56 protein-coding genes, 1 tRNA gene and 1 pseudogene (1 of these 58 only partly in view) are annotated in these 56,778 nt (G+C 66.5%); 24 read left to right on the forward strand and 34 right to left on the reverse strand.

Translation table 11 applies throughout. The annotated features are described in order from the left end of the window. The 4 genes from EJK91_RS11365 to eccB form a co-directional block, all read right to left on the reverse strand. A partial coding sequence (locus tag EJK91_RS11365; RefSeq protein WP_164517939.1) for a WXG100 family type VII secretion target occupies positions 1-260 on the reverse strand: 260 nt, incomplete at its 3' end. A 152-nt stretch (positions 261-412) separates the two neighbouring features. Continuing rightward, positions 413-712, reverse strand: coding sequence for a PE family protein (locus tag EJK91_RS11370; protein WP_024442076.1), 300 nt, complete (start codon positions 710-712; stop codon positions 413-415). 360 nt (positions 713-1,072) lie between these two features. Further along, positions 1,073-5,287, reverse strand: a complete 4,215-nt coding sequence (locus tag EJK91_RS11375) for a type VII secretion protein EccC (RefSeq protein ID WP_024442075.1) — start codon at positions 5,285-5,287, stop codon at positions 1,073-1,075. After that, positions 5,284-6,795 (reverse strand): type VII secretion protein EccB, encoded by a 1,512-nt coding sequence (gene eccB / locus EJK91_RS11380; RefSeq protein ID WP_024442074.1) that lies wholly within the window; start codon positions 6,793-6,795, stop codon positions 5,284-5,286. The genes EJK91_RS11375 and eccB overlap by 4 nt, the downstream gene beginning before the upstream one ends. 591 nt (positions 6,796-7,386) lie before the next feature. Here eccB and EJK91_RS11385 point away from each other — a divergent pair. Together EJK91_RS11385 and EJK91_RS11390 are read left to right on the forward strand one after the other, a co-directional pair. Continuing rightward, positions 7,387-9,153: a molybdopterin-dependent oxidoreductase gene (locus tag EJK91_RS11385; protein WP_036457671.1), complete on the forward strand. Its 1,767-nt coding sequence runs from the start codon at positions 7,387-7,389 to the stop codon at positions 9,151-9,153. A 177-nt stretch (positions 9,154-9,330) separates the two neighbouring features. Beyond that, a complete protein-coding gene (locus EJK91_RS11390; protein WP_125078980.1) occupies positions 9,331-9,726 on the forward strand; it encodes a hypothetical protein in 396 nt (131 codons plus the stop codon). Positions 9,727-9,745: 19 nt separating this feature from the next. Here the strand turns inward: EJK91_RS11390 and EJK91_RS11395 are convergent, their stop codons facing one another. The 5 genes from EJK91_RS11395 to fabG are packed head-to-tail and all read right to left on the reverse strand — an operon-like array spanning position 9,746 to position 14,193. Further along, positions 9,746-10,309: a hypothetical protein gene (locus EJK91_RS11395; RefSeq protein WP_024442071.1), complete on the reverse strand. Its 564-nt coding sequence runs from the start codon at positions 10,307-10,309 to the stop codon at positions 9,746-9,748. Positions 10,310-10,323: 14 nt separating this feature from the next. Then, entirely contained in the window at positions 10,324-11,043 is a 720-nt protein-coding gene (locus tag EJK91_RS11400) for a GntR family transcriptional regulator (protein ID WP_024442070.1), read from the reverse strand. Positions 11,044-11,047: 4 nt separating this feature from the next. Further along, on the reverse strand, positions 11,048-12,241 hold the full coding sequence (locus tag EJK91_RS11405) for an acyl-CoA dehydrogenase family protein (RefSeq protein WP_024442069.1): 1,194 nt from the start codon (positions 12,239-12,241) through the stop codon (positions 11,048-11,050). Next, positions 12,242-13,459, reverse strand: coding sequence for an acetyl-CoA C-acetyltransferase (locus EJK91_RS11410; RefSeq protein ID WP_125078981.1), 1,218 nt, complete (start codon positions 13,457-13,459; stop codon positions 12,242-12,244). Then, a complete protein-coding gene (gene fabG, locus EJK91_RS11415) occupies positions 13,456-14,193 on the reverse strand; it encodes a 3-oxoacyl-ACP reductase FabG (protein ID WP_024442067.1) in 738 nt (245 codons plus the stop codon). The genes EJK91_RS11410 and fabG overlap by 4 nt, the downstream gene beginning before the upstream one ends. 94 nt (positions 14,194-14,287) lie before the next feature. Between fabG and EJK91_RS11420 the strand changes: the two genes are divergently transcribed. After that, positions 14,288-15,463, forward strand: coding sequence for an acyl-CoA dehydrogenase family protein (locus tag EJK91_RS11420; protein WP_024442066.1), 1,176 nt, complete (start codon positions 14,288-14,290; stop codon positions 15,461-15,463). A gap of 327 nt (positions 15,464-15,790) precedes the next feature. Next, positions 15,791-16,438, forward strand: a complete 648-nt coding sequence (locus EJK91_RS22385; protein WP_125078982.1) for a peptidoglycan endopeptidase — start codon at positions 15,791-15,793, stop codon at positions 16,436-16,438. Here EJK91_RS22385 and EJK91_RS11430 read toward each other — a convergent pair. Beyond that, positions 16,435-17,016 carry a class I SAM-dependent methyltransferase gene (locus tag EJK91_RS11430; protein WP_125078983.1) on the reverse strand — a complete coding sequence of 194 codons (582 nt, stop codon included), beginning with the start codon at positions 17,014-17,016 and terminating at the stop codon, positions 16,435-16,437. The two genes, EJK91_RS22385 and EJK91_RS11430, sit on opposite strands and share 4 nt — an antisense overlap. A gap of 21 nt (positions 17,017-17,037) precedes the next feature. On the opposite strand from EJK91_RS11430, the gene EJK91_RS11435 reads away from it, so the two are divergent. Both EJK91_RS11435 and EJK91_RS11440 read left to right on the forward strand, forming a co-directional pair. Beyond that, entirely contained in the window at positions 17,038-17,616 is a 579-nt protein-coding gene (locus EJK91_RS11435) for a diacylglycerol-binding protein (RefSeq protein ID WP_239651212.1), read from the forward strand. A gap of 20 nt (positions 17,617-17,636) precedes the next feature. After that, positions 17,637-19,292 carry a ribonuclease H-like domain-containing protein gene (locus tag EJK91_RS11440; RefSeq protein ID WP_125078984.1) on the forward strand — a complete coding sequence of 552 codons (1,656 nt, stop codon included), beginning with the start codon at positions 17,637-17,639 and terminating at the stop codon, positions 19,290-19,292. Between the two features lie 7 nt (positions 19,293-19,299). Here the strand turns inward: EJK91_RS11440 and EJK91_RS11445 are convergent, their stop codons facing one another. After that, complete coding sequence (locus EJK91_RS11445; protein WP_125078985.1) at positions 19,300-19,695, reverse strand: hypothetical protein; 396 nt, start codon at positions 19,693-19,695, stop codon at positions 19,300-19,302. A gap of 122 nt (positions 19,696-19,817) precedes the next feature. Between EJK91_RS11445 and EJK91_RS11450 the strand changes: the two genes are divergently transcribed. The 4 genes from EJK91_RS11450 to EJK91_RS11465 all read left to right on the forward strand — a co-directional run bounded on the left by EJK91_RS11450 (position 19,818) and on the right by EJK91_RS11465 (position 22,504). Next, complete coding sequence (locus EJK91_RS11450) at positions 19,818-20,129, forward strand: DUF732 domain-containing protein (protein WP_125078986.1); 312 nt, start codon at positions 19,818-19,820, stop codon at positions 20,127-20,129. A gap of 50 nt (positions 20,130-20,179) precedes the next feature. After that, the gene (locus EJK91_RS11455) at positions 20,180-21,199 is read left to right on the forward strand and encodes a DNA topoisomerase IB (RefSeq protein ID WP_125078987.1); all 1,020 of its coding nucleotides are present in this window, start codon (positions 20,180-20,182) and stop codon (positions 21,197-21,199) included. 92 nt (positions 21,200-21,291) lie between these two features. After that, on the forward strand, positions 21,292-21,981 hold the full coding sequence (locus tag EJK91_RS11460) for a glycoside hydrolase (protein ID WP_231384136.1): 690 nt from the start codon (positions 21,292-21,294) through the stop codon (positions 21,979-21,981). Between the two features lie 97 nt (positions 21,982-22,078). Continuing rightward, entirely contained in the window at positions 22,079-22,504 is a 426-nt protein-coding gene (locus tag EJK91_RS11465; protein WP_241178680.1) for a DUF6319 family protein, read from the forward strand. 9 nt (positions 22,505-22,513) lie between these two features. On the opposite strand, the gene EJK91_RS11470 is transcribed toward EJK91_RS11465, so the two are convergent. Continuing rightward, complete coding sequence (locus tag EJK91_RS11470) at positions 22,514-24,880, reverse strand: AAA family ATPase (protein ID WP_125078988.1); 2,367 nt, start codon at positions 24,878-24,880, stop codon at positions 22,514-22,516. A 50-nt stretch (positions 24,881-24,930) separates the two neighbouring features. On the opposite strand from EJK91_RS11470, the gene EJK91_RS11475 reads away from it, so the two are divergent. Beyond that, positions 24,931-25,422 (forward strand): TspO/MBR family protein, encoded by a 492-nt coding sequence (locus EJK91_RS11475; protein WP_369797594.1) that lies wholly within the window; start codon positions 24,931-24,933, stop codon positions 25,420-25,422. 24 nt (positions 25,423-25,446) lie between these two features. Here EJK91_RS11475 and EJK91_RS11480 read toward each other — a convergent pair whose 3' ends face one another. Then, a complete protein-coding gene (locus EJK91_RS11480; protein WP_125079012.1) occupies positions 25,447-26,442 on the reverse strand; it encodes an oxygenase MpaB family protein in 996 nt (331 codons plus the stop codon). Between the two features lie 280 nt (positions 26,443-26,722). Between EJK91_RS11480 and EJK91_RS11485 the strand changes: the two genes are divergently transcribed. Then, positions 26,723-28,909: a molybdopterin-dependent oxidoreductase gene (locus tag EJK91_RS11485; protein WP_125078989.1), complete on the forward strand. Its 2,187-nt coding sequence runs from the start codon at positions 26,723-26,725 to the stop codon at positions 28,907-28,909. Between the two features lie 51 nt (positions 28,910-28,960). Further along, complete coding sequence (locus EJK91_RS11490) at positions 28,961-29,398, forward strand: hypothetical protein (RefSeq protein WP_125078990.1); 438 nt, start codon at positions 28,961-28,963, stop codon at positions 29,396-29,398. 16 nt (positions 29,399-29,414) lie between these two features. On the opposite strand, the gene EJK91_RS11495 is transcribed toward EJK91_RS11490, so the two are convergent. After that, a complete protein-coding gene (locus EJK91_RS11495) occupies positions 29,415-30,080 on the reverse strand; it encodes a hypothetical protein (RefSeq protein ID WP_024442051.1) in 666 nt (221 codons plus the stop codon). 50 nt (positions 30,081-30,130) lie between these two features. Next, positions 30,131-30,697 (reverse strand): DUF2511 domain-containing protein, encoded by a 567-nt coding sequence (locus EJK91_RS22940; RefSeq protein WP_125078991.1) that lies wholly within the window; start codon positions 30,695-30,697, stop codon positions 30,131-30,133. A 93-nt stretch (positions 30,698-30,790) separates the two neighbouring features. Here EJK91_RS22940 and EJK91_RS11505 point away from each other — a divergent pair, with 93 nt between their 5' ends. After that, positions 30,791-31,072, forward strand: a complete 282-nt coding sequence (locus EJK91_RS11505) for a hypothetical protein (protein ID WP_125078992.1) — start codon at positions 30,791-30,793, stop codon at positions 31,070-31,072. Positions 31,073-31,087: 15 nt separating this feature from the next. Here the strand turns inward: EJK91_RS11505 and EJK91_RS11510 are convergent, their stop codons facing one another. Further along, complete coding sequence (locus EJK91_RS11510) at positions 31,088-31,345, reverse strand: DUF3297 family protein (protein ID WP_024442050.1); 258 nt, start codon at positions 31,343-31,345, stop codon at positions 31,088-31,090. Between the two features lie 55 nt (positions 31,346-31,400). After that, positions 31,401-31,865, reverse strand: a complete 465-nt coding sequence (locus tag EJK91_RS11515) for a hypothetical protein (protein ID WP_125078993.1) — start codon at positions 31,863-31,865, stop codon at positions 31,401-31,403. 286 nt (positions 31,866-32,151) lie between these two features. Here EJK91_RS11515 and EJK91_RS11520 point away from each other — a divergent pair, with 286 nt between their 5' ends. Together EJK91_RS11520 and EJK91_RS11525 are read left to right on the forward strand one after the other, a co-directional pair. Further along, the gene (locus EJK91_RS11520; RefSeq protein ID WP_125078994.1) at positions 32,152-33,447 is read left to right on the forward strand and encodes a hypothetical protein; all 1,296 of its coding nucleotides are present in this window, start codon (positions 32,152-32,154) and stop codon (positions 33,445-33,447) included. Next, positions 33,444-34,166, forward strand: a complete 723-nt coding sequence (locus EJK91_RS11525) for a hypothetical protein (RefSeq protein ID WP_125078995.1) — start codon at positions 33,444-33,446, stop codon at positions 34,164-34,166. The genes EJK91_RS11520 and EJK91_RS11525 overlap by 4 nt, the downstream gene beginning before the upstream one ends. 688 nt (positions 34,167-34,854) lie before the next feature. On the opposite strand, the gene EJK91_RS11530 is transcribed toward EJK91_RS11525, so the two are convergent. Beyond that, the gene (locus EJK91_RS11530) at positions 34,855-36,153 is read right to left on the reverse strand and encodes an NAD(P)/FAD-dependent oxidoreductase (protein ID WP_125078996.1); all 1,299 of its coding nucleotides are present in this window, start codon (positions 36,151-36,153) and stop codon (positions 34,855-34,857) included. 498 nt (positions 36,154-36,651) lie between these two features. Between EJK91_RS11530 and EJK91_RS11535 the strand changes: the two genes are divergently transcribed. Both EJK91_RS11535 and EJK91_RS11540 read left to right on the forward strand, forming a co-directional pair. Next, on the forward strand, positions 36,652-36,978 hold the full coding sequence (locus EJK91_RS11535) for a hypothetical protein (RefSeq protein WP_125078997.1): 327 nt from the start codon (positions 36,652-36,654) through the stop codon (positions 36,976-36,978). A 77-nt stretch (positions 36,979-37,055) separates the two neighbouring features. Further along, positions 37,056-37,649: a hypothetical protein gene (locus tag EJK91_RS11540; RefSeq protein WP_125078998.1), complete on the forward strand. Its 594-nt coding sequence runs from the start codon at positions 37,056-37,058 to the stop codon at positions 37,647-37,649. Here the strand turns inward: EJK91_RS11540 and EJK91_RS11545 are convergent. From EJK91_RS11545 to EJK91_RS11560, 4 genes and pseudogenes are all read right to left on the reverse strand, one after another. Continuing rightward, positions 37,646-37,975, reverse strand: a complete 330-nt coding sequence (locus EJK91_RS11545; RefSeq protein ID WP_125078999.1) for a hypothetical protein — start codon at positions 37,973-37,975, stop codon at positions 37,646-37,648. The genes EJK91_RS11540 and EJK91_RS11545 overlap by 4 nt on opposite strands. Positions 37,976-38,310: 335 nt before the next feature. Next, positions 38,311-39,063, reverse strand: coding sequence for an abortive infection family protein (locus EJK91_RS11550; protein ID WP_125079000.1), 753 nt, complete (start codon positions 39,061-39,063; stop codon positions 38,311-38,313). After that, on the reverse strand, positions 39,060-40,055 hold the full coding sequence (locus tag EJK91_RS11555) for a hypothetical protein (protein ID WP_125079001.1): 996 nt from the start codon (positions 40,053-40,055) through the stop codon (positions 39,060-39,062). The genes EJK91_RS11550 and EJK91_RS11555 overlap by 4 nt, the downstream gene beginning before the upstream one ends. A 64-nt stretch (positions 40,056-40,119) precedes the next feature. Then, positions 40,120-40,753 (reverse strand): annotated as a pseudogene (locus EJK91_RS11560) (uracil-DNA glycosylase). Positions 40,754-40,853: 100 nt separating this feature from the next. Here EJK91_RS11560 and EJK91_RS11565 point away from each other — a divergent pair. Further along, positions 40,854-41,312: a hypothetical protein gene (locus EJK91_RS11565; RefSeq protein WP_125079002.1), complete on the forward strand. Its 459-nt coding sequence runs from the start codon at positions 40,854-40,856 to the stop codon at positions 41,310-41,312. A 557-nt stretch (positions 41,313-41,869) separates the two neighbouring features. On the opposite strand, the gene EJK91_RS22945 is transcribed toward EJK91_RS11565, so the two are convergent. Then, on the reverse strand, positions 41,870-43,330 hold the full coding sequence (locus EJK91_RS22945) for a hypothetical protein (protein ID WP_164517941.1): 1,461 nt from the start codon (positions 43,328-43,330) through the stop codon (positions 41,870-41,872). Between the two features lie 217 nt (positions 43,331-43,547). On the opposite strand from EJK91_RS22945, the gene EJK91_RS11575 reads away from it, so the two are divergent. Beyond that, a complete protein-coding gene (locus EJK91_RS11575; RefSeq protein ID WP_125079003.1) occupies positions 43,548-44,171 on the forward strand; it encodes a DUF7255 family protein in 624 nt (207 codons plus the stop codon). Positions 44,172-44,292: 121 nt separating this feature from the next. Here the strand turns inward: EJK91_RS11575 and EJK91_RS11580 are convergent, their stop codons facing one another. Continuing rightward, complete coding sequence (locus tag EJK91_RS11580) at positions 44,293-44,889, reverse strand: heme peroxidase (RefSeq protein WP_241178681.1); 597 nt, start codon at positions 44,887-44,889, stop codon at positions 44,293-44,295. Between the two features lie 508 nt (positions 44,890-45,397). On the opposite strand from EJK91_RS11580, the gene EJK91_RS11585 reads away from it, so the two are divergent. Then, positions 45,398-46,498 carry a DNA-binding protein gene (locus EJK91_RS11585; protein WP_241178682.1) on the forward strand — a complete coding sequence of 367 codons (1,101 nt, stop codon included), beginning with the start codon at positions 45,398-45,400 and terminating at the stop codon, positions 46,496-46,498. Between the two features lie 99 nt (positions 46,499-46,597). On the opposite strand, the gene EJK91_RS21785 is transcribed toward EJK91_RS11585, so the two are convergent. The 3 genes from EJK91_RS21785 to EJK91_RS11595 all read right to left on the reverse strand — a co-directional run bounded on the left by EJK91_RS21785 (position 46,598) and on the right by EJK91_RS11595 (position 47,617). After that, positions 46,598-46,765 (reverse strand): hypothetical protein, encoded by a 168-nt coding sequence (locus EJK91_RS21785; protein WP_164517942.1) that lies wholly within the window; start codon positions 46,763-46,765, stop codon positions 46,598-46,600. 145 nt (positions 46,766-46,910) lie between these two features. Further along, positions 46,911-47,411: a hypothetical protein gene (locus EJK91_RS11590; protein WP_125079005.1), complete on the reverse strand. Its 501-nt coding sequence runs from the start codon at positions 47,409-47,411 to the stop codon at positions 46,911-46,913. A 132-nt stretch (positions 47,412-47,543) separates the two neighbouring features. Then, a tRNA-Pro gene (locus tag EJK91_RS11595) sits at positions 47,544-47,617 on the reverse strand. A 183-nt stretch (positions 47,618-47,800) separates the two neighbouring features. On the opposite strand from EJK91_RS11595, the gene EJK91_RS11600 reads away from it, so the two are divergent. Then, positions 47,801-49,456 carry a patatin-like phospholipase family protein gene (locus tag EJK91_RS11600; protein ID WP_241178684.1) on the forward strand — a complete coding sequence of 552 codons (1,656 nt, stop codon included), beginning with the start codon at positions 47,801-47,803 and terminating at the stop codon, positions 49,454-49,456. Positions 49,457-49,461: 5 nt separating this feature from the next. Here EJK91_RS11600 and EJK91_RS11605 read toward each other — a convergent pair whose 3' ends face one another. Beyond that, on the reverse strand, positions 49,462-50,244 hold the full coding sequence (locus EJK91_RS11605; RefSeq protein WP_046302187.1) for a sulfite exporter TauE/SafE family protein: 783 nt from the start codon (positions 50,242-50,244) through the stop codon (positions 49,462-49,464). Between the two features lie 60 nt (positions 50,245-50,304). Between EJK91_RS11605 and EJK91_RS11610 the strand changes: the two genes are divergently transcribed. After that, positions 50,305-50,739, forward strand: a complete 435-nt coding sequence (locus EJK91_RS11610; RefSeq protein ID WP_125079007.1) for a hypothetical protein — start codon at positions 50,305-50,307, stop codon at positions 50,737-50,739. Between the two features lie 10 nt (positions 50,740-50,749). Here EJK91_RS11610 and der read toward each other — a convergent pair whose 3' ends face one another. The 6 genes from der to EJK91_RS11640 form a co-directional block, all read right to left on the reverse strand. Further along, complete coding sequence (gene der / locus EJK91_RS11615; RefSeq protein ID WP_036457664.1) at positions 50,750-52,156, reverse strand: ribosome biogenesis GTPase Der; 1,407 nt, start codon at positions 52,154-52,156, stop codon at positions 50,750-50,752. After that, a complete protein-coding gene (gene cmk / locus EJK91_RS11620; RefSeq protein WP_046302188.1) occupies positions 52,153-52,845 on the reverse strand; it encodes a (d)CMP kinase in 693 nt (230 codons plus the stop codon). Before cmk ends, der begins: the two co-directional genes overlap by 4 nt. Next, the gene (locus EJK91_RS11625) at positions 52,842-53,600 is read right to left on the reverse strand and encodes a pseudouridine synthase (protein WP_192831007.1); all 759 of its coding nucleotides are present in this window, start codon (positions 53,598-53,600) and stop codon (positions 52,842-52,844) included. The genes cmk and EJK91_RS11625 overlap by 4 nt, the downstream gene beginning before the upstream one ends. Beyond that, entirely contained in the window at positions 53,597-54,379 is a 783-nt protein-coding gene (scpB, locus tag EJK91_RS11630; protein ID WP_081654526.1) for an SMC-Scp complex subunit ScpB, read from the reverse strand. Before scpB ends, EJK91_RS11625 begins: the two co-directional genes overlap by 4 nt. Positions 54,380-54,393: 14 nt before the next feature. Next, positions 54,394-55,158: a segregation/condensation protein A gene (locus EJK91_RS11635; RefSeq protein ID WP_036457661.1), complete on the reverse strand. Its 765-nt coding sequence runs from the start codon at positions 55,156-55,158 to the stop codon at positions 54,394-54,396. A gap of 113 nt (positions 55,159-55,271) precedes the next feature. Further along, positions 55,272-56,129, reverse strand: a complete 858-nt coding sequence (locus EJK91_RS11640) for a ParA family protein (protein WP_024442037.1) — start codon at positions 56,127-56,129, stop codon at positions 55,272-55,274. Between the two features lie 112 nt (positions 56,130-56,241). Here EJK91_RS11640 and EJK91_RS11645 point away from each other — a divergent pair, with 112 nt between their 5' ends. Next, positions 56,242-56,778 carry the 5' portion of an O-methyltransferase gene (locus tag EJK91_RS11645; protein ID WP_125079008.1) on the forward strand. The gene runs 219 nt beyond the window's last position, so 537 of the gene's 756 nt are visible here — the first part of the coding sequence; its start codon is at positions 56,242-56,244; the stop codon falls past the right edge of the window.

Raw genomic sequence — 56,778 nt, forward strand, 5'->3', positions numbered from 1 at the left:
TAGCGTCGCGAATTAGCGTCGCGAATCAACCCATCCCGCACCCCGTGCAGCATGTTCACGATGTTGCGAAACGCGGTCTGCATCTGACCCATGGTGTCCATCGAGGTCCGCTCCGCCAGACCACCCCAGCCCGCACCGGAGATGTTGGTCGACGACGCCCACATCCGGCGCGCCTCGTCCTCCACCGTCTGCGCGTGCACATCAAAACGGCCCGCCATCGAACGCATCGCGTCCGGATCAGTCATAAAACGTGTTGCCACTGTTGTCTCCTTTTCTGAAGTTCGTTGTTTCTTATTGATTCTCGTAGTTGACGGTTATTGCCACCGGTTACGTCGGTAACCGACGACCGGCTTTGAACGAATGATTGGTTCCCCTCCCATCAGCCCGTAGCCGGTATGCGGTTGGCTCCTGATTAGCCCGCCGCAGCAGCGTTGGCCGCCTCGGTGGCGGCGTAGGAGGTCGCACTTTGGTTGAGCGTTGCGACAAACATCTCGTGGATCGCGGCGGCCTGCGCGCTGACCTGTTGGTACATCGTCGCGTGCGCGGCGAACTGCGCCGCGGTCAGTGCCGAGACCTCGTCGGCGGCTGCCGGGACCACGCCGGTGGTCGGGGCGGCGGCGGCGGCGTTCTGCGCGTTCAACGCCGAACCGATACCGCTCAAGTTCGCAGCGGCAGCGGACAGCGCTTCCGGCTGCGCGTTCACAAACGACATTCGAGTCCTCCTCCGGGATCGCGGTCAGCAATCTCTCTGCTGACGATCGTAAAGGCTCAAAGTGCCCGGGAGTAGCCACATCGCCGAGTGTTCACCTGCCGATAACAAGTGTTCATCTGGGGTAACAAGCCGGTGGCCGCGAGCCGGCTGTTCGGCCGCCGAAAAGGCTTCAAACTGGAAAAACACAGGGCTGCCATTTCCGGTGCGACCGGCAGCCGCCCTACCCTCCGAAACCAGCGGGCAACACGCCCGGGTTTAAATCCCGGCGCACTTAATTCACCGCCCGCGTCGGGGCCGTGAAAGCGCCAGCAACCACTGTGTCGCTGTTGCTCGCGTCACAGTGGTTGCTGGTCGGGCCGGTCAGCCGGCCGGGGTGGCCGCGCGCTCCTGCGCCGGCGCCCGCCGCAGCTCGGTGGCGGCGACCTGAACGAACACCCCGGTGTCCTCCGCCATCAGCAGGCCACGGCCGCGAGGCAGCGGGCCGCCCTTCATCTTGCCGCGGATGAAGCCTTCGTCCGGGTCGGCGTCCATCACCAACAGTGGTGCGTTGGCCTGGTGCAGAGCCCGCAGCAGCGGGTCGGCACCAGCGGACGACCAACCACCGAACGTGCGGGTGGCGATCACGTGCAGGCCGACGTCGGCCGAGCGGGTGACCCAGGGCGCAGCCTTCTGGAACGGCGAGTCGAAGCCGGGCGGGAACTGCTGGATGTCGTCGATGATCAAGAAGATCTCCGGCCCGCTCCACCAGGTCCGCGACAGCAGCTCCTCGGCCGACAGCCCCGGCGGAGGCTCCCGGTTGGCCAGCGTGGCGGCCAACTCGTTGACCAGCGCAACGGCGCCGTCCAGGTTGTAGGCGAACTTCTCCACGTAGTCCGACCCCAACGTGGTCAGCAACTGCCGGCGCGGGTCGATCAGCCACACCTGGGCCGACGGCCGACCGTCCGGGCTGGGCGCCGGCGCACTGCTGGAACCCGGCGCATAGAGCCGTTCGATCTCGCTCATGATGGTGGCCAGCGTGGTGGTGCGGCCGCATTCGCGACGGCCGGTCACCATCAGGTGGCCGTTCTCGGCGAAGTTCAGGTAGACCGGCTGCAGGTCGAGTTCGGAGATCGCCCAGGCGATACCGCCCGCTCCCACTCCTTCGCGACGGTCGTTGGCCGCGACCGCGCGCACCTCTTCCAGGCCGAACCGCGCCGGCAGACGCCGCACCGGGCGCACCCGGCCGACCGCCACCTGGCTGACCGCGGCCGCCACGCTGTCGGACTCGAACACCTTGTCGCCGGTGTCCTCCATCGCGGGCCGGGCGATCAGGGTGTGCAGACCGGACTGGGGGTCGCTGTCGAGGCGCACGTAGTTGACCGCGACCATGCCGCGTCCGGGCTTCACCGGAACATCCTTGGCGAACCGGGAACGCACCAGCTTGGCATCCTCGACCGCGGCCAGCCGCAGCTCGACCCGGGATCCGAAACCGCTTCGCACCGGCGGGCGCAGCTCCGATTCGCGGTCGGCGGTCACGATCACGTGCACACCGAACGACGGCCCCTGGTTGATGATCTGGTTGACCTGCTCGACGAGCACCTCGTTGTCCTCCGAGAGTGCCCGGTAGTTGTCGACCACCAGATAGACATCGCCGAAACCGTCGTTGGGCACCGCCCCCGGAGCACCTTCGAACTTCCGCCGGCGAAAGACGTCCATCGACGCGACATCGTTCTCCAGGAAGCTGCGCTTGCGGGTCCGCACCAACGCCAGCAGTTCGGCCACCGTGCGGCGCACCCCGTCGGGATCAGTCGGACCACAGACACTGCCCACGTGCGGCAGGCCGGCGACCGTGGTCAGCGAGGTCCCGCTGTAGGCCAGGCAGTAGAACTGAACCTGTTCGGGGGTGTGCGTCAACGCGGCCGCGCAGATCAAGGTCTGCAATGCGGTCGTCTTGCCCGACCCACCGGCGCCCAGGATCAGCACGTTGGCGCCGGGGCCGGAGGTGTCCACCGTCCACGGCGGCTGGTCGTGCTTGAAGGGCCGGTCGATGACACCGATCGGGAACACCAGGTCGCGCCGGGTGCCGTAGTCCTGCTGCCACGGGTGACCCAAGTAGCGGTTCACCAGGCTCTCGACCGTCACCGGCACATCCAGCGGCGGCTGCCACAACCGGTACGGCTCGAAGTCGATCTGACGCAGTTGGTCGATGATGACCGTGCCGACCTTGGGAGTCCGGATGAAGTCCTCTTCCTCGGCCGGCTCGCCGGGCGCGGCTGCCGGCTTGGTGTCGAGCGCTGCCATCTCCTCGGCCGCCTCGATCTCGGGCGTGCTGACGCTGACCTCGAGCGGAGTGAACTCGGTGGTGAACAGTTGCGGCCGGATGTAGTCGACGGCGTGCGTCAACGGCATCTGCTCGTCGTCGAGGATTCCGCCCCGGTGGTAGTCGCGCCACAGGAACTCGGCCTGGAACCGGATGACCTCTTCGCCGCTCTTGCGGAAGTAGCCCAGACCCGCCTTACCCGGCAGGTTCACCGCGTTGGGGACACCGGCCGCCTGCGCGGCTCCGGCGGTCTGCGCCTTGAGCACCAGCCGATAGCCCATGTTCTCCATGAGCTTCTCGGCGCGGCTCTCGATGGTCTGCGAGGCCATCATCAGGTGCACCCAGTAGGCGCGGCCCTGGCGGCCGATCGAGTCCAGCACCTCAACGGCGGTCGGCATGATGCGAAACCACTCGTAGAACTCATCGATCACCACGACCAGCATCGGCAGCGGCGGCAGGCTGTCGTCGCCGCGCGCCCGCATCCGGGACCGGATTTCGTTGTACTCCTTGGCGCCGTCGACACCGGCGTTGTCGCACATGGTCTTTCGTCGGGCGATCTCACCCCACATGGCCTCCAGGAAGCGCTCCATGAGGGCCTGGTCGTCTTCCAGGTCGGTGATGATCCGCGACACGTGCGGCACGCCGGCGAACGGCTTGACCGCCGATCCGCCCTTGAGGTCGGCCAGCACGAACTGCAGCTCGTCCGGCGGGTGAGCCAGCAGCAGCGACTCGATCACCGTGCGCACCAGGGTCGACTTACCGGAACCGGTGGTGCCGGACATGACGCCGTGCGGCCCGTCACCGCCCTCGTCGAGGGATTTCATGTCCAAGAACAGCAGTTCGCCGTTGTCGGAACGGTTTCCGAACGGAATCCGCAGGCGGCCCCGGCTGCCACCGTCACGCCGGCTTGCCCACAGCTCCTCGAAGTTGATCCGCCCGGCGTCCTCGATGCCGTAGTAGGCCATGATGTCGCGCGCACCGATGTGGTGCGTCACCTTCTGACCGATCTCCTCGTAGGCCGCCGCCAGCCGCCAGTGCGCCAACCGCTGCGCGAACTGTTCGGCGTCGGTGGGGCTGACCTGGTCGGCGAGCGCGAAGAACCACTCGTTGTCGTCGATCACCATCCAGGTGTCGCGGTCACGTGGCAGGGCGTTGATGATGCCCTTGTCGTCGAGACGCAGCACCCGCTGTGAGACGACACGCCACTCCGGAGCGCCGGTCAGGTCGAAGAACGTCACCCCGTCGATGCCCTCGGTGGTGTTGACGTACTCCCACTGCGGGTCCAGGCCATCGACGATGATCAGGTGGTGCGGGGTCGGGGTCTCCGCCGACGAGCTCGCGTGGCGCGGCATGAACGATCCACGCCCGGAGAACAGTTCGGCATGTTCGGTGGCGAAGTCCTGCACCGAGCCGTACACCATGCGGGCGTTGCCGGCGGCGTCCTGACGGCGCGGGTCGCCGAAGTGCGGCATCCACTTCACCCAGTCCCACTGCGCCACATCCGACGTCACCACGACCATGCGCAGATGGTCGGGCCCGTGTGAGAAGGCCAGCTGGCAGATGATCGCGCGCATCAACCCGAGCACCTGCTCGCGGTCGCCGACCAGCGAGTACCACGGCTCGACCAGCAGGGAGATCATCTTGGGCAGGTTGTAGACCACGCTCTGGTAGCGACCGAACTCCTGCAGCGCCTTACCGGTCACCGGTTCCAGCTCGATGTCGGTCGGCATGTTCTGCGGCTCGCCCCAGGTGACCTCGGGGCGCGTCATCCCCACCCCGACGCGGGCCAGCCCGAAGTTGAGGTCCTTGCCGTTGGGCTGGCGCTCCCACATCCGTGACGACCCCACCGCGGCGGCCAGGGTGGACGGCGCCGGGTGGTACCACCGGTAGTTGGCGTCCATGCTGTCCGCGGACTCGGCCGCCGACTCACGCAGCCGGTCCAGCATGAGCATGAACTGGGCGCGCATCGCGTCGAGCTTCGGCCGGCTGAGTTGCTGGGCGCCACCGCCGAAACGGCCGCCGAACATCATCATCGCGACACCACCGATCATGAAGATCGGGAAGATCGAGCCGGCACCCAGGAACATCCGGGAGCCGCTGGCCACGGTCATGGCGACCATGCCGACGAGCAGGCCGACCACCAGCACGCCGACCACCACCAACCACCACGGCTTGCCTTCTGGCGGCGGGACGCTCAGCGGCGTCGGCAATACGATGTTCTCCGGCTTGACCACCGGGGCGCGTTCCGGCGTCGGCCGGGCGTATCCACGTTTCACTTGGGCACCGCCAATTCTGCTGGGCTCATATCGGTTGGCAGGGTGTCGTGACGTACCAGCGCATCCTGTCGGGACAGGGTCGGTCCGTGTGCCAGCAGGCGCAACGCCACCGACGGCGCCAGTGCCGGTTCTCCGACCAGGCCCAGCGCCTTGCGCTCGTCATCGCCGGGGATTCCGAATCGCACGCCGGAGGCGGATATCCACCACAACGATTCCCGCGTCGAGGCGTCCGGGTCGTTGCCGGTGATCGCGACGAAGTTGCCGTAGCCGGAACCGAAGTAGACCCGGTCGGCCTGCGGCACGTTGGTGTCGTTGGTCTTCACCAGCGACACCACCCGCTTCATTTGCTTCTGCGACACCGGAATCGTCGGGCCGGACACCACCTGCACCCGGGCCCGGCTGTCACCGGCGGAACGCTCCCACCACCAGCACGTGGAGGGGTTCTCCTTGATGTCGACGACCTGAAGCGGCCCCTCGGGGTATGCCGAGAGGTCCAGTCCGGTGACCACCGGCATCTTCGCCAGGTCCTGCGGCGTCACCACTGCGGGCGCACCGCCTCCGGTGGCGCCGGCGTTCTGCAGAATGCGGGCCACCACCGGCGAGACGGTCTGTACGCCGTTCATGAGCACCACCGAATACTGTTGCGGCCCAGCCAACTGCGGCGTGGTGAACACCATGCCCACCGGTCCGGGAGCATTCGGGAAGGCCGGCGGCTGACCCGCCTCCGGCACGAAGGGGACCGCCAGTTCCGGGCCCACCGGCAAGGCGTCGAACAACGCCTGGCTCATCGGGCGGGCGTGGTCGACCTGCTCGGGGGTCAGCCCCAGCGGCAGCAGCACCGCCCGGTCGGCGGCGTCGATGCGCGAGCGGCGGCCTTGGCGAACCACCCAGGAGTCATTGCCGTAGCGCAGCACCACCGCGTCGGGTCCGTCCAGCACCCGGCGGCGGGAGTTGAGTTCCGGGGCGCCGTCGATCACCGTCACGGTCACCGGCGACGGCGCACCGACGCCCTGGACGTTGGCGACGGTGTCGCAGATCAGCCACGACGATGTCGAGGGCGCCGTGGGCAGGATGTCCGACGGCGCGCCGGGAATTCCGACCAGCGGGCCGTGCGGCTGCTCGGCTATTTGAGTGGAGCGCACCTTGTGCGGGTTGTCGGCCCGGCCCGCGATCAGCCGCGCCGAGGCCAAATTCAGTGCCGGATATATGGTGTCGCCGACCCGCACATACAGGGCGCCGGAATCACGGTCGGCGATGATCGGCGATTCGTTCATCTGGCCCGAGGGACTCAAGAACGACCACAGCAGTGCACCGAGGCAGACGACCGCCGCGGCCGACACGGAAGCCACCACGGCCAGCGACTGGCGCCGGCCGGGCTCTACTTCCATCCGAACCTGCCAGCGCGTCAACGCCATCGCAGTCCGTCGAGCCAGGAACTGGTACCCCGTCATCTGGGTCCGTGTCGACAGCCCAAGGCCGTAACCGGGTCCCCGCTGTTCGTCAGCCACGGCGCGCCCCAACCCCAGCCCGCAGCAATGCCGGATTACGGCGCGGTGCCGGTCCCGTATAGGTCGTCATCTACCCCTGCCTGGTCACAAGTTTCTTCACTGCGCATGCTAGCCGTGTCGCGCTACGACTGCCCGCGGCGCAGATTGCAATCTGATGGCGATGGCGAAACGCACTTCGCCTGTTCTTGCACGAATTATGACCGCGTTAGATGAACGGTCTGTTAAGCGCCAGAGCCGGGTGAGCTCACCTGCGTCGCGCCCAATGGAAAACGGTGGTTTGTCCACCGAAATAATCGCCGCGAACGCCCGATCGGCCCGGTCGGCGAGCCAGGATGGCGCAGGCCGGGGCGCAGCGGCCGTCGGCGACCGCCGTAATCCGCACTTGCGGTACCTGAGTTTCCTGTCAGAAGCCTGCGTATCTGATGTCAGAGTATCGGGTCACGAGGTTTTTCGCGCTACCGTCGATAGGTGACCGCGATTGATGGACAGGGTGCTGGAGGGCAACTCGACCCGCGGGGTCCCGCGACCTCACCAGCAACGAAAGAAACCACCCGGCAAGTCGACTACTCCGCGGACGTCGTGGACGTCGAGTTGGAGCTGGAACAGGGCTACCGGGCAGAGATCCACAAAAACCACAACGAGACCGTCGACGTCGAGACCTACGGCGGCGGTTTCGACCTCAGCCGCCGCGCGGTCGCCCCGCACCTGCGTATCGGCCGCGACAAGTGGTTCAACCTGCTGTGGCTGATTCCGATCGGTTTCGTCGGAATGGTGGCGATGGTCGCGATCGGCAAGGGCATTCGGCACATGCCGGGCATCGAGGACTTCATCACCAGGTATCCCGGCAGCAGCCCGTCCACCGAAGTCGCCGGGGGCCTGCCGGCCTGGGCCGGGTGGACCCACTTCTTCAACCTGTTCATGATGATCTTCATCATCCGCGCCGGCATCCAGATTCTCTGTGACCACCCGCGGCTGTACTTCAGCCGCAACTCCACCCCCGGCAAGGACGAATGGCTGCGGGTGGGGCCGCCGGTCCCGGACGACCCTTACTGGACGGCCAATGCCGACACCGTCGCGCTGCCGGCGCAGTTCGGGCTACCGGGCTTCCGGCATTCGATCGGGCTGGCCCGCTGGTGGCACATGGGCCTGGGGGTGTTGTGGCTGCTCAACGGTGCGGTCTTCTATGTCCTGCTGTTCACCACCGGTCAGTGGCGCCGTATCGTTCCGACCAGCTGGGACATTATTCCGCACGCTGCCTCGGTGATGATCCAGTACGCATCGCTGGACTGGCCGGACGACCACACCTGGACCAACTACAACGCGCTGCAGCTGATCTCCTACTTCGTCACGGTGTTCGTGGCTGCTCCCGCCGCGCTGATCACCGCGCTGGGCATGTCCCCGGCGCTATCACAGCGGCTGGGGCTGATCAGCAAGCACATGCGACTCAACCTGCAGATCGCCCGCTCCCTGCACTTCGTAGTGCTGGTCTATTTCCTGCTGTTCATCCTCGTGCACGTCACCATGGTGTTCGCTACCGACGCCTTCGACAATCTCAACCACATGTTCGCCGCCCGGGGATGTGCGGAAGGCGCGGGCCCGGAATGCCATAGCGCGACGGGCTTCTACGTCTTCTGCGTGGCGGCGGTGGTGTGCACCATCGGCTGGATCGCGGCCACGCCGCTCACCCTGCGCTACCCGCGGGTCGTCCAGAAGATCGGCTATGCCCTCATCGGGCCGTTCCAGCGGGCCCTGGAACATCTGAACCCCGAGCCCGGGACCTTCACCGAGGACGACATCTCGCCGTTCCACTGGCGCAACGGCCGGCTGCCGGAGACCGTCGAGTACAAGGAATACGAGGCAGGAGACTTCAAGGACTGGCGACTCAAGGTCTACGGCCTGGTCGAGAACCCGATGGAGTTCTCGCTGGAGGACCTCAAGGCCCTGCCGTATCACGACCAGATCACCCAGCACATGTGCGTGCAGGCCTGGTCCGGCGTGGCCAAATGGGGCGGCGTGCAGATGTCGACGATCATGGAGATCGTCAAACCGCTTCCGCAGGCCAAGTGGGCGATCTTCTACTCGATGGGCCTGGGCGCCACCGGCGGCATCTTCTACAACGCACACCCGGTCGACCAGATGTGGCACCACATGTCGATGCTGGCCTACAACATGAATGACCAGCCGCTGCCCTACATGCACGGCCGGCCGCTGCGGCTGCGCAACGAGCTGCAGCACGGCTACAAGCTGGTGAAATGGATCAAGGGCATCGAGTTCGTCGAGAGTTATAAGGAGATCGGCAGCGGCCACGGCGGCTACAGCGAAGACCACAAGTTCTTCGGCCGCCATCAGACGATCTGAGCCGATCCCCGGGAGATGAGGGCTGCCGCGGCCTGACAGGAACACCTGTCAGGCCGCGCCGCATCTGCGGGATCAGGACACTGCGCAGCCGCGGTCTGATCTTGTCGATGGCCGGCCCGCCTGATCCACCGCCGCGTCGTAGGGTGACATGAGGCAACTGAACAACGGGGAGAATCCATGCGCAGACGCGGTATCGGAAAGTCAGTCCTGTCGGTGGTAGCGGTGGGGCTCGCCGTGGGTGCGGTGGCGACCGCCTGTGGCGCCTGCGACAGTGATTCCGAGGAAGACACCTACGGTGAGGTCACCCAGGCTCCCGCCGCCCCGATGGCGCCGGTGCCGCCCGCCGACAGCGAGGCCGGCGAGCCCGAACCCGGTCCGACCGCGCTCCCGGACGCCCCGCTCACCAGTGCCGCTCCGGTTGTCGAGCCCACCGCGAAACAGGCTCCGGCCGCCTCGGCGGTACCGCGGGCTCCGTCTGCGCCCGCAGTCCCGGCCATTCCCGCGATTCCGGCGATCCCGGCGATTCCCGCCATCCCGGCGATTCCGGCGATTCCGGCGATCCCCTACCCGTAGCGGTCGCAGCCGCGAGCGATCAGATCCCGGTCCAGGCCGAGTCCAGCTGCTCGGCCACGTCGATGATCTGCGCCTGCTGGGACTGCGGGCTGTCGATCTCGTCTGCCACGTAGTGCGCGATGAAGCGCCGGATCTCCCCGTCGACGCCGGCGAAGATCCGCAGCAGCTCGCCGCGGATGGACGTCGACGACACCTCGACGGTGATGTCCGAGGACCGTGGCTTGGGTACGTCGATGATCAGCAGCAACGGTTCGGCGGCGCGGGCGGTGGCGTGCAGGGCGATGTCGCCGGCCACGGTGAATCGTTGCTTATCCAGACGAAGGTCGATGAGCAGGTCGATCTCCAGCGGAATGTGGATCGCGAACGTCAGCAGATCCCCCAGACCGCGTGCCACCCGCGGCTCCTGAACGCGCACCTTGGCGCTGACCTTGGCGATGCCGCCCGGACCCTGCCGCATGGTGGGCATCTCGAACTCGTCACCGGCGATGACGGCGAACGCAGCTGCCACTCGTTCTTCGGTGACCGCGACCTCGAAGAACTTGCGCCCGAACTCTTCGTAAGTCAGGAAAGTGTGGTTCTGCATAGGTTGATACGGTCTCACGTCCCCGTCGCCGACGGGCGCTGATCGGCCTGCGCGTCGCCGTCTTCGCGTTCCACCACACCACGATCGGTCAAATGCTCGACGAGTGGCAGCACGCCGGCCGCCAAGTGCTCGGCCATCGCGGTACGCGCCAGCGTCTGATCGTGTGCCGCCAGCGCGGCGAGCACCCGCCGATGATCGGCCATCGACCGCTCCGGCCACCCTGCGATCCCCGGGAAAACGGCCTCGGGCGCATACCGGGTTATCTGCGACATCATTTGGGCCAGCTTGGGTGAGGCGGCGGCGACATTGATCGCCCGGTGAAAATCGTGGTTGAGCCGCACGGTGCGCTCTTCGTCGTCGCCGGCGTAGGCCTGCTCCAGCCGGGACTGAATCTCATTGAGCTCGCTCAACTGCTCCTCGGTGATCCCGGCCGCGGCCCGCGCCGCCAGCTCACCGCCCACGAACGCCTGGACCTCGGCGACATCGGCCAGATCACGCTCGGTCACCGGCAACACTACGAACCCGCGATGCGGCAGCTGGTCGAGCAGGCCTTCAGCGCGCAGCTCGAACAGCGCCTCCCGCACCGGAGTGACACTGATGCCCAATTCCGTTGCGAGCTGGTCCAATCGGACGTAGGACCCCGCAGCGTAGCCGCCGTCGAAGATCCGCTGGCGCACGAAGCGAGCGACGGCTTGCGACAACTGCGGCCGGGTGCTGAAGTCGGGAGCAGACATGGCGTCAGATGCGGTAGTCGGCCAGCAGACGTTTGCTGATGATCTGCTTCTGGATCTCGCTGGTGCCCTCGCCGATCAGCAGGAACGGCGCGTCGCGCATCAGGCGCTCGATCTCGTACTCCTTGGAGTAGCCGTAGCCGCCGTGGATCCGGAAGCTCTGCTGGGTGACCTCATTGCAGTACTCGCTGGCCAGGTATTTCGCCATGCCCGCGGCGACGTCGTTGCGTTCGCCGGAATCCTTGAGCCGGGCCGCGTTGACCATCATCAGGTGTGCGGCCTCGACCTTGGTCGCCATCTCGGCCAGCCCGAACGCGACGGCCTGATGCTCGGCGATCGGCTTGCCGAAGGTGTTGCGCTGCTGGGCGTATCGGGCCGCGAGCTCGAACGCGCGGATGCCCACCCCGCAGGCACGTGCGGCGACATTGACCCGGCCGACCTCGATGCCGTCCATCATCTGGTAGAAGCCGCGGCCGGTCTTTCCGCCCAGAATGTCGGCTGAACCGGCGCGATAGTCGTCGAAGATCATCTCGGTGGTGTCGATGCCCTTGTAGCCGAGCTTCTCGAGCTTGCCGGGGATGGTCAGCCCCGGGACGACTTCACCGAATCCGGTGGGCTTTTCGACTAGGAACGCGGTCATGTTGCGGTGCGGGGTGTCGGCCCCTTCGTCGGTGTGGACCAGCACCGCCACCAGGCTCGACGTGGCGCCGTTGGTCAGCCACATCTTCTGGCCGGTGATGAGGTAGTCACCGTCGCCGGTGGGTGTGGCCCGGGTGCGGATGGCCGCGACGTCGGAACCGAGCTCGGGTTCGGACATCGAAAACGCGCCGCGCACATCACCGGTCGCCATCGCCGGCAGGTAGCGCTGTTTCTGCTCGTCGGTGCCGTGCTGGCGCAGCATGTAGGCCACGATGAAATGGGTGTTGATCACCCCGGAGATGCTCATCCAGCCGCGCGCGAGCTCCTCGACGCACAGTGCGTAGGTCAGCAGGGATTCGCCCAGCCCCCCGTAGGCCTCCGGAATCATCAGCCCGAACAGGCCCAGCTGTCGCATCCCGTCGACGATCTGTTGCGGATAGGCGTCGGCGCGTTCCAAGTCGGCAGCGTGCGGAATGACCTCTTTGTCGACGAACGCCCGCACCGCTGCGACGATCTCGGTCTGGCTCTCGGTCAGCCCCAACGTCTGGCACAGTCTGGTCATCTACGCCACTCTCTCGAACACGGCGGCCAAGCCCTGGCCACCTCCGATGCACATGGTTTCCAACCCATAGCGCTGCTGGCGGCGGTGCAGCTCACGCGCCAGCGTTGCCAGCATCCGGCCGCCGGTCGCGCCCACCGGATGCCCCAGCGAGATCCCCGAACCGTGCACGTTGGTCCGGTCGCGGTCGGCCGCACCGAACCGCCACGCCGCCATGACCGCCAGCGCCTGAGCGGCGAACGCCTCATTGAGCTCGATCAGGTCGATGTCGGCGAGGGTGAGACCCGCCTTGGCCAGGGCGACCTCGGTGGCCGGCACCGGGCCGATGCCCATCACGTTGGGCGCGACCCCGGCCAGCCCCCAGGAGACCAGTCGCACCAGCGGGGTCAGGCCCAGCTGCTCGGCCTTGGCCGGGGTGGTCACCACACACATCGAGGCCGCGTCGTTCTGACCGCTGGAATTGCCGGCGGTGACGGTGGCATCCGGATCGCTTTTGCCCAGAACCGGTTTGAGCTTGGCCAGTGACTCGACCGAGGTGTCGGCGCGGGGATGCTCGTCGGTGTCGATCCGCTGCTCGCCGGCGCGGGAGCGCACCGTGACCCCGATGATCTCGTCGGCGAGCACACCGCTGCGCTGGGCCGCCACCGCGCGCTGATGTGAGGTGACCGCGAGCTCGTCCTGCTCGGTGCGGGAGATCTGGTACTGACGACGCAGGTTCTCCGCGGTCTCCAACATGCCACCGGGCACCGGGTGGTACTGCCCGCCCGCGGTGGTCCGGCCGCGTGCCAGGCCGTCGTGCACCCGTACGCCGTCGCGGGCCCCGCCCCAGCGCATGTCGGTGGAGTAGAAGGCCACGTTGCTCATGCTCTCCGCACCGCCGGCGATCACCACCTCATGCGGGCCACTGCCGACCTGCAGGCAGGCCTGGATCACCGCCTGCAGGCCGGATCCGCACCGCCGATCGACCTGCATACCCGGAACCGTCACCGGCAGGCCGGAATCCAGGGCGACCACCCGCCCGATCGCGGGCGCCTCACTACTGGGATAGCAGTGCCCCAGCACCACGTCGTCGATGGCGTCGACGGGCAGGCCGGTGCGCTCCAGCAGTCCGGACAGCGCGGCGACGCCGAGCTCGACGGCGGTCAGCGATTTGAACATCCCGCCGTAGCGGCCGACGGGAGTGCGAACCGGTTCGCAGATCACCGTCTCGCGCAGGCTCATAGGTGTCGACCGCCGGTCACCTCGAGCACGGTGCCCGTCATATAAGAGGACAGGTCGGATGCCAGAAATAGTGCGACGGTCGCGACCTCGTCGGGCTCGCCGGCCCGGCCCATCGGCACCTCGGCGACCTTCGAATCCCAGATCCGCTGCGGCATGGCCTCGGTCATCGCCGAGCGGATCAGCCCCGGCTGGATCGCGTTGACGCGGACACCGAGGTAGGCCAGCTCCTTGCTGGCGGCCTTGGTCATGCCGACGATGCCGGCCTTGGCGGCCGAATAGTTGGTCTGCCCGACCATGCCGACCTTGCCCGATATAGAGGACATGTTGACGATCGCGCCGCGTTTGCGTTCCCGCATGATCGCCGCAGCCGCGCGCAGCCCGTTCCAGGTGCCCTTGAGGTGGACTGCGATCACCTGATCGAAATCGTCTTCGGTCATCTTGCGCATGGTGGCGTCGCGGGTGATGCCGGCGTTGTTGACCATGATGTCCAGACCGCCGAACCGCTCGACGGCGACGGCTACCAGCGCCTCGACGTCGGCGGAGTCCGTGACGTCGGTGCGTGCCGCCACCGCCACGTCGGCGCCCAGCCGCTGCGCCGCGGCCTCGGTCGCGTCCAGGTTCAGATCGCCGAGCACCACCCGGGCGCCCTCGGCGACGAAGCGTTGCGCGATGGCGAAGCCCAGCCCCTGCGCTCCACCGGTGATCACCGCCGTCTGCCCGTTGAGTAATGCCACGCCGAAACCGTCCTCTACATGTCGTGCCCACCCATGGTCCGCAACATCATATTTCATATATGATTTATCGGCCAGTGCCGAAAGGGGCCGAACTATGCCGACCGCATCCGTCGCGTCCGTCGAAGACGACGTCTTCGCCGAAATCCTGTCCCAGACCCGCCGGTTCGTCCGGACCATGGTCGTCCCGCGCGAACAGGAGATCCTCGAGACCGATCAGGTGCCGGACGACCTGCGGCAAGCCGCCAAGGACCTGGGCCTGTTCGGCTACGCGATCCCCCAGGAATGGGGCGGGTTGGGCCTGAATCTGGCCCAGGACGTCGAACTGGCCATGGAACTGGGCTACACCTGCCCGGCGGTCCGGTCGATGTTCGGCACCAACAACGGCATCGCCGGCCAGGTGCTGGTGGGGTTCGGCACCGATGAACAGAAGGAGCGCTGGCTGGCGGCCATCGCCTCCGGGGCGGTCGCATCCTTCGCCCTCACCGAGCCCGGAGCGGGCTCCAATCCCGCGGGCCTGCGCACCAAAGCCGTCCGTGACGGCGACGGGTGGGTGCTCGACGGCCAGAAGCGGTTCATCACCAACGCCCCGCTGGCGGATCTGTTCGTGGTGTTCGCCCGCACCCGGCCCGCCGACGAGCGCGGCGCCGGCATCGCGGTCTTCCTGGTGCCGGCCGATACCGCCGGGGTGGAAGTCGGCGCCAAGGACGCCAAGATGGGCCAGGAGGGCGCCTGGACGGCCGATGTCAGTTTCTCCGGGGTGCGACTGCCCGCCGCCGCTCTGGTCGGGGGGAATGAGGACATCGGTTACCGGGCGGCGATGACCTCGCTGGCCCGCGGCCGCATTCATATTGCCGCGCTGGCGGTGGGAGCCGCGCAGCGCGCACTGGATGAGTCGGTGAACTATGCCGCCACCGCAACGCAGGGCGGCGGCATCATCGGCGACTTCCAGCTGGTGCAGGCGATGCTCGCCGATCAGCAGACCGGAGTGCTGGCCGGCCAGGCGCTGGTCCGCGATGCCGCCCGCAAATGGGTCAGCAACGAAGATCGGCGAATCGCTCCGTCGGTGGCGAAGGTCTTCTGCACCGAGATGGCCGGCAAGGTCGCCGACCTGGCGGTGCAGATCCACGGCGGCAGTGGATACATCCGTGGCGTGCCGGTGGAGCGCATCTACCGCGATGTCCGGCTGCTGCGGCTCTACGAGGGCACCAGTGAGATCCAGCGGCTGATCATCGGGTCGAACCTGATCAAGAACGCGAAGCGGTCACTGTAAGCAGCATCACTTTCTGCCCCGGAAACGACGTGCCGCCGGCACCGCTATTTCCGCCGATTCCGGCGTGAATCGATACCCGCGACGCACCCATTGATCAGGCAATTTCATCCTGATAATGCGAATTTGTGACCTTTGGAGCCAGGCTCAACAAATACCTACGAGCCCTCTACCAGCACTTACGGAAATTAACGGTCATGCTTGCCGGATTTTCCCCGATCTACCTGGCGTTTCTCCGTTGCGACGTTATCTTTGACAACATGAATGTTAAACGTGATGGGTGCCACAGATTTTGGTAAGTGCAGTTATCCATGGTTAATGTGCTCGGTCATGTTTGGTCTAGAAGCTCTGATGGCGCTCATCCAGCAGGTTTCGGGCACCCCGTACATCGTCGGCGGCAACACTCCCGCAGGTACGGATTGCTCGGGTTTGGCCTCGTGGGTGTCCAACGTCGCCAGCGGCCGGCCGGCCTTCAGCGGCCGGTTCCACACTGCCAACGAGGAGTCGGCGCTGCTGGCCCGCGGCTTCAGGTACGGCACCGCGCCCAACGCTCTGGTGGTGGGCTGGAACAGCCACCACACCGCGGTGACCCTGCCTGACGGCACGCCGGTGGCCAGCGGTGAGCCCGGCGGAGTGAAGATCGGTGGCGGCGGCGCCTACCAGCCGCAGTTCACCCACCACATGTACCTGCCCATGGACGAGGCACCGGCCCCCGAAGCGCCGGTGGAGTTCGCCGCCATGGTGGAGCCGGGCCCCGAGCCCGCGGCAGAGCCGATGGGCGTGGAACTGGCCGCAGCGCCGCCGTTCGACGCACCGCCGCCGTTTGAGGCACCGCCGCCGTTCGAGGCTCCCCCGGTCGAGGCGCCGATCGACATGCCGCCCGGCGAGGCGCCGCCGATGGATGCCCTGCCACTCGACGACGCCCCGGCCGAGCCCGGCCCGGAGCCCAGCGACCGCGAGGCGCCGGCTCCGGCCTAGTCTCGTCCGTTCGGGTGCGCTGACGGCGCCGTGGGGCGTCGCGCCAACAGCCACGCCACACCGTCCGCTTCGCCCTCGCCGATCAACTCCAGGCCGGAGAACGCCGTGCGCAGCTCCCCGGGCGCAGCCCGATACCGCCCAGCGGTGCTGCCGACCTGACTCAACGCGGTGATCGCCAGCAGTCCGCCCGGAGCCAGGCGCTGCACCATCGGCGCGTCGAGGCGACTGTCGCGGAACCGGGCGCAGTAAATGACGTCGGCCGGTGGTCCGTCCGGAAGGCCGTCGTCGAGATCGACGACGTCGAATCGGCACCGGTCTTCAACGCCGCTGTGCACGGCGAACGCCCGCGCCTGCTCGACGGCGACGGGCGAGATGTCGCATCCGGCCACCTGCAGGCCACGCTGGGCCAGCCAGACCGCCGCTGCGCCCTGGCCGCAGGCGATGTCGAGCGCGCGGCCGGCCGTCGGAAAAGCGTCCACGAAGGGCGCAAACACCGCAGCGGGCCCGATCGTGTCCGACCCCGGCACGCCGCGGCCGGCGTACTTCGCATCCCAGCGGGTGCGGTCCTCGGCGCTCATGCGATGGACGATACTGCGGGGGTGAGATTACGCCCCTCGATCGCGTTGTTGCTGTTCGTCTTGGGTGGAGTGGCCGGTCTGATCGGCGACCACTCCCATGTGGTCACCGGGACCACCGAATACCTGTCCCCGTCGCAGGCCGTCCCGTTCATCTGGAGCAGTCCGCTTTACTTCCCGATCCTGGTCGGGTCGGCCACCGTTTTCCTGGCGGAGTTGAGACTGCATCTCCCGTCACCGCGGACCGCGGTCACGGTGCGCCAAGGGGTGGCTGGTCTGGCCGCCGTGCTGGGCAGCTACGTCGTCACCGCGATGTTGCATGCCTCGCCGGTGGTTCCCCTCACGACGTTGATCTGCGCGTTCGCCGCGATCACGTTCTGCGCCCTGGGAGATGGTCCGGCGATTGTCTGTGGCGTCCTGATCGCGGCCGTCGGCCCGGTGGTCGAGATCGGTATCGCCGCGCTCGGCCAGTTCCGCTACGTCCCGGGCTCGGACGGGTTGTTCGGGGTCGCGCCGTGGCTGGTGCCGCTGTACTTCGCATTCGGGGTGGTCGCGGCGCTGATCGGCGAGATCGCCGCCGGCGTCAAGCCGCCCGCGCAATAGCCACAACGGGAAGGGACGCGATGGCACCGGTCACCCTCGGCGGCTACCCGGCAAAACGGTGCGCTCGCGTCACCCACAACGAGTTCGCTCCCGGCATCGCCGAGCCTGCGCCGCCGAGCCCGGACTTGGAGGCGCTGCGCAGTGCCGGAATCGAATTCGAGGAAGCTGTCCTCGAGGAACTCCGGTCACGCTACGCGGGTTCTGACCGACTGCTGCTGTTGGACGCCGAGATCGGCGCTACCGAACGCCAGCGACGCACCGTGGCCGCGATGACCGCCGGTGTCGAGGTGATTGCCGGCGGGGCCCTGCCGGATGTCAACGGCCGCAGGGGCCTTCCCGACGTCTTGGTCCGGCACCAGGACGGCTACCTGCCCGTCGACATCAAGAACCACCGCACGCTGGCCCCCGCAAAACGCGCGGAGGTGGAGATCTCGACACTGTCGCAACCTGATCGGCGACTGACCTATTCCGGCCACACCGACCACGGTGCGCGCTGGCGTGACGATGTCATGCAGCTGGCGCACTACACCCGGATGTTGCAGGAGTTGGGTTTTCACTGCGGGGTGAGCCGCGGCGGTATCATCGGCAGCTCCGACCTCACCGCACTGCACGGCGAGAGTCTCGGCATCACCTGGTATGACCTGGATGCCGAGAACATCATCACGTTTTCAGCCAGCGATCCGTCGCATCGCCGATCACGCTCGGCGCTGCAGCGTTATGACCACGAGTTCGGCTTCCGTGTCGAGGTCGCACGGGCCGCGGCGGCCGGACGAGAACTGGTGCGGCCCTACCGCATCGCCGACTGTGGGACGTGTGTCTGGTTCGACTGCTGCGCCGAGGCGGTCGGCGACGATGACGCGTCGTTCGCCATCGAGACCGGACACCTCACGATCCGAGAGTGGCAGTACCTGTATCAACACTGCGGCGATGGCGCGAAGTTGAGCGTTGCACAGTTGGCGGCTGTCGATGTGGACGCGCACCTCGAAGCGTTCCGCGTCCAGTCCGTCGGCACCAAAATGCCGCGAGACCGGCTGGCCAACGCCGTCCGGCGAGCCCGGATGAGTTGCTCCGGAACTGATTTCGAGGCACACGCACCAGGGTCAGCGACTGTTCCTTCCGCCGACATCGAGGTCGACTTTGACATCGAGTGGGATGACCAGGGCCGGATCTATCAGTGGGGCTTACGCATTCGCGACGGCCAGGACGACTCCACAGCCCGCTATCAACCCGTGGTCTCCTTCGATCCGCTCGACGAGGCCGCCGAAGCCGCACTGGCCGCCGAGTTCGGCTCTCGAATGCAGCAGTTGCGCGGTCACGCCGCCCGCGAGGGCAAGTCGCTTCAGGTCTTCCATTGGCACCACCCCGAGGTCAGCAGTACGCGCAGGTTCGCCGAGGTGCAGCAGGCGCTCGACGGTCTCACCTATGACCTGCGGAAATGGTTCGACGCAACGTTCTTCGCCCGCACCTCGTCATCGATCAAACAGGTCGCCGGCTTCTTCGGCTTCCACTGGGAGGTCGACGATCCCGGGGGTCTGGCCTCGCAGGGGGCGATCGAAACCGCCCGGGGCAGCGGCCCGCAGGCCGACGCCGCCCGGCAGTGGTGTCTGAGCTACAACGAGTGCGACGTCGCCGCGCAGGCGGCGATCCGCGACGGGCTGCGCGCCTACCGCCGCTGAGCGGGGTTCAGGCCTGGGTCTTCACCGTCGGGCAGATGTTGGTGCGCGCCGACTCGACCACCTCGCCGGCGGTGGGCTTGGGGATCTGCAGATACACCGAGACCTGTTCGACGATGAGGCTGGTCGGAAGTTTCGGGAACTCCAGGCACGCGGTCCGTCCGGCGGCCAGCCGGCGGGCCTCCGTGCCGGGCGGGAACTTTGCGCGGATGGCGTTGAGATAGGCCATCTCGGCCGGACTGGGGTACGTCGACTGTTGCTGAGTGCACAGCAGGATGTCGGGGCTGTTGCCGCAGTAGTCGGGATCACGCGGATTGAGCGGATCGGCCTGAGCGGATGACGCAGCACCGATCAGCCCGGCCAGCACACCTGCGGCCAGGGCCGCCGCGAGTGCGGTTGATTTCACGTCCAGCGCCTTTCTCCTCGCCGCTGACGCTAGCAGCAACCCGAAGCCGCTCGCGGGGACTTGCCGGGTCTGGCCGGCACCGGCGGAACCGCCTCATCCGCCGCCGCCGTAGCATTGCCGATATGAGTTGGGCAGCCCGGTTCACCGCACCGTTGGCGATCACCGGTGTGGCGATGGGAACGTTGGTCGCCGCAGCGCCGGCGCACGCCGACGAAGCCAGCTTCATGCATTATCTCAACACCCACGGCTACACCGCGCGCTACGGGAATGACGAGCCGATCTCGGAGTCCAGCGTGCGAGCCCTCGGGCACATGATCTGCGAGAACCTGCGGGTAGGGCGAACCGTCGAAATGCAAATGCCGCACTACCCGGCGTGGCCGCAGTTCGCGCTGATCGCCGACGCGGCGCGCCAGGAGTTGTGCCCGGGCGCCTAGCGCTGCCAACGCTGGGTGTCGACCGGTCCCGATGCGGGTAATTCGGTGCCGTGAGGCTTCGTAGAAGCACTACCTTTGGTCCCGGGTTGCGCCGTATCGGTCGAGGCCGAGGCTTTTCCTACGCCGACGGTCACCACCCGGTCGACGATCCGGAGGTCCTCGCCCGGATCAAGGCACTGGCCATCCCACCGGCGTGGCGCAAGGTCTGGATCTGCCCTTATCCCAACGGGCACATCCAGGCCGTCGGAGTAGACGCCGCAGGACGTCGCCAGTATCTGTACCACCCGCAGTGGCAGGCCGAACGTTCCGAAGAGAAATTCGACCGGGCGCTGACCCTGGCCAAGCTGCTGCCGGACTGGCGCGCCGAGGTGCTCGCCGACCTGCGCGGTCGCGGCCTGAAACGCGATCGGGTGCTCGCCGTCGCCCAGCAACTCATCGACCGGGGTTACTTCCGGGCCGGTGGCGAGGAGTACGCCCAGGAGAACGGCAGCTTCGGGCTGGCCACCTTGCTGCGCGATCACGTCACGCTGCGCACCGGCTGCGTGGACTTCGACTATCCGGCCAAAAGCGGTGTACGGCGGACGGTTTCGGTCGACGATCCGCTGGTGGTGCGTGCGGTTCGCGCACTGTTGCGCGCGCCGACCGACCTGCCCCGGCTGCTGGTTTACCGCACCTCCGACGGCTGGTGCGAAGTGCGCGCCGACGACCTCAACGAGCGGTTCCGGGAGCTGACCGATGAACAGTTCAGCGTCAAGGACCTGCGGACCTGGCATGGCACCGTGCTGGCGGCCGAGAGCTTCGCCGCCGCGTGCGAGCCGACCTCGAAAACCGTTCGCCGTCGCGAAGTCGCCGCCGTGATGCGCTACGTCGCCGAGGAACTCGGCAATACCCCGGCAGTCGCCCGCAGCTCCTACGTGGATCCGCGCGTCGTGCAGGCCTATGAACAGGGCATCACCATCCGCTCGGCGCTGGACCGGGCCCGGGGCCGTCGCAAGGACGCAGCGCGCCGACTCGCGGCCGAAGCCGCCACCGCTCGGATGATCAGACGAATCGACCGAGCAGGAAGGTAGCGCCCGATCTGCCGCGGTTGGCACCAATTCGCACCTGCACCGCAGAGCGCCGGTCCTGCGACTTCCAAGGTCAAGTAGCTACAGTGCTCTGGGTGGACGGACGAAAGATTGCCAGGGTCTGCGGTCGCAGCCTGGCCATTCTGACGTCGCTGGCCGTCTCGGCCGCCCTCATCTACGCCCAGAGCAGCCACGATGCGGCGCCCAAGCCCACCGAGACTGCCGTGGCGGCGCCGTCGGCTTCGTCGACACCGCCCCCTCCGACCGCCGGCGGGATGCGCATCGCCAATCCCGCCGAGGCCGCGGCGCTGGCGGCGAGCGTGCCGATGCCCACCGAAGGCCAGCAATTCACCTTCCCGCTGCCCCCCGGGGTGGCGCCGGAGAACGGACTCCAGGTCAAGACCATTTGGGCGGCCCGCACAATCGGTGTGCTGTTTCAGGAGATCAAGACCATCTACGGGTATCGCCAGGACCCGTTGAGGTGGCATCCCGACGGGCTGGCCATCGACGTGATGATTCCGGATTACCACAGCGAGGCGGGGATTCTGCTCGGCGACCAGATCGCCGGCTACGCGCTGGCCAACGCCCAGCGGTGGGGCGTCAACCACGTGATCTGGCGCCAGAAGATCTACCCGGGCGTCGGCGGGGGCAACTGGACATCGGATTACGGCAACGAAACCGCCAACCATTACGACCATGTGCACATCGCTACCAACGGTGGCGGCTACCCCGCCGGGCAGGAGACCTACTACATCTCCTCGATGACGCCAGCGCCGACGGATTGAGCCGTCGCATCCGCCGACGTGTCGAACATGTGTTCTAATACGTGGTGAGCTTGCCCGCCGCCGCGGGCGACGAATGCGCAAGGAGGTCGCCACGATTATGACTGCACCCACGTTCGCCCCCGAAGCCCCGGCCCTCACCGACGACAGCGTCGGGATGGGTTCGTTCGCCGCTGCGACGCCCGCCCCCGAGCCCGTCGCCGCCGTCATCGAGGCTCCCGAAATCAAGGAGCCGGTCAAGAAGTCGGCTGGCAAGAAAGCCAAGACGCTCGAGCTGACCCTGACCGTGACCGGTACCGCCGACGGCGAGTGGCACGCCGAGATCAAGCAGGGCAGCAGCTATCTGGTGCGCAACCTCGCCGTCGCGGCGGCCGCGGTGTCGCGGGCCGCCAAGGAACTGCACGCGGATCTGTTCGCACCGATCGAGGCGCTGATGGACGAGGCCCGCTCGCAGCACGCCGCGCGGGTGGCCGCTCTGGAAGCCGAGCTCGAAGCCGCGCGGAAAGCCTTGGCAGACTTGGACTGAAGCCTTCGTTCACCGGCGTGCCAGCCAACCCAGGAACTCGTCGACGGTGAACACCGGTTTCCCGTAGTCCTGGGCTTTGCGGGCCTTTCCCGACTGCGTGCCCGCTTCGGCGATGACCAACACCTCACATCGCGTCTTGGTCACCAAACGCACCGGCGCCAGCCCGGCTGAGGCAGCCAGCCGCTCTATCTCGTCGCGTTCCAGCACCCGGCCGTGGCCGTCGACCGCGGTTCCGGTGAAGCAGACGCGGGCGCCGGGAGCCAGGACCGCGTCGATGTCATCGGCTGGCGACGGCGGGCGGGTCAGCCCGGCCGCTGAGTCGTCGGCGCCCAGCGCGCGCAGTGCGTCGCCCAGCCGCGCCGACACCTCCTCCGGGAGTCGGGTGCGGGTGGCCGCGAGCAGCAGTTGATCGGCGGCGGCCTGGCGTGCCGCCTGTTCCCAGTTGGTCTCCCCCGCCACCGACGCCTGATCGACAGGCTTGACGCCCAGCAGGATCGCTCCGAGGGTTCGGCTGATCCGCAGCAGCGCCGACAGCGCCGGAAGGTGCTCTGCCGTCGGGGTGGTGACGTCCGGATCGCGGCTGAGCAGGATTCCCGAGAGGGCGTCGGTTTCGTCGGGTTCGTCGAACGGCGATGAGCCGGAATCGACGTCGACGGCGTCGAGTCTGTCCAGCGTGGCCCTGGCGCGCTGCAGTGCCGTGTCGCCGGCGATGCTGGTGCCCCGCAGGTCGATACCCAGCGGCATCGGGGTCACCTGTCCCAGTCGCTTGAGCTCGAAGTCGATCAGCCCCAGCGTCTCATCGACGTTGACGCCCACCGGCGTGCATCCGGCCAGCATCGGCGCGATCACCGCCCAGGCCTCCCGCAACGTGGGCGCCAGCAGCACGTCGGCCACCCCGATCCGATAGGCCTGGCGCGCATCGGCCAGGTCCCGCTGCGGATTGATCAGCGTCGATATCGCCGTCCCATCGTCGAACGCCACCGCCAACTCCACCGGGCGGGGTCGCGACATCCGTCCCTCGTCGCCCACCGTGAGCAGACCGATCGCGCAGTAGCGGCGCGCCCGGTCGCGCTCGGCCGAGGCGCGCAGGAATCGGGCGATCCGGCGATCTACTTTCAGATCTTTCGGCAACACAGGGCGTTTGAGCACGAGCCCGGCCAGCGAGGTGCACCGGCTCAACGCCACGTAGAGCTGGCCGGTGGAGAACATGCCGCCGGACAGGTCCACCACCAGTCGTTCCAGGGTCTGGCCTTGGCTCTTGTGAATGGTGATCGCCCAGGCCAGTTTGAACGGCAACTGGGTGAAGGTGCCGACGACGTCGCGGCGCAAGGCGCCGCCCTCGATCACCGGGCGGGTCGCCTCCCAGGTGAACGGGGTGACGTCGGCGATGTCGCCGTGGGGGAACTCGATTTCGACCACGGCGCCGTGGCGGTCGTAGCCCACTCCCACCACGCGGCCGATCGAACCGTTGACCCAGCGTTCGGCCTGATCGTTGTTGAGCATCATCACCTGGGCGCCGATCTTGAAGCGCAACTCCTCATCCAGCGGCTTGTCGAACAGCGACAGGTCGCCGGATTCGGTGGCGCGGTGCACCATTTCCTCACCCGGCAACCGCTCCAGCTGCTGGCGATTACGCGCGGTGACCAGCCGGTTGGTGGGCGCCAACGTCAGCCACAGTTCGTGGTCGGGCGGCACGAAGCCGGGATCCACCCGGGCGTCCAAGTGCGCCCTCGCATGGCCGAGCAGCACGCCTTCCCGAATCTCGTTGAGGATCGCGGTCATCCGGTCATCGCCGAGCTGGCGGAACACCGTCGTCAGTGAGACGCTCGGGAACTCCGCCCGGCGAAACGTGTTCGCCGAGAAGAAATACGGGGTGTCATAGGTCGTCGAGAAGTAGTGTTGCTCGCCCTCGGTGACCACCGGCGGCAGCTGGTAGAGGTCGCCCACCAACACCACCTGAACCCCGCCGAACGCAGTTCCCGGCTCCGGCCCGAAGCGCTGCAGCGCTGCGGCGATCATGTCGAACACGTCGGCACGCACCATCGACGCCTCGTCGATGATCAGCGTCTGCAGTTTGGCCAGCGTCTTGGTGAAGCGCCCGGGCCGGTAGTCGCCGCCGGCGACATCGGACAGCGTTGTGGTGGGCCGGAATCCGAACAGCCGGTGGATGGTGTGGCCGTCGACGTTGAGGGCGGCGATCCCGGTCGGGGCGACCACCACGACCTTGCGATCGGTGGCGGCCATGAAGTGGCGGATGAGCGTCGATTTGCCCGTGCCGGCCTTGCCGGTCAGAAACAGGTTGCGGCCCGCTGCCAGCAGCCCCAATGCGGCACGGAACTCCTCGGTCAGCACGACGGTGTTGCTGGCGGCCACCACTGAAGCCACCCTACTGGCGTGATTCGGGCTATCGTGACCAGATGGCAGCGATCTCGTCGAAAACGCAACAGCCGAGATCCCAGCACCTCGCGGCGTTCCTGGTCTCGCTTGTGCTCGTCATCGTCGTCGCGGTTCTCGGCGGGCTGGCCTCGGCCGACGCCGCGGCTGACTACGGGCAGCTCGCGCAGCCGAGCTGGGCGCCACCGAGTTATCTGTTCGGCCCGGTGTGGAGTGCCCTGTATCTGCTGATGGCGGTCGCGGCCTGGCTGGTCTGGCGGACCGACCCACGGTGGACGAATCCGGCGATCATCGCCTATGGCGTCCAGCTGGTGTTGAACCTGTTGTGGTCGCCGCTGTTCTTCGGTTTGGGCTGGCGCGGCCTTGCCCTGGTTGACATCCTGCTGCTCGATGTCGCCGTGGTGATCACCATCGCGGCGTTCTGGAAGGCCCATCGCACCGCGGCGTTGCTGCTGCTGCCGTACTTCGGGTGGATCCTGTTCGCCACCGCGCTCAATTACTCGGTGTGGTCACTGAACAGCTGACACGCGCTACCGGTTCGACTCGGGTCAGTCGGCCTTCGGGCAGTAGAAGTGCGGGTCGTTGCGGTACTCGACCGGCGGCAGGTTGCGTGCCGGAGTCTGCACCAGGGGCGCATCCACCGGAAGCCGACCCGAGGCGCGGTCGAGCGCGGAGCGCTTGCGCGGATGCATCAGGGCGCGTTTGGGGCCGTACTTGGACACCAAGGTGATCGCCTTGCACAGATACCCGTGCACCCGCTCCTGGCGCGGGGACCAGGTGTAGCCCATGAGTTCGCGCACCGGCGGGTCATAGAGCGCCACGGTCATGAACGTCAGGAAGCGCTGCATGACCTTGAGGTTCAGCGCCCACAGCCAATCCGGAATCCATTCCAGTGACGGATGTTTGGGCATGGTCGACAGGTCCATGACCTCACGGGCCGCCCAGTTGTTCTCCAGGACGTTGTTGCACATGTGGTCCCAGTACTCTTGGAACTCTTCCCAGGTCTTGGGAACCGGGCGCATGCTCATGCCGTACATCCGGTACCACTGCACGTGCTCGTCGAACAGCTGCCGCTTGTCGGCCTCGGTCAGTCCGCCGGCGAACTTCTCGGCCGCCAGCAGGGTCGACTTGAAGAAGGTTGCGTGGGCCCAATAGAAGACGTCGGGGTTCAGCGCGCTGTAGCGGCGTCCCTGCTCGTCCACACCCTTGATGCCGATGTGGTAGTCACGGACCTCGGCGCCGGTCTGCGGGGCGCGGTAACCGTCGAACACCACGCCGCCGATCGGGTAGATCGACCGCATCAGGCGCGGGATGCGTTCCATGAAGAAGATGGAGTGGTCTTTGACCGCGGCACCGAGCTGAGGGTGCATGTTCTGCATCGAGCCGGCCCAGGTCCCCTGGAACAGACCGGTCCATTGGCCGAAGTACTTCCAGGTCAGCGAGTCGGGGCCCAGCGGGATCGGGGGCGCGTCGTAGCCGTTGTTGCTCACGGGACAGCCGGCAGCGATCGGCGCTTCGCTGGCTGCGGGGCAGGTTTCCGACATGTCTTGCGTCACGAGTGCGCACTCCCAGTCATCGTTGACCACTTCTGACAACATGCGTTATCAGTATTGGGAGTCTAGGGGGACTCCGGGCTCGGGTCAATGAGGGAATTCGGGTTCACGCCCGGGTCCCGCGGGCCTACCTGGGGTTGTCGGCCGGAATCCGTGGCGCCGCGGGTGGCCGGGATGCCAGAATTCTTATCGGTGCGCACACGGCAACAGCGCGAATCGGGGGATCGTGATTCACGCCATGGCGCGATGACCGCCGCGGATGGAGACCCCAATGACGACCGTCGACCTGCCCCTGTCTGATTCCAGGGGCGCGAGCACCACGCATACCAGTCAGTGCACGCTGTGCGAGGCGCACTGCGGCATTCAGATCACGGTGACCGACGCCAAGGTCAGCCGCGTCCAGGGCAACCCCGACGACGTCTTCTCGCACGGATACATCTGCCCGAAGGCGACCGCGATGGCCGGTCTGCACGAGGATCCCGACCGCCTGCGAACCCCGATGCGGCGGGTTGGCGACACCTTCGAATCCGTGAGCTGGGCGGCAGCCCTCGCCGACATCGGCACCCGCTTGCGTCGGGTCCGCAAAGAGCACGGCAACCAGGCCGTGGGGATGTACCTCGGCAACCCTGCCGCGCACAGTTCCGCGGCGGTCTACGGCCTCCTGCTGCGCGCAGCCCTGATGACGCCGAACTTCTTCTCCGCCTCGAGCATCGATCAGATGCCGCACGAGTACGCCGCGTGGAAGGTGTTCGGTTCCAACGTGCTCGTCCCGATCACCGACATCGATCGGACCCAGCGGCTGGTGATCCTTGGCGCCAATCCCGCCGTGTCCAACGGATCGCTGTCGGTCATGCCCGGCGCCAAACGGCGCATCAAAGCGCTGCGCGACCGCGGCGGCACCGTCGTCGTGATCGATCCGCGCCGCACCGAAACCGCAAAGCTCGCCGACGCGCACATCGCCGTGCGCCCCGGTGGCGACCTGTATCTCCTGCTGGGCATGCTGCATGTGCTCATCAACGAAAATCTCTGCGACACAGCGGCGATCGCCCGCCAATCGGTGGGCCTGCCGCAGCTGCGCCGACTGGTTGCCGACGCCAGCCCTGAGGCGGTCGCCGAACGCGCCGGTGTCGATGCCGACACGATCTACGCCCTGGCCCGCGACCATGCCGCGGCGGAATCGGCGGCGCTGTACTGCCGTATCGGTATCTGCCAGCAGGAGACCGGGACATTGGTGAGTTGGCTGGTGATGGTCATTAACGCCGTCACCGGGAACCTGGACCGCGCGGGCGGGACGCTGTTCTCCACGCCGGTCATGGATGTGCCGCGCCTCGGCAAATACATTCCGGCCGGCCACGGCGCGTGGACGGACCGGTCGGGACGGCACAAGTCGTTCCGCGGTGAACTTCCCGCGGTCGTGATGGCCGACGAGATCCTGACCGCAGGCGAGGGCCAGATCAAGGCGATGATCACCTGCGCCGGGAACCCGGTGTCCTCGATCCCGCAGCGGGGCCGACTGGACCAGGCCATGGCCTCGCTGGATCTGTATGTGGCGATCGACATGTACATCACCGAGACCAGTCGGCACGCGGACTACATTCTGCCGCCGGCCTCACCGCTGGAGCGCGAGGATGTCGGGCTGCTACTGCCGGTCTTCAGCGTGCGCAACAACGTCCGGTACCAGCATCGAACCTTCGAGCCACCGGCCGGCACCAAAGACGACTGGGAGATCCTGAGCCTGCTCATGCTGGAGCTGCTTCCGGCGCCTCTGCGGCAGCTGGTCGCACCGGTGCGTAAGCCACTGCTCGCCGCGATCAGTCCGCTGCGCATGGCCGGCATCTCCCTGGCGACTGGACCATACGGTTGGATCCGCAAGGGCCGCAAGGGCATTACCATGCGGCAACTGCGCGACAGTGCCGGAGGGCTGGATCTCGGGCCGCTGCGTCCACGGTTGCGCGAGGTCATCGCCACCCGCGATCGCAAGGTCCAGCTCGCGCCGGAGGAGTTCATCGCGGCCGCCGCCACGTTGCTCGACGGGCCCGCCGGCCCGCACAGCGCCTACGATTTGCAGCTCATCGGACGACGTCAGCTGCGCAGCAACAACTCCTGGCTGCACAATGTGCCATCGATGACCAACGGCTCCAACCAATGCACGCTGCACATGCACCCCGACGACGCCAAGAACCGCGGACTTGCCGAGGGTGACACGGTGCAGGTCACCTCCGACATCGGAAAGATCGAAGTTCCGCTGCATATCAGCGATGACATGCGGCCCGGCACAGTCTCGGTGCCCCATGGCTGGGGACACCGCAACACCGGCTGGCGCCACGCGGACTCGCTGCCCGGGGCCAACGTGAACGACCTGCACGATCCGGAGCGGGTGGACACCTTCACCGGGACGGCCGCGGTGAACAACACCTGGGTTTCGGTGGCCGCCACCACGGCAGCGGTGCAGCGGTAACGGTTTCGGGGGCCGGGAGAGCTGGCCGACGGCCCGCGTACTGTCCTAGCTATGTCTGAGGATCCTTCCCCCAACGAGTTTTTTGAGACGGTGTTCGGCCTCAGTGAGCGGAGCCGTCCGTCGACGCAGTACTTGCAGTTGCTGCGGCGGTATTCGGCTGGGGCTGAGGTCTTCACGTCGGCAACGCCCGAGACGGGACGCGAACGCTATGAGGCGCTATGGATAGCAGGTGGCGTGGTGGGAGTGCTGGCGACCGACGGCTATGCCGATGACTCGCTGATCACCGGCGCTATTCGTAGAATCGAGACCTTGGGCTTTATCGAGCTGGGAGCCGTGTTCGGTTCCGTCGGATTCAACACGGTCGCTTCGCCGTCCATCGTGCTGACCTTCAGCGAAGACGAGATCGAGGTGGAGGTCGGCGCCGGGCACTACAACGCAGAGGCGTTCATTTCGGTGCTACTGGCACGAATGGCGCGCATCGCGGTCTAGGTCGGATCGGCCGGTTTCAGCTTCCGATCGGCACGAATCCGCTGCCCGGCCCGTCGCCGGCGTTGACGTCGGCGAGGATCGCGCTGAATCTCGTAAAGTACGTAAGTGGCTTCGCGGGCCGGTATTTGCCGCCCATAGTCGCGGCACCGCCATAGACCAGGCCGACCAGCCGGCCGTCCATGGTTGCCGGCGCTCCCACATCGCCCGCCTCGAATTGCCCAAACATCGTCATACGCGGCCAGCCGTCGAAACTGATGCGATCGCAGATGCCAGGGGTGGTGGGCCCGTACTTGCACACGAGTGAATCGAACACCGGGTCCGCGCCGATACCATTGATCACCACACCGGCGTAGTCCGACACCGGGATCAGGTCAGGCACATCGAACTTGATCACCGCATAGCGCAGGTCTCCGTTGACGGCCACGATGGTGCCGACAGTCGTGTCCGTTCCCACGACTGCGACCGATGCCCCCGGCCCACCGCACACCGCTCCGGTGAAGCCCACCACGTCACCGGCCCGATCATGTCCGATCGTGGTCAGCGTGCAGTAGCTATTGCCGTCGACGACGATGGCAGCCCCACCGCCCAGGATCACCATCGCAGCCGCGGTCGGGGCGGCGGGCAACGTTGCGCCGAAAAGCACTGCGAGAGTGAGGGTGAGCCGCCAACGCGTGAACTGCACGGCGCTCCTGTTCAGAAGGATCAGTGGGTGCAGTTTTTTGACGGGCCGCTTCAGTCGCAGAGCGCCAATCCTTTGGCGAGCAGTGGGCCGATGTCCACTTTCAGTCCTGGGTATGTGGCATCGTCGGCCCAGATCACGTCGACGTCTTCGTATTGCCCGGTCGACTGAGCGGCGCCGTTCACGGCGTACATCCTCCGATTCGCAGCGGGAGTCACCGCCTGCTGCCCTCCATCGACACCTTGGCGCGCACACATCAGGGTTGCTTCGGAAACGGTCAGCGGCCACGGGCCATCGGTCCAGGTCTCCTCGGACACGTAGCCCCGCGGGCGGCTATCGACGGGGGCAGCACCGGTCGTGGCGGCGGCAAAAGTGGCGGTCGGAGGCGGCGCACCTGTCGTACTCGTAGCCCCGCAGCTCGCCGTGGCAGCGACAGCAATCCCGGTGATGAACCGCAGCATTCGTTTAGACGGCACGGAAACCCCTCCCGCTCCATACGTGACCGTGTCATCTAGTCGCACCGACGATGGCAGCGGCGCGAATCCAGCCATTCGGAGCGAAGACCCCGAGAAGCAGAGAGGTATGACGGACTCCGCCGGATAAGCTCCTCGGCATGGCATCAGTGACTTCGGCCGGCGGTCTGCGGAACACGCCGTAGCCTCATCCCCGCGGCGATCGCGGACCCGGTGGGGCTACCCGTTCCGAGGATCCGCATGTCCCGCACCGATGCTCATGCTCCGTTTCACGTACGCGTCGCCCGCCGCGAGATCACCGTCGTCGCGGTCCACTACTGCGGCGGCCGCGATTGCGATTTGCCCGACCGCAGCACTGGCCATGTCAGCCGCTGCCACTGGCGGTTCCACTTCACCGGAGTGAATGTGTGCAGCTGCTGGATGTGCCACTCGCACAACCGGCCGGAGGATCGCCGATCAGCGGTACGCACCCGCCTGCGCGGCATGGCCCGCGCATGGAACGGCGGCGATCGAAACAGCTGAGCTGCGGGGCGTCCGCTACTTTGCTGGGCGGAAGTAAGGCTCAACCGTGCCGCTGAGCTTGACGACCATAGGATTTCCGCGACGGTCCTTCGCGGTAGGGACTTCGACACGCACCCAGCCCTCAGCCACGTCGTATTCGCAAACGTTGGTTCGCTCGACGCCATTGAAGCGAATGCCCACGTCGCGGCGGAGCACCTCTTCGTCGTAGAACTCGCTGCGCGGGTCGATGGAGAGGTGATTCGGTGGCACGTCTGTGTTCTGGTCTTCGGGCATGATGGCTTTCGTTGAATGCTGCGTCGGATTCCTGGTCTTGATTCTCGCATCTCCCCTATTCCCCAGCGGGTGTACCCGCCAGTGCGTCGAGTACCCGATCGATGAACCTGTCGGCGTGACCACGGAGGCCGTCATTCGTGTATCGAGTCGTGTCGACCTCGATCGGATCCCCCGATGCGAAGCGCACCCGCATCGCACGCCGGTACGTCCGCTCCCCGAAACCGCCGTCCGCCGCAGCATAGGCGTTGACATCGAGCCCGATTACCTGGCTCAGCGGCCGGATCACCACAGCCAGATTCTGCTCCTCCGCAGCGTCCGCGAAGTAGTCCAGCTGTCCAATCACGTGCCTGTCGATCCAGACCAGACGGCACTCCTGATCGGGCAGCTTCTCGCGGGCGAAGCCCTCAACCGGCCATCGCCTGACCAGCTCGCCGATCTGCTCCACCACGATCCTGGGCGGCCGCGACCAGTCCGGGAATACGTCCCTGGCTATCTGCCGGAGTTGTTCCTCGCTCGTCATGGACGACAACGTAACCCGCAAGAACCGCCCAGGCGCGCGATGATCCAGCAGCCTTTACAGGTTCTTCATGGAAGCTGTTATGCGTTGCAGTAAATCCGGCTGGCCGCGATCAGCGTCAAACCTGGACCTTCAAGGGCTTCATGCTGCTGCGGGGCACCGGTATCTCTGCTGAATCCGTGTGCCCGGCTACCGATTCCCCGCTACGCGCGACGTCGGCTTAGTGAGCAAACGTCCGCAGCCCGGCACCGAAAGCGTCCGAGAGGCGGCTTTCGTCTACATTTCGTGCATGGCAGCGCAGCAACCGATCCGGGTCGTGATCTGGGGTCCCGGCGATATGGGCGGACGAGCCCTTCAAACCACCTTGGAGTCTCCCGACTACGACGTGGTGGGCGTGAAGGTGTTCAGCCCGCACAAGAACGGCGTGGACATCGGCGTCCTCGCCGGCCGCGACCCGGTGGGTATACGCGCCACGACGTCGAAGGAGGCGATCCTCGCGCTGGACGCCGACCTCGTGATCCACACTCCCACCACACCCGCACTCCTGCAGGGTGCGGACGAGGACGTGGTCGAACTGCTGGCGTCCGGCAAGAACGTCGTCTCGGCGGCCGCCTTCCACAATCCGGCCCAGCCGACCTGGCTCTCGGAATCGCACTCGCCGATGTCAGTGCTGCGCTCGCTGGCCCGCCTCAAGGTCACTGGCAACGTCTTCGGCACAGCCGAGAAGCGCGCGCTGAGGGGATTGGCCGCCACCATGCGGGCCGTCGACTCCCCCGTCGGCTTCGCGCTGCGGCCCGGAGCCGAACTGCTCGCGCGCGGGGTACTCGGCCGGGCGATCCACCAACGCGTCGACGGTGTCCGTCTGCAGAAGGCCTGCCTGACGGGTGGCGTCTCGCTGCACGGAACGGGCCTGCATCCCGGCCTGATGGTCGAGCAAGTGCTGCTCCGGCTCGCCCTTCTGATGGAGGAGGTCGAGGAGGTGCGGTTCCTCGAAGTCGGAGACCTCTCCGCGGCCCCCGACGGCATGTGGGGCGGCCTCGCCAGCCTGGGCTTCGGCGAGCCGCTCAGCGCGGTCGACAACGACCACGCGATCGCCTGGATGCAGCACTTCTACTTCGACGCGGTGCTCGGCAACGTCGCGTGGGAGCTGTGGGGGGTGCCCCCGGAACAGGTGCGGGTCGAACGGCACGTCTACCCCGTCCCCGCGCGGGTGGAGGTGGCTGCCGGGGGCACGGTGATCCGACCCGGCACGGTCGGCGCGATCCACATGACCTACCGCGGCTACATCGGTGACCGGCTCTTCATGACCAACGAGGAGTGCTGGCACGTAGGCGGCGGCAACGCGCACCTGGGGCCCGATCATCCGAACAGCCTCGCCGGCGGCCACCTCATCACCCTGGAGGGCAAGCCCGGCCGGGTCGAAATGCGCAGCGAGCCCGACGACGAAGCGTTCAACGCCGACTGGTCCGCCGTCACCGACATCTCGGTCAACGCCATGCTGGCCGCGGCGCCCGCGGTCATCGCGGCCCCGCCCGGCGTCGTCATCCCCGATCTCGCACCTCGCTACCGACTGGAGCCCGCATGAGCGCCACCACGCCCGCCGTCACCGTCGCCGTGGTGGGCGACGGCGCTGTCGCCGAACACCTGACCCACCGAATCACCGAGCGCGCGGACAACTTCGGACTCGTCACTGACGGTGCTTCGGCGGATCTGGTCGTGTTCGCCACCGACGGGCCACCGGACTCCCAGGCGGTGCTCGAGGCACTCGCCTCCGGCACAGACGTCATCACCGTCTCACCGGTTGCCGATGCCGAGGCCGTGCTCGCCGCCTGTCGCACCGGCGGTTCCACGTTCCACGCCACGGGAGGACACGCCACTGCCCTGCCTGGCTATGTCATGCGGGCCCTCTCCGGGATCAGTCGCGGCACGCAGTCGGTGACGCTGTCCCAGGCGGTCACCGAGCATCCGGTCGACGAGCCGTCACTGCAGCTGGCTGGGGCTCTCCTGGGCGACGCCGTCTTCCGGACCGGAGGCCCCGACGCGCGCGCTGTGCTTGGCACCGACAGCCCCGACACTGACGCTCCCCTGCGGTGGCGCCTGCGAACCGCGTCCGACGACGCCCGCGGCAACACGCGGTTCACGTTCTACGCCGGCGATACGCCCGACGCCGTGCATCCCGCTGTCCACCTCACGTGCTGGGGCATCCTGGCTGCCATCGCCCCGGTGCGTGCCAGCGCGCCGGGGATCCTGCACCACGATCTGGGGATTGATCACGTGCGAGCGGATCACCGACTTCCGTCCTGACGGGGGGCATCCGCGGACGGCATCGCCATTGGCTCCGGACTCGCGGGGTTCTGGCCAGTCTTCGATTGCCGCGACGCCATGGTGCGCGCTTTGCTTGTGAGGGAAGGCCGCCGACTCGCCTAATCACTGGTTGCGGCTGGCAGGCCGGAGCGCAGCACCAAAGAAACTGTCACCGAAACCTTCATATACATCATCGGCTGCGGCCGCCAGGACCACTAGTTCAGCGAAGCGGCCAAACAGGATCCCGGCCCGCTAGCGCGGGCGAGTATCGAGGCCCTGGCGAACAATCTCATCGGCCGTCGCGAGATTGCAGAACCGGATGCGCGCGTCGCTGCCGAAACAATTGTCCGATTGATCATTTCGATCCTCGCCGCACCCGATCTGGCAACCGATTTTGGCAACAAAGAAGGGCTTCGTTCGTACGCTTACTGAACGATTCCCCCGTTGGTCTGCCGCCGTTCCTAGACTTGAGATCACGGGCCCTCAACGGATCTCGTAGCCGCCATAGTGAATAGGCTGGGGAACATCAGTTCAAGGTTCAAGGCGGGTTGCCTCACCACTCCACAGCCCGCGTTCGAACCATACTCAGAAATGGCGCCACCTCAGCCATCGCGATGAAAGCGGCCCGAGCCGACCGGGTTAGTCCCCGACGAGCGACGGCAGCCATAGCCCGGTTGAATCGCCAGAACTATGGGCGGTTCGATCGCGATCCAAGTCGCGCCCGAAGCTTGTCGATTTCAGCACCCATCTGTTCGCCGATCTCGGTCAGAGTCGCCCTCCGTTGGCCCGGGTAGTTGCGAAGCGTCGTGTAAGACGCGGCGAGCAGCCGTGGCGGGGTGAACAGTTTGGCAGACGGCAGATCGCGGTTCATCACCTTCAGCAGCGTCGTAGCACCTTTCGGGTCAGCCGATACGCGCCGGATGACTTCGGCGACCAGCGGCGAGGCCGCCCCAGGCGGTGCCATCTGCATGGCGAACCAGTACATGTCGTAGGAATCGCGGTCTCGCTGTCCCCACCACCGCTTCAGTGCAGCGTCCTGTGCCTGTGCAGAACTACCGGCGGCACTGATGGCCTTCGCCAGCGACTTGGCTTGGCAGAGGGCGTCGGAGATTCCCTGCCCCGGAGAGAAATCCTTGAAATGCCCGGCGTCCCCGACCAGCGCCCATCCCGGCCCAGCCGATTCTCGAAAATAGCTGTGCCAGTTGGCCATGACGCGCAGCGGACCGTCACGCTCAGCGTCGCCGACGATGGCATCGAGCTCAGGCCACTGACGAAGTGCGTCGCGGAAATTGGTCTCACGGTCACGGTTGAAGTACTCGATCTCACGGTGGTCGACGCCGACGGCTGCCATGTAGAGGCCCGAATCCGTCGGACTGGCTAGGAACGAGAAGTTGCCCCTGCGCCCGATACGTAGGCGTGGCTCCTGTTGCCCCGTCGCGAAATATCCCCACACCGGCACACGACCGCCGGGCGCCTCCAAATACTTGCGAGCGCCAACGGACTTCGCCACCATCGAACCCCGGCCGTCAGCGCCCACCACCAATCCCGCAGCGATGGGTCCATCGGCGGTCTCGATGCCGGCAACGCGTGACTCCGCATTGCGGACCCCGGTAGCCCGGAGGCCGGTCCGCACATCAACCCCCGATTTCATAGCCACATTCACCAACTCGTGGTCAAGAACTGTGCGCCGCACATTCAGACCAAGATGGGGAAACGTATCGCCGAGGGCACCGTCGAGACGCACGTCGTCGATCACCAAACTGAAGCTGTCCAGTTGGGTCGCGCCGTGCGCCAGCACCGGATTCAACGCGCCCAGTCCAGCTAGAATCGCCACGCCCCGAGGTTGAATCACGTGAGTCGATGGCGTCTCACTCGGAAACGTGGCCTTGTCGACCAGGCACACCCGCATCCCTGCCCGCGCCAAGTAAGTGGCGAGCGCAGAACCTGCACAGCGCGCCCCGACAACGACAACGTCAAATGACTCCATCAACGGCCTCCGCGCCCACTCGGCAGTGGGGGTGAACCTAGCATCGGGGAGAACGGACTGACGTGGGTTCTGATCGTGCGGTGTTTAGTCTCGGCATGGCGATGGGCTCTGAACGCCGCCCGGCGGCGTTGGGAGCGTGTCGGGTGCCCGAGGCTGGGCCCTCTGTCCCAAGCCTGGAAGCCTTTCAACTCCGACCTTGTCGCCCCTCGCCGTTACCCTCCCCGCCGTGACCATGACTACGCCTGCGCAAACCGCTGACGCCACTGTTCTAGGAAGTCTCCGATGATCCCGGCGAATCCAGGTGAATCCGGAGGGGCCCGGGCGATGACGACCGTGACACACGCCCTTCCCTGGATCCTGGCTGCGGGTTTGGTGACACGCGTCGCCTCCTGGTTTGGGTGGTTAGCGTCCCTCGACCTGGCGATCGCAGCTGCGATTCTCGGCTGCCAGTTCGCAACTATGTATCACCTACGGTCAGCGCATCTGTGCATGCGGTGCATGGACGAGGTCCCTGCCGACGCGCCCGTCCAGGCGGAGCGCCGCAAGCGAGTGCTGTGGTTCTCGCATCAGATAGTCACCGGCGTCGGGATCTTCGGGCTGCTCGTCCCCGCCGCTGCGATCGCGTTCATCGGTAACCACTTCGGGAGCCAAACGATCCAGCATCTAACCCGGATTCCGGCGGATATCTTGCTCTTCACCTCGCTGTACAGCACCTGGTTGCATCACCGTCTACGACCCTGGTGCCCGTACTGCCACGATTGGGACGAGGACGGCGACCCGGAAACGTCACCGGATCCTTCCGAGTTCAAAACGCGAGCCGGGTAGCGGTCCAGCAACAGCGCCGTGTCGTACCCCGCTGCAACTATTCGCTCGTGTTGTTGCCCCTCGCACGCAGCGCCTACATGCACGACGTCGACCTATGGGTCGCCGGCGGCGATCAGACGGCCTTCACCACAGCGTTAGCCATGCACGAAGCTGACTCATGGGCGGGCAGACCCACGGGCGACGTGGACGAGTCGTTAGCCGCGTTCGACGAGCAAGAGTGGTGTATTGCCCGCCTTCTCGCCCGCCAGGGGCACAACGTAATCGCGCTTCCGACGCGGCACCTCGCCGGTCTGCGCTCACCCGACGCCGCTGTCAGCGGTCTACTGACCGAGTTCAAGACCTACACCGGTCACAATCCACGCCAACTGCTGTGCCGCGTTGGCCAAGCGCTGCCACAGGCCGACCGCGTGGTGGTCGGTGTCAACGCACCTTGGGATTCAGCCATGTTGCGCAGCGTTTTTCGCGCGGCCGTTGCTTCGGCCCAACGACGTGGAATACGGGCGGTGATGTTCGTCGGCGACGGTGTCCAGTTCGAATGGGGCGACTGGAATGGGCGCCTCCCGTCGTCGGCTGCATCTGAGCCCCCCGGTCAGCTCGCCGCCGCTCAAGGTGCTTGCTACGGCGGACCCGTCGCCGCGCGGCGCCGACGGCAGGCTGCGGGTGGCAGTTAAGGCAAGTCGATTCGCTGGGTCCAAGCTTCACCGCTGTGGTCGGGTGTCGGGTGCCAATTCACCGTCACCGAGCGGTCCGCCGTCTGCATGGCTACGAACAGGCCCAGCCTTACGGTCTGGTTCCCGTCGACCACGTCAAAGCTGTTGTCTCCCCCACCTCCCGGGATGAACACGTCGCGGGGCCGGACTGTGGGCTCGCCGGTAACGACCACCGCATATTTGCGAGTGTTGGTGAGGTTGGTCAGCCGGAAATCCATCGCATTACCGACGCGGTGAATCCGCCACGGCTTCCGCTCTTCAGCATCGGCGGCGTCTTGAAGGAGCACGTTGTGAGCCTCTTGCGCAGTGGCCAACCGCTCGGCAGCATCGGCTGATCGGTCTGCCGCTGCAGCTGCGGCCTCAGCTGCCTTGGCGGCTCTGGACTCGGCAGCTTGCGCAGCAGCCTTCGCGGTCTCCGAGCGACGAGATGAACGCCACGACTGGACTCCGAAAAGAGCGGCTACGAGGACCGCCAGCCAAGCCGGGACGACGTCGCCCCAGTGCTGCGACAGCCAGTCGAGGAATGAATGAACCCAGCACGGCACGAACAGCAGGCTAACCGCCGACAGTCCCCCCGCCGCGGCTTTCGCGATGGTGTCGCCTCATGGGCCGCTAAAGCCGCCTACCCTCTCCCGCCGAGCTTTGCATCGAGGAAAGCGAAGATCGTTCGCGCGGCGTTGATCGCCAGGCCCGCCTCGGGTTCGTCGAGCAACTCCTCGTTCGGATGTGCGACGCTCGCGTTGTTTCGGATCGGGTTGAGGGAGTCGAGGACGGTGGCCATCGCCCCGAGCACTCGTGAGATGTCCTCGGCACGCGGTCCGCTTGCCTCTAGAGCGGGGTGATTCTGCCGCAGCAGCTTGAGCGCCCTGGTCAACGTTGTCTCGCGGTCGACATCGGTACCCATTGCCTGGCACAGGGCCAGCACGTGACCGTGCAACGCGGTGTGGATCCGATCAACCGCACTCGTCGCGCCGTTGCTACGGATCAGTTGTTCAGCGTCAGCGAGTGCACGCGCAACGACGTCTCTGGTGTGCGTGGGGACGTCCAAAGCGACCGCCGGCGCACTCTCTAGTCGGGCGATCCACCCTTCAAGTTCCGGGCGGAGCTCGGAGCGGCTCGGGTGGTCAGGGTCGTCACCGAATCGCTCGATCAGACCCCGCAGAATCTTCGCCTGGTCCCGCGCCGACCGCGTCGACAGGATTTCGATAAAGCGCTCCCGTGTTGTCCCGACATACGTTTCCGGATCGACGCCAAGGTCGCAATACTCGGGGTAGAACTCCGCATGCGTCCGATAGGTGAAATCGCCCAGGTAGCCACCGCTCACGCCGATGAAGCGATTGACGACCTTCATCACCTCCTGCTGCGTGAGGCTCACCCCGGCTCGCCTGAGGACTGCGAATCTGAACCTCCGTCACCGTCTTCCGACTCCTCCTCAGCGGCAGGAGGGTCTCCGATCGGCTCCGCCGCATCCCACCATTCCTCCACGATCGCGCGGACCTGATCGGCGACCTGACCCGAGAGCGGCGCCAGGGTCGTGGGCTTACGTCCTACCCCGTTCAGTGAGCAGCCGAGGGTGTACACATCGGTCTCCCCGACGATGTACCGGTCATGCAACAGCTTGGGATCGGCGACCCGCATCTCGATGTTGAGGTCGGGCGAAGCCAGGCACACTCGCCACGCGACTAGGTCGCCTTCCTTCGACGGTCGCCGCATGATCACGCGGCTTGTTCTCGTGAACTGAGCTAGGACAAGTAAGTGTTCCAGCTTCAGATACGGGTCGACGATCATGCATTCACCCACCTCCGCGATGGTGCCGACCAGGCTCCCCCATGCCAGAGGGTCATCGCCGCCCAGGACGGTGATCTCGGCTGTGGTGGTGAGGTCTGTATCTGCGCGCAGCAGTGCGCTGCCCAACTCAGTTAGCAGCAGACCAGCGCCAGTAGCCGAGCACTTGACCCAGCGAAACCGGAGTACCTGCTCGACTAGTGTCTCGTCTGGTTCTCGCTCCTCGATCAGGCGTGCTTCGCCCGACCGGGGGCTGACCAAGCCGCCGATCTGCTTCATCAATGGACTCATGGCATCGGCAATCTGCCGGCGGGCCATCTCGGTGATCGCCTCGCTCAGCTCGAATTTCATCGTCCCAGCGATCGCGTTCGCCGTCTCTGAGTAGAACGGCAGCGACGGCCTGTCTACGCGTCGCCTCGTCACCTTGCCTGGCTTGAGGTCCGGTCGTTGAACCCACTCACTCACCTCATCGGGCGTCGGCGAATAGCCGCCGTGGTTGGCCGCTTGTACGAACGTCAGAAGCCTCCGCTGAGCCTCGGTGAGGACGGTCATGCGACGGAGCCTATCGACGGTGCGCGACACCCTCGTCGTAATGTCCGCCTGCCCGCGCGCTTCACCACCGCCAGCGGAAAAGAATCGACCTCGGCTACCCGCCGTCGCGCAGGCGGCGCGCGACCGTTTCGATCGCCCTCTCGAAGACGGCTCGCCCGCCGTTGGTGTTGAGGCCGCGCTGCGAGCAATGCGGGATATTGCCGGGCACAACGTAGACGTTCGGCAGGTCAAGAGCGGCGCGCTTCCATCCGTCCCTGGCAGCGCCGCCCAAGAGGAGCACGACCTCCAACTCCTTCAGGAGCCCAACGACTTCGCGCGTCCACGGAACAGCCCGCGCCCTCTCTGCGACAGTCGACCCGCCGTTCTTCACCCCGGCTACGGGAAACGGCACCACATTCCAGTGGATGACATCGCGCCAGTCCACACCGTGGCGGTCGTACGCCTCGCGACAATTCCGGGCAGTCCGGTCGTTGTTCTCCAGGCTCAGCAGCCCTGAGCCAGTGCCTGCCTCGGCCTTCGTCGACGGGTTGTCCAAACAGCACCAACATCCGCGCGTGGATCCCGCCCTGGTCAGGGTCGGCATACGGAACGTGCCCATGTGGGAGCCCCTCAGCGTCCGCGATCTGATCAGCCAAGTCGTTGAGTGGCTTGACGTGAGGGTCACGGATTCGCTGCTTGTTCTTTTCAACCACGTCGGGATCAGCGTTGCGGCCGTTCACGATCGCCATGCGGTGATCGTCTCATCGCGGACTGACGTCACAACTAGCAACTCGCGAGACAACTTCGAGCAACCTCGCGATGTCCTCGCACTGTGCGACGCTTGCGCCCGTGACCCACACCGCCAGTTCGCACCGCGACGAGATCCGTGGCTTCCTCCGCCGAGCCGAGTGCCACTTCGGCCACACCCTCCGTGAAGAGGAAGCCGGCCTCACCGTCGAGGACGCCGCCACGAAGCGCAATATCGGCACCGCCCAACTGCGCTCCTGCCGCCGTGGCGTGAGCAACGTGCTCGAGGGGGAGTTCACGGCATCCAAGGCGCAGGCTCGTTACGACGAGGCCGTGTACCGGGCTCTGCTGCACTTCCGTAGCGAGATGACCGACGGGCTGCGCCACCACATCGACGTGCAGCTCACACGGTTCAAGGCCGAGTACTTCCCCGACCTGAAGATGGAGCCGTTGGATTGCGCCTACGCGTCCGGGATCCCGCAAAAGGCGAACGCTTCCCAACGACGCGAACCGAAGGTGTGCCCGGAGTGCTGGCAAGCGCACGCCGGCGAGTGCCCGTAATCGAGGAGCTCTAGTCTCATACGACACACCGGTCAGCGATGCTCATGCTCCGTTTCACGTCCGCGTCGCACGCCGTGAATCTCCGTCGGCCCCGTCCACCGCTGCGCCGGCCGCAATTGCGACTTACCCGACCGCAGCACCGGCCGTGTCGGCCGCTGCTACTGGCAGTTCGTCTACGCCGGGGTGAGTGTCTGCTCCTGCTGGATGTGCCACCTGGCACCACCGCACGGAGGATCGCCGGTCAGCGCGGTACGCACCCTCGTGCGCGGCGTCGCCCGCGCGTGGAACGCCGGAGAGCGGGAACTGTGACGGTGTGCGGCGGTAGCGTCGGGGGCATGGGTGCGGACGAGCTGACCAGCGCCGATTACCAGGAATTGGCCGACTCCTACGAGCGGGAAACCTCCCCGCCGAGACGAGCGGATCGGGGAGCCGATCATCGACATCGGCGCACCGATGCGCCGCGGAGCCGGCAACCCCGAAGCGTTGCGTCGCCGAGCCGAGGAGCGACTGAAGCGGTCAGCGGGGGTGGTCATCGCCGTTGCCGCCTCATCCTGGGATTACGGCTGGGCGCCGGCGCCTCCGGTGCCACCTTGTCCGTTGGCGCCACTGCCTGTGGTTCCGGGGGTTCCGGTTCCGCCCGCCTGGTTTCCGGAGTTGCCTCCGTCACCGCCGTCGCCGCCGATACCGCCGGTACCGCCGCCCTGGAAGACCCAGCCGCCATCGCCGCCATGGCCGCCATTGCCGCCGGCACCACCCGATGCGGCGTCGCCGCCTTTGCCGCCGGTGCCGCCTTCGCCGGCATCCGCCCCGTAGTAGCCGCTACCGCCGCGGCCACCGCTGCCGCCGTTCCCGCCGTTGCCATCCGCGACTCCACCGTCTGCGCCGTTGCCACCAGCGCCGCCGTTGCCGCCGGCACCGCCGAGGTGGCCGACTCCGTAGCCGTAGCCGCCCTGGCCGCCTCCGCCGCCCTGGCCGCCGTCGCCAGAAGTCCCAGCAGTCCCGGGCAGCAGCCCAGCCGCCTTACCCGCTAGACCGCCGTCGCCGCCCGCACCGCCGTTAGCACCGGATTCACCGTCACCGGGGGTGCCAACGCCGGGAAACAGCTGTTGAGGCAGACCGTTGCCGCCGCGGCCACCAACGCCGCCGTCCCCGCCGTCGCCGCCGTTGCCGGTGATCGAGCCGCCAGCGCCACCTCGGCCGCCCGAACCGCCGTTGCCGCCGTCAACGCCGTTGACGGGGATGTAACCGCCGCCTGGAATCGGAGCGGAATCGGAGTCGTAACCAAGGTTCGCGGCGGAACCACCGGCGCCACCGCTACCACCGCTACCGAAAAGCCCCGCGTCACCACCGGCTCCACCGGCTCCACCATCACCACGGGAGTCCAGATACCACGGTTGAAGAAAGGGGCTGACAGCACCGCCACCGTCGCCGCCATCACCACCATTGCCGAACAGCCATCCACCCCTCCCGCCGGCTCCGCCGGCGATAGCCACCACGACGTTGGAGTCCTCGGCCACCGGTTGCAGGTAGCCGTCACCGCCGGCACCGCCGTTGCCCATCATCCCAGCCGAGCCACCGGCGAACCCAGCTGCGCCGTTACCTCCCTCACCGAAGAACCAGCCGCCGTTTTGAGCCGCGGTACCACCGATGATCTGACCGAGTTCGTTAGTAATCAGCGTGGAGTCGGCGCCGTCGCAGATCAGGCCGCAATGGTTATCGACGGCAAACAGTGCGTTGATCGGGCTGAGCCACCAGAGGTTGTCGTTGATGAAGTCCTCCAGGTGAGCGTGCAAGCCACCCATCCCGTTAGCACCGACCCAGAACAGATCGAAGGTCTCCGCAGCATCAGGCGCGGTACCCACTGCGGAACCAGTATCCATCGCGCTGAAGCTGTCGAAGAGATCCTCGAAGTCGGCGTGCGCGGCCGGCGCGATCAGCCCAAAAGCCGTGAACATCCCCGCTGCACCGGCAGCAGCTGCCGTGCGACCGACCTTGCGCTTGCCTACCCGAACACCCATACCCCTGCTCCTCTGGCTAAGCAAATCCTGGTCGAAACCTTAACAAAAAGTGAACGCTTAATCTGTTGGGATTGTCGCCGGCGGTGACCACAGTGGCGACAGAGCCTGCAGGCGCATCCGAACCGATCTACAACAGCGCAGCGGTTTGTGTCACACCTGCCCGCTACGGTCCCGCAGATGTGATCACGCCAAGAGGCAAAATCGGGGAGGATCGAGTATGGGCGCACAACAGGACCGGCTTGGCGGAATACTGCGCGGGATGGGGTTCAGCGAAGCGGACCAACCCCCACGCCCGAAGCTCGCTGCGATGCCACCCGAAGCGCGCGAAAAGGTCATCAATCTATATCGCGCGCTCGGGGGCATTCACCCTGATCCCCCACTCAGAACGGGACCATGGGATTCCGCATACGCAGGCAACTTGGTTGTGGAGCTGGACGAATCCGCGCACTTCAACCGCTACCGTGCAACGACACTGGAAACTGAATGGGCGCAGCGACTTCCCTGGCGAAATTCCTACATCACGTACGCAGCCGAGTTCGAAGACGACTGTCGAAAGGGTCGCGGTTATGGCGGGTACTGGACGAATGCTTCGACAGAGCGACAGTTCGGACCACCTGGACCGAACGGTGTCCTCGACGGGGCCGGCTCGCCACGCTGGAAGCAACGCGCAATTTACGACGCCATGCGCGATATCACCGCACTCCACGGCGGCGTTCGGATGGTCAGGCTGTCGATCTATGACGACCTTGGCGGTGTCCCCCTCGGAACTGTCCTCAGCGGAAACGCACCGATGGACGCCAACGCCCTCACCGCGCTGATTGACCAACGGACGCTCGGATAGCGACGGTCTCCTCATTCATGGAGGTGCACTCCGCCAAGCTGTCGCAGAATGCACCTCCATGCGGGGTCAACCGTCGATGGGCAGCAGACAATCAGTCACGAAATGTCCGTGCCTCTGCCCGTCAGGTCTGAAAAGGTCGCCCGGATTCGAACCTCCATATAGCGTGGTCAAGTTTCAGGACATCCCAGCCACGTTCCCCAGCGACGCCCGTTACCAGGTCCGCCGCCTTGGACGCGCTCACGCCTCGCTCCCCTGCTCCCAACGCACGGGCTACATATCGCACGACCATCCGATCCGCCTTGACACCAGGCACGTGCGCGAGCATCAGCAGGTACGCCCAGGTAATGCCAGAGCTCTGCCCTGGTACAGCCCTCCACGCGGACTCCACCTGTTGCGCACGTTCACGGTCCCAACTCAACGCACGCAAGTCCGCCGCACTCCGCACACCTTGACCCGAAAGCGCCTCAACGGCAAGCAATATGGCTTCGGCTTTCAGCGGTGCGCCCTTGGCTGAGGATGTCGGACGACGATTGCCGATGGAATCAGCCCAACCGTCCACGCCGAGTTGCGCAAATGTCGCGGCAAGTTCATCCGCACCATCGACATTCGGGTCAGCTCCCACATCCCGTCGGAAGCTGCGATACCGCGCAACGACATTCTCCACGGAGGAATAGCGGGCCCCCGTCGAATAAATGGAATCAACAATGCTCAGCGCCAAAGAATTTGGATATCCATCTGGAGCAAACCACCGCATGGGGTCTCCGAGGTCACGCGCGCAAGCAGTCCCTAGAACGGCAACCTCGCGCGACTCAACATCAGGCTCAGTAGCACTCAAAGCCGGAACCGCCCATCGCTGCCGAAGCGAGCCGCTACCGAGCCATTGCGCGATACCACGAGTTCATCTCCCACTACCTGGAACGAGTCGAACGTTTCGGGGTAGTTGACTATCGTTGCTCCTCCATACGCCTCCTGCCCAATCTTGAATACGCGCCGCGATTCAGCGGACTCCACTTGCATTTTCATGCCTTTCACGTACGTGCCACTGCGAACGGCACGAACCTAACCGCAGTCTGCGACACTCCTGCGCCGTTCAGCTCAATCAAGGCAACGGTGGGGGCACTCAATCGGCACTGCTCATCGTTGAACCTTCTCCTTCGTACGGTTGTCCAGCTCCGCCCATGTGCTGCTTAGTCAGCCCGTCCGCCGTGCGTGCAACACTTCGTGGCATGTCGTCAGAGATGCTGATGTTTGCCGTGGCGGAAGACCGTATGACTTGCGCACCGATGCCTTCTACGCAGCTCGCCAAGCTGGGGTTCTGGGAAGCCACCCACCTGGAACGTTGGGTGGTCGATCACCCCGAGGTGCTGGGCGAGAACGTTCGCGTCGTCACCACCCAATACAACAAGTGGTCATCAGACTCGGGTGACCTGGCACGAGAGCGTCTGGACATACTCGGACTCGATGCCACAGGCCAACTTGTGGTCGTGGAACTGAAGCGCGGGACCGACTCCAACGTCCACATGCAGGCGATCACCTACGCAGCGTTGGTCGCCGGGTTCAGCAAGGAAACACTCGCTGACGCGCACGCCGACTACCTCAATCGTGGAACACCCGAGCAGCCCTACGCCCCCGCCGATGCCGCCGAGCTGCTCGAAAGTCACGTCGATGGAACTTGGGACGACGACGTGCTCACCGTCCCCAAGATCATCCTTCTTGCAGAGGATTTCACCGCTCAGACCTACACCACCGTCACATGGCTCTCGAATCTCACCCCGAACCTGGTCATCGAAATGCACACCGTCAACGCCTTCATGCTCGAAGAAGGAAAGCCGTGCGTTGTGTTCCGCCGACTGTTCCCCGCTGTAGACCCCTCCACCAGAGTCCTGACTCCTGGCGTTGCCGTCACGACCGCCGCCTCAGTGGCGACGAAGATTGCCGAGAGCAATCGGAGGATGCGGACGACCTATCTCCTACACGACCTGAAGACCATCCCCGAAGACAGCGAACTCACCTTCGACCTGCAAGGCTTCCGAGACGCAGCGACCGTTGCCCTGGTGGATGCTTGGATCGCGGAGAACCCGCTGCGAGGACGCGCATTCTGGGTCAATGATCGAGCCCGCCCCCTACGCTGGTGCGCCTCGAACACCGAAGAAACCTACACTCCCACGGGACTGACGAAGCACATCATTTCCGAAGCAGGCGGGCGCGGCAATGTCGCGATCAGCGGTTCGGAGGTGTGGAGGTGGAACGGAAAAAGCTTGTACCAGGTCGGCATCGAAGCCGAAACTGCTTCAAGCACGAGCACGGCTAGCGTTGCGCCTGCCTGACACATTCCCCGATCCCATCGCCACCGTCACCTGTACACCCCACGGCGGTGTCCCCCGCACCGTCACGGGCCACTACCTCAGCAGTTGGGCTGGACAAGTTCAGGCAGGGCGGCATTTTCCGTCGCGATTCACGAAACGCTGCCACCCCACACCGCTGCCCCAGAACTGGTCTGAATCGTCGTCCCGACTCAGCGCGCCCAATCCGCAGGCTGCGAAGTAGACCGTTTCATCGGTCACCAAGCGCGCGACTTCTACGCCGTCGAGCATCACCCGATAGTTGGTGTACTTGTCGGGTCACTGGTGCCGCTCAACCAGGTGAATGAGTACCTCGTGTGATCGGAGCCGAATGGCTGCACGCCCTGGCGGTGAGGGATTTTCACCAGCTCCAAGTTCATGGCCACCGAAGACTCAGCTAGGAGCCGTCGCCGCCGGTGTCATCCATCATCTCTAGCAGGTAGTAGGAGGTCAGGTCGGTCAGGTGCTTGTGTATCTGCTGTTCACGAGGAAAGGCGCGGAGAATCGTCGGCAAGAGGCTGAAGAATACGACCAGCCGCCCAGCACCTGCACTTTCCAACCTCTTCAACCTGGCCTGCATCTTCTTCAACTCACCGCGCTCCGCTACGGCATCGTCCATCAGCGCCTGCGCCGGGTTCGCGATGTTCGGATTGTCCGTCAGCCCGATCACCGTCGCGCCACTCGACGCGATGTTGACGTAGCTCGCCTCAAGCTCGGTGCGTACTTTCTCGTACGCCGAGGTGAGGGCAGCGATGTATCTCTTCACCGCATCCGTGTCCCGTGTGATGGGAGCCGGCGCAGACTGTCGCTCTTTTCTGAGTAACTCGCTCACACGGTTGCGCTCCTCGACCGCTGCAACGAACTCAGTGACGGCTACGTCCAGTGCCTCGTTTCCCATGTCTCCACTGCTGTTCTCGCCGTGCCCGTCTAGCCCCGAAATCATGCCCGGGGTGGCTACAAGCGGTGTCCAAATTGGAAAAAGGGTGTCTCCGATTGCTCGACAACACCCTCTGACCTGACCTCAACTCTGTCGGGCTGACAGGATTTGAACCTGCGACCACTTGACCCCCAGTCAAGTGCGCTACCAAACTGCGCCACAGCCCGCCACCGCCGAACTTCTCCGGCAGCAGGTCGAAATGCTACCGCACGCCCGCGGGTGTCCCGAATCCGCGTGAGGACACCTTCACCGCGTAGGCTCGGCCACGCGGGACTGCCTCCCCCGGCAGCGCGACTAACCCTCAGGAACCACCACATATGCAGCTTCCCCCCTCGCAGCAGTGGTCGGAGATGCCCGACCCCCCAGACCCCATAGACATTCCCGAGATCAGCGGCGACCCCGCCGTCACCGACGAAGTGGTCGACGTCGTCGACAGCGGCGACACCATGTTGCTGCTGCAGAAGATGGAAAACCGGCTGATCCGGCACACGCTGCGCCGGCCCGACGTGTTGAGCGCCGAGCAGCTGCGCCGGTTGCGGTATCTGCTCAACTTCGCCCGGCTCGACGACTTCGAGCCCGGGGCCGCCGGCCCGGGCGGCGCCCGCGGCCGCGGTGACGTCTCGGTCGGTGCGGAACTGGCCGGGTGGCGGGCCAAGGTGGCCGACGCGCTGCGCGGCCCACTGCGCGAGGAACGCGACCCGGTGATGGCGTTGGTCGCCGCCCGCGACACCCTGGGCGCGCTGGCCCCCGAGCAGGACGAGCAGCGCCGCCTGCTTGCCGAACGCCACGGCAACGACTTCTCACTGGCCGAACTGGATGCCGAGGTGGGCCACAAGAAGCTGGTCACCGTCCTCGGTGGCGGTGGCGGCGCCGGCTTCGTCTACATCGGCGGCATGGCGGCCCTGCTGGAGTCCGGGGCGGTGCCCGACTATCTGATCGGGTCCTCGTTCGGCTCCATCTTGAGCTCGGTGGTCAGCCGCACCCTGCCGGTGCCCATCGACGAATACATCGAGTGGGCCAAGACGGTGTCGTTCCGCGCCATCCTGGGTCCCGAGCGGCTGCGCCGCCGCCACGGCCTGACCGGTGTGTTCGCCTTGAACTTCGACGTGTTCGCCGACGCGATGTTCCGCCGCGAAGACGGCGCACCGATGAAGATGTCGGATCTGGAGATTCCGTTCGATGCGGTGGTTGCCGGGGTACGCCGCCAGCCGTTTGCGGCGCTGCCGGGGCGCTACCGCAATCAGAGCCTGGCTGGACTGCAGTTGCGGTCCTTCCCGTATCTGTCGATCGGCCTGGGCCCGCAGGTGGCGACGCGGATGTGGCAGACGGCCGCCTTCATCGACCCGCGGGTGGTGACACCGATCGTGATCGGCGGCGACAACCCGGACCGGGACGTCAACGTCGTTGACGCGGCGTCGTTCTCGTCGGCAATCCCCGGGGTGCTGCACCACGAGCCCAAGGACCCGGCCATGATGCCGCTGTTCGACGCGCTGCTGGCCGACAACGACGTGGGCGCCCTGGTCGACGGCGGTGCCGCCAGCAATGTGCCGCTGGAGCTGGCCTGGAAGCGGGTGCGGGCCGGCCGGTTGGGCACCCGCAACGCCTGCTACCTCGCCTTCGACTGCTTCCACCCGCAGTGGGACCCCAAGCACCTGTGGCTGGTGCCGATCACCCAGGCGATCCAGTTGCAGATGGTGCGCAACGCGCCCTATGCCGACCATCTGGTCCGGTTCTCCCCCACCCTGTCACCGGTCAACCTGGCACCGTCGGCGGCCACCATCGACCGGGCCTGCCAGTGGGGGCGCAAGAGTGTCGGGCACGCCATTCCGGTGGTTTCGGCACTGCTGCAGCCGGTCTGGTGGAAAGGCACCGAGCCCGCGGTGGTGACGCCGAAGGCACCCGCGCAACCGGATCACCCGCACGCCGCGCCGATGGATGAGGTGATGGCCTCGACCCGGGCACCGCGCAGCCGCTGGGACCGGTGGCGCAGGCAGAGCCCCGCCTGAGCCGGCTAGACCGTCAGCAGCCGGTAGAGCCCGATCAGACCGACCACCAGGATCACCGCACGCAGCGCGTTCGGGGATAGCCGGCGCCCGTAGTGACCGCCCAGGTATCCCCCGATCAGAGAGCCGACGGCGATCAATCCCGCTGCTGGCCAGCTGATCCGGTCGAATGCCGTCACGATGTAGGCCACGGCGGCGACCACGTTGACGATCAGCACCAGCAGGTTCTTCGCGGCGTTCATCCGCTGCATCGACTCGGGCAGCAGCACCCCCATCACGCCGACCAGCAGAATTCCTTGGGCCGCAGCGAAATAGCCGCCGTACACCCCGACGACGAAGGTGCCGACCACCAATGCCGTCAGCCGGCCGGCGCTGAGCTGGTCGGTGGAGCGGCCCTCGGCGGCCGCGCGGCGCTGCGCCACCGCCTGGATCTTCGGCCCGATCACCACCAGCGCCAGGGCGCCGACCAACAGTGCCGGCACGATGCGGTTGAACACGCTCTCGGGCAGGTGCAGCAGCAGATAGGCGCCGAGCACCGCTCCCAGCAGCGATCCCGGTATCTGCCAGCGCAGCCTGTCCCACTGACCGCGCAGTTCGCGTCGGTAGGCCCAGGTGCTGGAGATGCCGCCGGCCACTAGGCCGATCGCGTTGGAGATGGTCGCGGTCAGCGGGGCAAAACCCAGCGTCACCAGGGTCGGGAAGGTGATCAGTGTGCCCGAGCCGACCAGGGCGTTGATCGCCCCGGCGCCCACCCCCGCCAGCAGGATCAACACCATCTGCGATACCGGCATTTGCAGCACCCTACGCTGATCGTGCGCAGGGCTAAGGCAGCCCGGCGGAGAGGTGAGGCGATGATCGGCATTACCGGAATGCGGGCGCTCGGTGCTGTCTGCGGGCTGCTGTTCGCCCTCGGGGCGCCGCCGGTGGCCCAGGCCGCCCCGGAGGTGCCGTCAGGCCCGTACGCCTTCACCGCGCAGCACGGCCCGTCGCAGCGGACTGCGACGTGGACGTTCACCCCGTGCGGCGCGACATGCACCACCGTCGATGCCGAACGCTGGCTGCAGAACGCGGAGTTTCACCTCAACGGCGGCCGCTGGGAGTACAGCGGGCGGGGCAGCATGGACTGCCCGGTGGATCACACCCCGCTGCCGGTGTCGAAGACGGTCAGCTTCGATGCCGTGACGCTGGCCGGCCAATGGACCACCGCCACCCTGGAACCGTGCGGACGAGGCCCGGCCGGCGGGGTCGTCGGGCAGTGGGACTTCCAGCTGAGCAAGACCGGGTAAAACTGACGGCTCACCGAGAACGCTTGGGACCGCGCTTTTCTCGCACTCGCACATTGATGCGGATCGGGCTGCCCTCGAATCCGAACGTCTCCCGCAATCGCCGCTCCAGGAACCGGCGGTAGCCCGCCTCCAAAAATCCCGAGCTGAACAACACGAATGTCGGGGGACGCGACGTCGCCTGGGTGGCGAACAGGATGCGCGGTGCGCGGCCCCCGCGCGCCGGCGGCGGGGTCGCGGCAACTACCTCTTTGAGCCAGGTGTTGAGCTGGCCGGTGGAGATCCGCTTGTCCCAGGAGGCCAGCGAGGTCTCCAGCGCCGGCACCAACTTCTGCACGGCGCGACCGGTTTTCGCCGAGATGTTCACCCGCGGCGCCCACGCCAGCCGGGCCATGTCCCGGTCGATCTCCTTGTCCAGCACGTAACGCCGGTCCTCATCGACCAGGTCCCACTTGTTGTAGGCCAGCACCACCGCCCGGCCCGCTTCGACCACCATCGAGATCACCCGCTGATCCTGCTCGGTCAGCGGCAACGACGAATCGACCAGCACGATCACCACTTCGGCGGCGTCGATAGCCCCGTGGGTGCGCACCGAGGCGTAGAACTCGTGTCCGCTGGCCTGCCCCACCTTGCGGCGCAGCCCCGCGGTGTCGACGAAACGCCAGATCTTGCCGTCCATTTCGATCAGCGAGTCGACCGGGTCGACGGTCGTGCCGGCCACGTCGTGCACCACCGACCGCTCGTCGCCGGCCAACCGGTTCAGCAGCGAGCTCTTGCCCACGTTGGGCTTGCCCACCAACGCCACCCGTCGTGGGCCACCTCCGCCGCCGGCGGTTTCGGCCACCTCGGGCAGCTTGGCGATCACCTCATCCAGCAGGTCGGCCACTCCGCGGCCGTGCAACGCACTGACGGTGAACGGCTCGCCCAGCCCCAAAGACCACAGCGCCGCCGCATCGGCCTCGGCCCGATCACTGTCAACCTTGTTGGCGGCCAAGAACACCGGCTTACCGGACCGGCGCAGAATCCGCGCGGCGGCCTCGTCGCCGGCGGTGGCGCCGACCACCGTGTCCACCACCAGAATCACCGCGTCGGCGGTACGCATCGCCACCGCAGCCTGCTCGGCCACCAGCTGCTGCAGGCCCTTGGCGTCGGGCTCCCAGCCGCCGGTGTCCTGGACCACGAAGCGCCGGCCGGTCCACAGCGCGTCGTAGGACACCCGGTCACGGGTCACGCCGGGCAGGTCCTGCACCACCGCTTCACGCCGGCCCAGGATCCGGTTGACCAGCGTCGACTTGCCGACGTTGGGCCGGCCCACCACGGCCACCACCGGCGGCGGACCGGAGTCCTCGACCAGATCGTCGAAGCCGCCCTCTTCGCCGATCTCCCAGTCGCTTTCGTCGACCCAGGTTCCGTCACTCATCGGATCGCCCCGCAATGCTGCTCAACCAGGCCGCGCAGATGGTCGACCACCTGCTCCTGGGTCATGTCTCCGGTGTCCACGATCACCGCGTCGTCGGCGGGCCGCAGTGGCGACACCGCCCTCGTGGAATCCAACTCGTCGCGGCGCAACACGTCGGCCAGCACGCCGGCGTAGTCGTCGCGCAGCCCCGCCGCGATGTTCTGGTCATTGCGCCGCCGGGCCCGGGTCTCGGCCGAGGCGGTCAGAAAGATCTTCACGTCGGCGTCGGGCAACACCACGGTGCCGATATCGCGGCCTTCGACCACCACGCCACCGCCTTGCGCGGCCAACTGCTGCTGCAGCGCGACCAGCCGGGTGCGCACCGCGGGCACCGCGGCCACCGCCGACACCGCGCGGGTCACCTCGTCGCCGCGGATCTCTTGCGAAACGTCTTCGTCGCCAAGAAAAGCGCGGTCGCCCTCGGGCTGGGATTCCACCGAGACCGCGACGTCCTGAGCCACCGCGCCGATGCCGTCGGTGTCATCAAGTGCCACACCGGAGCGCAGCACCGCCAGCGTGATGACCCGGTACATCGCGCCGGTGTCCAGATACCGGGATCCCAGCGCCGCCGCCAGTCCCTTTGCGACCGTGGACTTTCCCGTTCCGGCCGGCCCGTCGATAGCCACCACGGCGGCACTGCCCGCGCTCACAGGCCCACCGCCGCATACAGTTCGCCGACTTCCTTGCGGGTCAACGCCCGGATGCTGCCGGGACGCTGCTCCCCCAGCGCCACCGAACCGATGTCGGTGCGCACCAACTCCTGGACCGGGAATCCGACCGCCGCCAGCATCCGCCGCACGATCCGCTTGCGTCCTTCGTGCAGGGTGACCCGCACCAGCGACTTGCCGGGCACGGTGTCGACCACCGCGAAGTCGTCGACGTTCGCCGGGCCGTCGTCGAGTTCGACACCCTCGCGCAGCTTCTTGCCCAGTCCGCGCGGGATGGCGCCCACCACGGTGGCGATATAGGTCTTGGGCACCTGATACGACGGGTGCATCAGCCGGTGCGCGAGTTCGCCGTCGTTGGTCAGCAACATCAGGCCCTCGGTGTCGGCATCGAGGCGGCCGACGTGAAACAGCTTGGCGTCGCCACGAACTCGGTGCTCGACGTAGTCGCCGATGCAGGGCCGTCCGCGGTCGTCCGACATGGTCGAATGCACTCCGCGCGGCTTGTTCAGCGCCAGGTAGACCCGGGTGTCATCGACGGTCACCCGGGCGCCGTCGACCCGGATCACCGCGGAGGCGGGGTCCACGCGGGTGCCCAGTTCGGTCACCACCCGGCCGTCCACCTCAACCCGGCCGTCGCGAATCATCCGCTCAGCGACCCGCCGCGAGGCGACCCCGGCCTGCGACAGCACCTTCTGCAGGCGCACGCCGGCTTGTTCTTCGTCCGGCCACGCCATCAGAGGTGGTCCACATCGAAGGCCAGCGGCTGATCGTTCGCCGGCGCACCGCCGAGTTTCATGAAACGCGGTTCACTGTCCAGGCTTTCACTCAAGTCGTCGATCACGTCGACGTCGGGTAGCAGTGGGGCGATGTCGGGCAGGTCGGTCAGCGACGACAGGCCCAACCGCTCCAGGAACAACTCCGTGGTCGCGAACGTCACCGCACCGGTGTCGGGATCGGTGCCCGCCTCGGTGATCAGGCCGCGCGCCACCAGGGTGCGGATCACCGCGTCCACATTCACCCCGCGCACAGCGCTGACCCGGGCCCGCGTCACGGGCTGGCGGTAGGCCACCACGGCCAGCGTCTCCAGCGCGGCGCGGGTCAGCTTGGAGCGGGCGCCGTCGAGCAGTAACCGCTCCACGTACGGCGCGAACCGGGCACGGGTGTACAGCCGCCAGCCGCCACCGGCTTCGCGCAAGTCGATGCCGCTGTCGCGTTCGGTGAACTCGTCGGCCATGTTCCGCAGCTTGGCGGTGATCCGATAGACCGGCTGATCGGTGGCGGCCGCCAATGCCTCCACCGTCACCGGCGTGTCCACGACCAGCAGCAGCGCCTCGAGCACCGATCCCAGCTCGGCGTCCTCGAGTTCGGGTGCCAGTGCGACGTCGATCCCCAGATTGGAGTCCGACGGGCCGGCGGAGCCTTCGTCGCCGTGATCTTCGGGCTGTTCCACAGCGTCGCCAACCTCGGGTGCCTCGATATCCTCCGGCACTTCGGAGTCGGGCAGGTGGTCAGTCATCAATTCGTCTCGCACTACTCGGCCGATTCTGCTTTCACCAGGTCTTCATTGGTGGGACGTTCCCCCGTCCACGACACCTGGAGCACACCAAGTGGTTCTGACTGCTCAAATGCTACCGCCCGGGCCCGATACAGTTCGAGCAGAGCCAGGAAGCGCCCGACGATCTCGATCGGCATCGAGCAGTCGGCGACCAGTTCGGAGAACGACGCCCACTGCCCCGTGCCGCGGGCCTCCAACAGCCGCAACACCACACCGGCCTGCTCGGGTACCGACACCATCACCTGGTGCAGGTGTTCCAGGCCCACCACCGGGACCGGGCGCGGGGTGAACGCGGCCGCCGCGATCTGAGCGAACGACTCGGCGTCGACACCGAGCATTACTTCGGGAAGCAGGTTGGCGAAGTTGTCTTCCAGCGACACCGCGCGCGGGTAGCTGCGCAGTGCGGCGGCTTCCAGTTCGGCGAACATCTGCGCGACGTGCTTGAACGCCCGGTACTGCAGCAGACGCGCGAACAGCAGGTCGCGAACTTCGAGCAACGCCAGGTCTTCTTCGTCGTCGACCTGACCGGCCGGCAGCAGCCGGGCCGCCTTGAGGTCGAGCAGTGTCGCGGCGATCACCAGAAAGGCGGTGGTCTCCTCGAGCTCCAGCTGCGCGCCGACGTCGCGGGTGTAGGCGATGAAGTCATCGGTGACCTGGTGCAGCGCCACCTCGGTGACGTCGAGGCGGTGCGCGAAGATCAGCTGCAGCAGCAGATCGAAGGGACCCTCGAAGTTGGTCAGCCGGACCTGGAAGCCCGGCGGTTCAGCGAGGCTCGACGGAGGAGAGGTGAGGCTGGGACCGCCGCTTGGACCCGGCGGTTCGGCGGGGGCGTCGGCCGTCGGTGTGTCTACGTTCACGCGCCGAATCGGTCGATGACTTCGCGGGCCAACGCACGATAGGCCTGCGCGCCGCCGGACTTCGGGGCCCAGGTGGTGATGGGCTCGCCGGCCACGGTGGTCTCGGGAAAACGCACGGTGCGGGTGATGACGGTGTCGAACACCAGGTCGCCGAAGCGCTCCACCACCCGCGACATCACCTCGCGGGAGTTGACCGTGCGCGGGTCGTAACGGGTCAGCAGGATGCCGCTGATCTCCAGCTTCGGGTTGAGCCGGTCGCGGACCTTGTCGACCGTGTCGGTCAGCAGCGCCAGGCCGCGCAGCGAGAAGTACTCGCATTCGGTCGGGATCACCACGCCGTCGGCGCAGGCCAGACCGTTGACGGTGAGCAGCCCCAGGGACGGCTGGCAGTCGATCAACAGGTAGTCGTAGCGGTCCAGCACCGGCGTCAGCGCCCGCGCCAGGGAATGCTCGCGCCCCACCTCGTTGACCAGCTGGATCTCGGCCGCGGACAGGTCGATGTTGGAGGGCACCAGGTCCAGGTTCTCCACCGAGGTCTGCACCAGCACGTCGTCGATACCGACCCGCGGTTCGACCAGCAGGTTGTGCACGGTGTGCGCCAGGTCGTAGTGCGGCACCCCCAGGCCCGCCGACAGCGCACCCTGCGGGTCCAGGTCGACCAGCAACACCCGGCGGCCGTATTCGGCCAGCGCGGCACCGAGGTTGATGGTGGAAGTCGTCTTGCCGACGCCGCCCTTCTGGTTGCACATCGCGATGACCTTGGCCGGCCCGTGCGTCGAACGGGGCTGCGGCTCGGGGATATTCCGCGGCGGACGCCCGGTCAAGCCGACGTCGGGAGTGTCGTCGTCGCTCATGGCCGAACCGGCGCTGTGGTGGCGGACATCCGCAGAAGTCTAATAGGTGTCCGGCGTCCGTATTAGCCACATGACCAGTGAATGCGGTGCTGACGGTCATAGGATCGCATCCATGAGCCTCAAACGACGTCTGCCCTTCCTGCGGTGGTCGTTCCTGCGGATGGCCACCGGCGCGCGCAACATCGTCACCACGGGTCAGATCGGCGACGGCCGCGAGGCGGCAGCGGTCGACTTCGTGCTGGCCAAGGCCCGGGCCGGCGACATCGACGACGTGCTCGCCCGCATCGACGAGTTCGCCTACGAGAAGTCTTTGCTGATCAATATCGGCGATGAGAAGGGCCTGCTGCTGGACGCCGCGGTACAGCGGGTCAATCCGGCGCTGGCATTGGAGCTGGGCACCTACTGCGGCTACAGCGCGCTGCGGATCGCGCGCGCGGCACCGTCGGCGCGGATCTACTCGATCGAGCTGGCCGAGGCCAACGCCGCCAACGCCCGGCGGATCTGGGCGCACGCCGGGGTGGCCGACCGGGTGACGTGCGTGGTGGGCACCATCGGCGACGGCGGTCGCACCCTGGACGCCTTGACCGCCAAGCACGGTTTTGCCGCCGGCGGGCTGGACTTCTTGTTCATCGACCACGACAAGGACGCC

Origin of the sequence: Mycobacterium sp. P7213, assembly GCF_900604305.1 — a bacterium.
Lineage (GTDB): Bacteria > Actinomycetota > Actinomycetes > Mycobacteriales > Mycobacteriaceae > Mycobacterium.

Coding starts and splice junctions, on each gene's coding strand:
- EJK91_RS11370 (WP_024442076.1), bottom strand. CDS start 712: ATGTCGTTTGTGAACGCGCAGCCGGAAGCGCTGTCCGCTGCCGCTGCG.
- EJK91_RS11390 (WP_125078980.1), top strand. CDS start 9,331: ATGCGCAGACGCGGTATCGGAAAGTCAGTCCTGTCGGTGGTAGCGGTG.
- EJK91_RS11395 (WP_024442071.1), bottom strand. CDS start 10,309: ATGCAGAACCACACTTTCCTGACTTACGAAGAGTTCGGGCGCAAGTTC.
- EJK91_RS11400 (WP_024442070.1), bottom strand. CDS start 11,043: ATGTCTGCTCCCGACTTCAGCACCCGGCCGCAGTTGTCGCAAGCCGTC.
- EJK91_RS11405 (WP_024442069.1), bottom strand. CDS start 12,241: ATGACCAGACTGTGCCAGACGTTGGGGCTGACCGAGAGCCAGACCGAG.
- EJK91_RS11410 (WP_125078981.1), bottom strand. CDS start 13,459: ATGAGCCTGCGCGAGACGGTGATCTGCGAACCGGTTCGCACTCCCGTC.
- EJK91_RS11420 (WP_024442066.1), top strand. CDS start 14,288: ATGCCGACCGCATCCGTCGCGTCCGTCGAAGACGACGTCTTCGCCGAA.
- EJK91_RS22385 (WP_125078982.1), top strand. CDS start 15,791: ATGTTTGGTCTAGAAGCTCTGATGGCGCTCATCCAGCAGGTTTCGGGC.
- EJK91_RS11430 (WP_125078983.1), bottom strand. CDS start 17,016: ATGAGCGCCGAGGACCGCACCCGCTGGGATGCGAAGTACGCCGGCCGC.
- EJK91_RS11440 (WP_125078984.1), top strand. CDS start 17,637: ATGGCACCGGTCACCCTCGGCGGCTACCCGGCAAAACGGTGCGCTCGC.
- EJK91_RS11450 (WP_125078986.1), top strand. CDS start 19,818: ATGAGTTGGGCAGCCCGGTTCACCGCACCGTTGGCGATCACCGGTGTG.
- EJK91_RS11465 (WP_241178680.1), top strand. CDS start 22,079: ATGACTGCACCCACGTTCGCCCCCGAAGCCCCGGCCCTCACCGACGAC.
- EJK91_RS11480 (WP_125079012.1), bottom strand. CDS start 26,442: ATGTCGGAAACCTGCCCCGCAGCCAGCGAAGCGCCGATCGCTGCCGGC.
- EJK91_RS11485 (WP_125078989.1), top strand. CDS start 26,723: ATGACGACCGTCGACCTGCCCCTGTCTGATTCCAGGGGCGCGAGCACC.
- EJK91_RS11490 (WP_125078990.1), top strand. CDS start 28,961: ATGTCTGAGGATCCTTCCCCCAACGAGTTTTTTGAGACGGTGTTCGGC.
- EJK91_RS22940 (WP_125078991.1), bottom strand. CDS start 30,697: ATGCCATGCCGAGGAGCTTATCCGGCGGAGTCCGTCATACCTCTCTGC.
- EJK91_RS11505 (WP_125078992.1), top strand. CDS start 30,791: ATGTCCCGCACCGATGCTCATGCTCCGTTTCACGTACGCGTCGCCCGC.
- EJK91_RS11510 (WP_024442050.1), bottom strand. CDS start 31,345: ATGCCCGAAGACCAGAACACAGACGTGCCACCGAATCACCTCTCCATC.
- EJK91_RS11515 (WP_125078993.1), bottom strand. CDS start 31,865: ATGACGAGCGAGGAACAACTCCGGCAGATAGCCAGGGACGTATTCCCG.
- EJK91_RS11520 (WP_125078994.1), top strand. CDS start 32,152: ATGGCAGCGCAGCAACCGATCCGGGTCGTGATCTGGGGTCCCGGCGAT.
- EJK91_RS11525 (WP_125078995.1), top strand. CDS start 33,444: ATGAGCGCCACCACGCCCGCCGTCACCGTCGCCGTGGTGGGCGACGGC.
- EJK91_RS11530 (WP_125078996.1), bottom strand. CDS start 36,153: ATGGAGTCATTTGACGTTGTCGTTGTCGGGGCGCGCTGTGCAGGTTCT.
- EJK91_RS11535 (WP_125078997.1), top strand. CDS start 36,652: ATGGACGAGGTCCCTGCCGACGCGCCCGTCCAGGCGGAGCGCCGCAAG.
- EJK91_RS11540 (WP_125078998.1), top strand. CDS start 37,056: ATGCACGACGTCGACCTATGGGTCGCCGGCGGCGATCAGACGGCCTTC.
- EJK91_RS22945 (WP_164517941.1), bottom strand. CDS start 43,330: ATGGGTGTTCGGGTAGGCAAGCGCAAGGTCGGTCGCACGGCAGCTGCT.
- EJK91_RS11575 (WP_125079003.1), top strand. CDS start 43,548: ATGGGCGCACAACAGGACCGGCTTGGCGGAATACTGCGCGGGATGGGG.
- EJK91_RS11585 (WP_241178682.1), top strand. CDS start 45,398: ATGTCGTCAGAGATGCTGATGTTTGCCGTGGCGGAAGACCGTATGACT.
- EJK91_RS21785 (WP_164517942.1), bottom strand. CDS start 46,765: ATGCTCGACGGCGTAGAAGTCGCGCGCTTGGTGACCGATGAAACGGTC.
- EJK91_RS11590 (WP_125079005.1), bottom strand. CDS start 47,411: ATGGGAAACGAGGCACTGGACGTAGCCGTCACTGAGTTCGTTGCAGCG.
- EJK91_RS11600 (WP_241178684.1), top strand. CDS start 47,801: ATGCCCGACCCCCCAGACCCCATAGACATTCCCGAGATCAGCGGCGAC.
- EJK91_RS11605 (WP_046302187.1), bottom strand. CDS start 50,244: ATGCCGGTATCGCAGATGGTGTTGATCCTGCTGGCGGGGGTGGGCGCC.
- EJK91_RS11610 (WP_125079007.1), top strand. CDS start 50,305: ATGATCGGCATTACCGGAATGCGGGCGCTCGGTGCTGTCTGCGGGCTG.
- der (WP_036457664.1), bottom strand. CDS start 52,156: ATGAGTGACGGAACCTGGGTCGACGAAAGCGACTGGGAGATCGGCGAA.
- scpB (WP_081654526.1), bottom strand. CDS start 54,379: ATGACTGACCACCTGCCCGACTCCGAAGTGCCGGAGGATATCGAGGCA.
- EJK91_RS11640 (WP_024442037.1), bottom strand. CDS start 56,129: ATGAGCGACGACGACACTCCCGACGTCGGCTTGACCGGGCGTCCGCCG.